The organism is Vibrio ichthyoenteri ATCC 700023, assembly GCF_000222605.1.
In the GTDB taxonomy this organism is placed as follows: domain Bacteria; phylum Pseudomonadota; class Gammaproteobacteria; order Enterobacterales; family Vibrionaceae; genus Vibrio; species Vibrio ichthyoenteri.
This window is the reverse complement of the sequence record NZ_AFWF01000040.1, coordinates 1-57,671: the sequence shown is the minus strand read 5'-3', so window position 1 is coordinate 57,671 and position 57,671 is coordinate 1. Positions and strand designations below refer to the sequence as shown.

Below are 57,671 nucleotides of genomic sequence, written 5' to 3'. Positions count from 1 at the left end.
GATCGATCTAGGTGATGGCGATATCAAGTACAACTTCACTGATGGTACTTTGGTGAAATCATTCTATGTCGACTCATTGATTCGCAAACAATTGAGCTGTGGCATCTTAGCTATCGCACGCTACGAAGAAAGCTACGTCGTTATCCCAAGTATCGTTGCCAATAAAATTTCTCAACGAGATGAGCAAGTGATCATCGATCAAAAAGAACCGGAATCTAACGAAGTTCTTGAAGACGACCCGTACGCAGATTTCGTAGTACCTGATGACCTGATGTGGTAACGATTGTTCACTTTAGAGCTACTCTATCCGATTGAGTAGCTCTAATATTTCCAGCCCCATACCTTTTGCTTATCATATATCTCCCCCTGCAACACAGCATACCCACGCCACAACGCATCCCAAACTCTTGTTACACTCGATCTCTTTGCTTTATGTGCAATGAATTGCATTAATATTTACCGTATTTTGTTACCATCACCCTGATTTTACCTTTTGTCGTTGTTTGGATTGTCCATGAGATCATTATTCAACAATCATCAAATATCGCGCTGGATTGTTACCAGTGCGATTAAGTTTTCGATTGTGCCACTTCTTTATTTTGTTCCAGTATTTGTGTTCCAAATTCAGTTGGAATCCATCTACGATTATCTGTTGGAAGTGACGCGTCTTTATTGCGTGATCTTAATGACGTCAATGATTGGTAAGTTAGTTAACTCCAAGTTGATCAAAACCGGTTTAATGATCGCTGTCGCCAACGGCGTATATGACTCAATCACTGAGATTGTCTATATCGATTTAATGATTAGCAGTCGCTTTCCCTTCGCAGATGCCCTTTTAGACGAAGCATTATTAATTATTGGTTATGGTTGTATTATTAGAGGGCTATATTTGCACTTTACGCGTATCAATAAGCTCACCTTAACGGATAACTTAACTAAGTGTTACACCCTACCAACGCTGGATCTTGTTCCAGTTGGCGCGTATCAAGTCTTTTACTTTGATATCGATAACTTCAAAAAAATCAACAAGGCACAAGGTCATGATGTCGGCAACAATGTGCTCAACACATTCGCAACTCAATTGATCTCTTCCTGTAGTAATTTAGGTTATGTATTCCGTATTGAGGCAGACAAATTTCTCGCCGTCGTGGATATCGCCCAGGCTCAGGAGTATATAGACTCCGTCACCAAAGCCTATGAAAGAAAAGAGATTACTTTCAGCTCTGGCACGGCCGCCTGCTTTAACAACAAATTCAAAGCGGCGATCAGCGAAGCTCAAGACAACCTACGTGAAATGCGACAATGTAAAAATGGCATAGTTGACAACGAACTCAAATTCGAAGGTTTTTAACCGCTATCGCTTGAGTTTTAAGAGCTTAAACACATTTTCCAAGATAATCATAATCGACCTTTAGCATAGCGTTAAGCCGATTACGCTTGGCGCGTGAATAAAATATTACCCGCAGAAAAAGCCAAAAAAGTAGCACAAATACGATTGAAACGTTTTGCCATCTCAGGTTTTGTAAACCAGTGTCTCAGATAGAGACCAAATAACGCATACAAACTGATCGCCAGTAATTCTAAAAACAAAAACGTACATCCCAAAACAAAGAATTGAGATTGGACCGGTTGAGTTACATCAACGAACTGGGGTAAAAATGCCGTAAAAATCAAAATGGCTTTGGGGTTACCTGCTGCTAAGATAAATTCTTGCTTGGCCAAATCTAAACGGTTATTTTTAAGCCGCACATCACTCAGCGGATTCGCATGCGAGTTCCATAATTGAAATGCAATCCACGCTAAATAAAGCGCCCCGACCAGTTTTATCAAAAAAAAGACCACTTCCGACGCATACAACACGAAAGCAAGCCCTGAAGCGGCCAACATAATCATCAACGAAAATGCGACAATTCGACCTATCCCGGCCACAAAAGCAGACTTAAACCCAAAGCAACGTGCATTGTTCATCGACATTAAATTGTTGGGGCCAGGAGTCATATTGAGAGCAAAACATGCGGGGATAAACAGCAATAACTTCCATATTTCCATTCTGCTTCCTTCAACAGTGACGACTATAGCGATTGTTCTTATTTTTAGTAACGGCTATTGTTCTAATAACAAATTATCACTCTATCTTGCCTGAACGTTATCCACTTTGCTTGGTTCAGATATTGCGCCACTCACAGAACGAATTGAAAGTGATGTAAACAAGGTTTAAGCAATCACTAATTCCTCCTCAGTTACTTCAACTCTCAATCACTAATAGCGAAAACTCCTCTATGATAAAAAACATGTATAAATAACCAGCAAGAAGAAAATGAAAAGTCAGTTTCTACTCAGTTTTAAAGAACACATGCGTTCACGCTACTACGCGACAAAAACCATTGAATCTTACTCTTTCTGGGTATCTCGCTATATCCATTTCCATGAACTTCAGCATCCAAGCAAACTCAATGATGAACACATAGAAGCGTTTTTGACTGACTTAGCAGTTAAGCAAAAAGTCGCCGCGAAAACACAGGCGTTAGCGCTCAACTCTATTTTATTCCTCTACCGAGAGTTTCTCTTGATCCCAGTTGAGCCAAGTATGAAGTTTCACAAGTCGCTGAAAGACGTAAAGTTACCTGTGGTGCTGACCAAGCAAGAAATGCGACAATTTGTAGCTCATATCGACCCTCGACATAAACTGCAATGCATGTTGCTGTATGGCTCCGGCCTGCGCTTAATGGAATGTATGCGCTTACGAGTTCAAGACATTGATTTCGATTATGGCGCTTTGCGTATTTGGCAAGGTAAAGGCGGGAAAAACCGTACTGTCACCTTAGCGAAGGAGCTCTATCCCTTGTTACAAGAGCAAACGGCAATGACTCAACGTTACTATGAAAAAGATATGCAAACCCAAGGCTATGGAGGCGCTTGGATTCCACAAGCTCGTCGACCTAAATATCCCGAAGCACAGTACGAATTGCGCTGGCATTATCTGTTTCCTTCCGCTCGTTTATCTGTCGATAAAGAATCTGACCTATTGAGACGCCATCATATGGCTGAAACGGTACTGCAACGGTCAGTTAAGCGTTCCGCCCGAGATGCGGGAATCGATAAGCATGTCACTTGTCATACATTGCGACATAGCTTCGCCACCCACTTATTAGAATCTGGCGCGGACATCAGAACCGTTCAAGAGCAACTGGGTCATAGCGATGTGAGGACAACCCAAATCTACACCCACGTCATTGATCGTGGCGCGAGTGGCGTTTTGAGCCCATTATCAAGTTTGTAGTAGCGAATTTGATACAAGCAGAGGCTTTGAACAATAAAAATGACAAGAGAAGGATATTGGAATTGAGAATTGAGAATTGAGAATTGAGAATTGAGAACAGTAGTGACTCGATGGCTTACGAAGTCAATAACAGCAAGAAAAAAGGAGAGCCGAAGCTCTCCTTTCATTAAACCTGAACTGCTAATTAAAGAGCAGCTTTCGCTTTTTCAACTAGAACAGCAAATGCTGCTTTGTCGAATACTGCGATGTCAGCAAGGATCTTACGGTCGATCTCGATAGATGCTTTCTTAAGACCGTTGATGAAACGGCTGTAAGATAGACCATTTTGACGAGATGCCGCGTTGATACGTGCAATCCATAGTTGACGGAATTGACGTTTCTTGTTGCGACGGTCACGGTAAGCGTATTGACCAGCTTTGGTAACTGCTTGGAAAGCTACGCGGTAAACACGTGAACGTGCTCCGTAGTAACCTTTAGCTTGTTTTAGAACTTTCTTATGACGTGCACGAGCTTGTACACCACGTTTTACGCGAGGCATTATGCTTCTCCTAAACTAAACGAATATTAAACTAAAAAGAATTAAGCGTATGGCATCATACGAGCAATTGCAGCCACTTCACACTTAGGAAGGATTGCATTTGGACGTAGCTGACGCTTGTTCTTAGTAGTACGCTTAGTCAGGATGTGACGTTTAGTAGCGTGCTTAAACTTAATACCACCAGCAGTTTTCTTAAAACGCTTAGCAGCACCTTTGTTGGTTTTCATCTTAGGCATGATGAATAACTCCGCATTGTTGAGTTGTTTATAACAATAGTAATTAGGGCGAACAAAACCTAGCCATCTTGCGACGACTAGATTCTATTACTTGCGAAAGCCGTTAATTACTTCTTTTTAGGGGCCAACACCATGATCATCTGGCGACCTTCAATTCGACTTGGGAAAGATTCGACAACAGCAAATTCTTCTGTGTCGGCTTTCAAGCGATGTAGAACGTCAACACCGATATCTTGGTGAGCCATTTCGCGGCCACGGAAGCGAATAGTTACTTTCACTTTGTTGCCGTCTTCAAGGAAACCAGTCAGGTTGCGTAGTTTTACCTGATAGTCTCCAATATCAGTTCCAGGTCGGAATTTAATTTCCTTGATCTGAACCTGTTTTTGCTTTTTCTTCTGCTCTTTAGCAGATTTGCTCTTTTCAAAGAGGAATTTGCCGTAATCCATCACGCGACAGACTGGTGGCTCCGCGTTAGGGCTGATCTCAACCAGATCCATACCTGCTTCTTCAGCAGCAGCTACAGCTTCCTGAATTGATACAACACCAACTGACTCACCGTCAGCACCAGTTAAACGAACTTCACGTACGCCACGAATTTCACCGTTTAAACGGTGCGGGTTTTGTTTTACCGGCTGTTGGCCGCGTCTTCCGCCTTTAATAGCTTATTCCTCCAGATTGAGCTTACGGCTAGTAATCTCGGCTTGGATGTATGTAATTAAATCATCCACTTTAAATTTGCCGAGATCCTTGCCTCTACGTGTACGGACTGCGATTTCGCCTGCTTCCATCTCTTGGTCGCCACAAACTAGCATAAACGGTACACGCTTCAATGTATGTTCGCGGATTTTAAAGCCAATCTTCTCATTTCTCAAGTCCGCTTTGGCTCTAATTCCACTTTTTTGCAATTTTTTTGCTACTTCTTGTGCGTAATCAGCCTGTTTGTCAGTAATGTTCATAATTACTGCTTGTTCAGGAGCCAACCACGTTGGGAAGAAGCCCGCGTATTCTTCAATTAGAATACCGATGAAACGCTCTAGAGAACCTAGAATCGCACGGTGGATCATAACTGGTACAAGACGCTCATTGCTCTCGCCTACGTATGTCGCGCCAAGGCGATTAGGTAGGTTAAAGTCTAGCTGTACTGTACCACATTGCCACGCACGGTCTAAGCAATCATGTAGAGTAAATTCGATTTTAGGACCGTAGAATGCACCTTCGCCTTCTTGGATTTCATATGGAATATCCATAGATTCAAGAGAGAGCTTAAGCGCTTCTTCTGATTGATCCCAAATCTCATCAGAACCAACACGATTTTCAGGGCGTGTTGACAGTTTAACAACAATGTTGTCAAAACCGAATGTTTGGTATGTATCATAAACCATCTTGATACAGCTGGTCACTTCCTCTTGGATTTGACTCTCAGTACAGAAAATATGAGCGTCATCCTGAGTAAAGCCACGTACACGCATGATGCCATGTAGAGCGCCAGATGGTTCATTACGGTGACATGAGCCAAACTCAGCCATACGTAATGGTAGATCACGGTAAGACTTCAAACCTTGGTTAAAGATTTGAATGTGACCAGGACAGTTCATCGGCTTCAGTGCGTAATCACGGTTCTCAGAAGAAGTTGTGAACATCGCTTCAGCGTATTTATCCCAGTGACCAGAACGTTCCCAAAGAACGCGATCCATAATAAGTGGACCTTTCACTTCTTGGTAACCGTACTCATCAAGCTTAGAGCGAACGAATACTTCTAGATCACGGAAGATAGACCAACCATTATGATGCCAGAATACCATACCTGGTGCTTCTTGCTGCATGTGGAATAGGTCAAGCTGCTTACCAAGTTTACGGTGGTCGCGTTTTGCCGCTTCTTCAAGGCGAGTCAGGTGCGCCTTAAGTGCTTTCTTATCGTGGAAAGCCGTACCGTAAATACGTTGTAGCATCTTGTTGTCACTGTTACCACGCCAGTAAGCACCTGCCACGTTCAATAGAGTGAAGTGTTGGCAGAAACCCATGTTTGGTACGTGAGGACCACGACACATGTCGATGTATTCTTCATGATGGTATAGGCCTGGACGGTCGTCGCGAGCAACGTTTTCATCCAAGATTTCCATTTTGTAAGTTTCGCCACGCGCTTCGAATGCGTCACGCGCTTCCTGCCAGCTAACTTTCTTTTTAACAACTTCGTACTTGGTCTTAGCAAGCTCTTTCATACGCTTTTCGATCTTTTCTAGATCTTCTTGCGTTAGCGACTCTTCTAGATCGATATCGTAGTAGAAACCGCTGTCGATCGTTGGACCGATCGCCATTTTAGCTTGTGGGTAAAGCTGTTTGATTGCATGACCTAGAAGGTGAGCACAAGAGTGACGAACGATTTCTAGACCGTCCACTTCATCTTTTACTGTGATGATTTCTAGGCTTGCGTCTTGTTCAATAAGATCGCATGCATCAACGCGTTGACCATCTACACGACCAGCGATGGTTGCTTTTGCAAGACCAGGACCGATAGATTGTGCAACTTCAAGAGTAGAAACTGGGTTGTCAAATTGACGCTGACTGCCGTCAGGAAGAGTAATAATAGGCATGTATAATCCTTACAGTGGTGTTGCATACCAAGCAACACTTGCTTATTTAATCGCTTTAAGCCATTTAAACCGATTAGTGAATTTGGTTTTTCGTTCGCATTTAGAGACAAATACGGATGCCCCTTCCTACGAATAGGCGCACATTGTAACCGAACCGTTCAAAATAACAATCAAAGTCACACATTTCGACGAATAACCTTTACTCATGATTATTTCGTCAGCACTTCAATAAAAACGCCGCCATACGTAACACGCTGGCGGCGATATCTAAACGTCCAATATTACTGCAGCATTAGGCTTAATCAGCTCCGTTACGCGGTAATAATCAGCACTCTTTAAAGAGTAAAAAAGGATAGCTGAGCTTTTTGTTTTTCGGCTAGTTGCGATAATTCACTACTCGCACTGGCACTTTGACTAATTCCCGTCACGTTTTGATTAACCAATTCAGACATGTTAACCACATTTCGGTTGATATCTTGTGTTACTTGCGATTGCTGCTCTGCCGCCGTTGCAACTTGAGTATTACTATCATTGATGTGAGCGACAGCTTCCGTAATACCGACCAACGCTTCGTTAGCATGACGTGATAGTTCATTGTTCTTGTGCAGCATATCAAGGCTAAGTTGCATGCCATCATTAGCTAGGCCAGATTGCTTTTGCAGTTCTTCAATAATACCTTGAATTTCCACTGTTGAAGCTTGTGTACGCGCAGCCAGCAAACGAACTTCATCTGCGACAACAGCAAAACCACGGCCTGATTCACCAGCACGCGCCGCTTCGATAGCCGCATTCAATGCCAGTAAGTTTGTTTGCTCAGAGATACCGCTGATCACTTCAATAACGTTATTAATTTGTTCTGATTGTTCTTTTAATTTACCGACAACTAGAGCGGCATCATTAAGGGCAAGGCCCATTTGTTCACTAGAGGTGTTGCTCTCATTAAACGTTGCCAATGCAGACAAAGCTAATTGTTCAGCATCACGCGCCGTTGAATCAGCAAGTTGCGCATTATCACTCACATTATCTGCAGTACATGCTAGCTCATTCACCGCAGAAGCCACTTGCTCAATTTCCATCAATTCTTGCTGAGCATTATTTTCCGCTTGCGTCATCACCGCAGCCAACTCAGTTGATGCAGAAGCAACTTCTTCGCTAATTCGGGTTAAATGGTCAACCGTCACATACAACTGCTCTACGGTTTGATTGACATCACGGCTTAGCTGAGCGACTTCATTGTCTCCTACAGTTTCAGCGCGTACCGATAGATCACCATGAGCAATTTTACGCATCACCTGCTGTAGACTTTGAATCGGCGTCACAATCATGCCAGACAGCACCCACGCGACAATAAGTGACAACGTCAATACACTCATGACGGTCCACATAGCGACACTCTGTACGCTCTCAGCGGCACGTTCACTCTCAGCCATTGCCTCACTTGCTACCGTATTGACCTTTTTAGACAAGTCATTGATCGATCCGACCATCACATTGCCCGATGTACGGTAATTGGCAATAAAGCTGTTGTACTCCTGCTGCGATACCAAACCTTGATCACGACGAGTGAAAAACGCCACCGCTTGTTCAGATTGACGAACATAATCTTCAATCGCACGGTTAACTTGGTTCACTTCATTACGGAATGTGCCACGTTTTGCCATCGCGTCCAGATCTCGTTGAATCTCACGCATACTTTGTTTCAGTTCCGCAAGAAATGCATCACGGCGTGTCGCATCATAAATAGCATAAACCGCACTTATACGCAGCGGATAAACTTGGTCGTCAATTTTAGCTAATGAGTCTTTGTAAAAAACCAATGATTGAGTGTTGTCTGCGACAATGGCTTGCTCTTGTTGCAAATTGTTTTTGGTAACCCAAAGGGCAATAAAGAGTGCAAAGGTGGTAAACAGGACTGGTAACAGTACTTGGGTGCGAATAGATTAGGTTTTTCAATGAAAACTGCATGGCTGGCCTTTATTAACAGGTTCTAAGTGCGCATCCATGCTTTGGGAATCCTCCCATCGAGGCGGGCGAGTCTATTACAATTAGACCTCATAAGTCCACCCCATTAAGTCATTAAATTATAACAACTTAACATACAAAACATGTCAAAAAACCGTCATGGCAGTCAATTTTTCGGCCTCTGCTTTAACGTGCTGAACCCAAAGGAAAAAGCCAGAGCATTGCTCTGGCTTTAATCAATGATTGGCTAACTGGAGTTAGAAATCGTAACGAACACCAAGACGCAGCGTATCTTCACCTTGAGTAACTAGACCCGTTGTTGCACTTTTTTCTTCATCCAAACCGTTTAGGTAGTATGAAAGGTAAGTACGGAAATTGCTGTTAAATTTGTAGTAACCGACTAGCTCAACACCTTCAGTATCATCAAACTTGCTACCATTAGCTTGTTCATTTTCTTGCTTGGTATATAGCGCGGCTGCGGAAAACTGTTTATTGAATTTGTATTGTGCAACAAACTCCATCGCGGAAAATTCTTTGTCGCTCGTACCGGTCGCTTTATCGTCCAAGTCACCAAAAGAATAAGTACCCGCTAGGTAGAGGTTTTCTAAGGTGAAGCCTAAACCAAATAGTGCCTCTGAAGCACTACCTGCGCCTTCACCTAAATCTGCACCTGAAAACGCTAGGCCCAAATCTAAACCCACTGGCAAAGAATAAATCCCCGAAATGCCATACGCGTCAGTATCTTTTACGTCATTTGCTTGGTAAGAGGCTTGTACTTGCAGCGCATCAAAGTCGCCAGCGTATTTAAACACGCTGTTTTGCTTGTCGCTTGCAGAATCAATCACTTGCTGAATACCTGAAAATTCGGTGATATCCGTCATATCAGAAACAATCACTGAAGCCATATCTTGACGACCAAACGAGACCGCGCCGAATTCACCTTCAAGACCCGCGTACATGTAACGGTTTTCAAATAGACTGTCACCAGTATCTTGCTCACCTTCGTACACAGCAAAAGCAGTCAACTCATCCGTGATTTGAGATTTACCTTTAAGGTTAAGACGAGCGCGAGTGCTGTCATCCATAGTGCCGTCAATTTCTTTACCTTTTGACGTTCCGATGAAGTCACCACGAAACTCAACACGACCGCCAACTTTGAGTTCTGTACCATCTGCGCTGTAAACTGTTGCTGCTAGTGCTGAACCTGATGTTAAACCGGCAAAAACGGCCAGTGCCACTACTGCTTTTTTCATTTTCTTTTCCCTAAGTTAGTCGCGAGCTTTATGCTCAATTGCTTTTCTGGTGACTAAGTTAGCGAGCAAAGATGAACTTTACATGGCACAAAAATGAAAGTTAAATTTCATATCTATTTGTTTTTTATTACAAACTTACTTCTAGTAAGGGTATACGCAATTCAATGCACTTTAGTGCCATAGACACTAACGTGCGTCTTTCGGAGACCCCATAACCACCATGGTGGTGATAGAATTAACATGCTCGCACTCCCCCAAGACATCGGCGTGGAATTTTTTATAACTGATGAGGTCCTTGGTTTCCACACGCAATAAATACTCAGTTGCGCCGGTGATATTATGGCATTCCACCACTTCATCAACATCACGAACATGCTCTTCAAAAGCAAGCTGAGCTTGCTTGCGATGACTGGCAAGTCCAATAGAGACGTAAGCAATAAAACCAATACCTAACTCGATAGTATTGAGCTTCGCTTTGTATCCGGTGATCACGCCACGTTTTTCTAAATCTTGTACTCGGCGTAACGTGGCCGAAGGCGAAAGGCCAATAGCATTGGCCAAATCAACATTCGAGATTCGCCCGTCCCTTTTTAACTCTTGCAATATTCTTTCTTCAAATCTGTCCATAGTGAACTTTCGTTGCTTATTTAATTCGATATTGAGCAATAAAAGCACAAAATTGAGCCAATTACTACGTAGACTATTTCTAGACCGGTCAGCAATACATCATCATTTACGTTCAATCTTAAAATTCGTGAGAAAGAAATTATGCAATGGGAACAACTTACCGCACTGGCGCTGTTTGCGTTTGTCTCAACCTTTACACCTGGGCCAAATAACTTAATGCTGATGTCCTCCGGAGCCAATGTAGGCTTTAGTAAAACCATTCCTCATATGCTTGGCATTACCATAGGTTTCCCCTTAATGGTGATATTAGTGGGCTTTGGTTTGGTTGAAGTCTTTGACCAGTTCCCCATCATTCATCAAGGCCTTAAAGTGGTAAGTTTGGCCTACCTTGCCTATCTTGCTTGGCAAATCGCCCTCAGCCAACCACCCAGCGGCACCACAGCAAATTATCGGCCACTTAATTTTTGGCAAGCCGCTAGCTTTCAATGGGTCAATCCAAAAGGTTGGTCAATGGCACTCACTGCGGTGAGTGTTTATAACCCCAACAATAGCTGGTTTGGTTTAAGCATCATTGCATTAGTTTATGCATTAGCGAATGTACCCTCGGTCTCTTTTTGGACGGTAGCGGGCCAGAAGTTACAGCACTTCTTAACCACACCATTCCGGGTGCGTACGTTTAACTACTCCATGGCTTTACTACTGATTGCATCCACATTGCCCATGTTGTAAATCGCGCGAAAACAGGTGTTGATCGCCGAGTTAACGCCCCTTAGCCCTAGATTTATCATTCGTCGCTAAGGCGTCACAAATGTAAATTAGTTTAAAGATACTGTTTGCGGACGATATTGAGTGTTATTCTCAATAAAAAATAACCGTTCATTATCGAGTTAACTATGCAGCAAGCGACTAAATCCCAAGCTGTCACCGTTCGCAGTAGCGAAATGGTGACACCCAATATGCAGCGTCTGATACTACAAGGCGATGTGTTGGCTGATTTTCCTGACGATTGTGAAGGCGGCTACATTAAGCTGCTCTTTGATCAAGAGGGCAGCACTGATCTTTCTTCGATCGCAGAGGGCGAACGCCCGATGATGCGCACCTATACCATTCGTCGTTTTATCGCCGATGAACATGCTATCGAGGTCGATTTTGTACGTCACATTACTGCCGATAACATGTGCGGTTTTGCATCACGCTGGGCGATGAATGCTCAAGTAGGTGACACTATCGAAATTCGCGGTCCGGGGTCTATTTCCAGCCTTAATCACACCGCTGATTGGTTTATTCTTGCTGCTGATATGACAGCCCTACCTGCTTTATCAGCCAAAGTACGTCAGTTACCACGTGATGCCAAAGGCTACGCTGTTATTGAAGTGATTAGCGAAGACGACATTCAGCATATTGATGTTCCGAGCGGCATTGAAGTAGTGTGGGTTACGGGCGATCTTGCCGGTAAAATTCGCCAACTGACATGGTTAGAAGGCCAAGCTTCAGCGTGGGTCGCGTGTGAATTTGACGCCATGCGCGAATTGCGCCAATACCTACGTAACGAAAAAGCGATTGATCGCGATTTCATTTATATCAGTAGCTACTGGAAAAATGGCGTATCAGAAGATGGCCATAAAGTGATTAAGCAGCAAGACGCTCAAGAGAACGACTGATTTAGCTGCATCGAAAGATCATTGGCCATATGCTGGCTTGTTGGTGGATCATTCCCTCGTAGAAAAAGCGTCGATCTTGGTTGTGTTGAGATCCCCGCCTACGAAGGAATGACATTATTCGGCATTAACGCGACTGCGTTTCAAACTGAGTATTCACCGGCACGCCTGTTAGCCATTCCCTTACAAGGAGAATATCTGCTGTCCGTCAAACGCCAACTAAAATGGCAAATCGACCAAGCTTGTTAATCCGCCATTTTTTCGGCTAGAAAATCAATCAACAGACGAACTTTCGGCGATAGATTACGGTTTTGCGGATAGAGCGCCCATATCCCTTCTCGCTCATCGCGATACTCTTTTAATACTTCCACCAGCTCACCGCTGTCTAATCCCGCTTGAACGTAATAATCCGGCAATTGCACCAAACCTAACCCCCGCTTAGCCGCATCGAGTAAAGCAAAACCTGAGTTACATTGAATGCGGCCTCTGACACGCAGCGATTTCTCAGCTTTCTTGTCTTGAAAATGCCAATACTCCACTGAGCCAACCATACATTGATGATGAGCCAGCTCAGAGAGCGTGTGAGGGGCGCCATAACGCTGAATATAGTCAGGGCTCGCACACACATAGAGTTGACGAGAAGAGAGGCGCTTAGCGATCATCGTCGAGTCACGTAAACGACCGAGTCGAATCGCGATATCATAACCATTTTCGATCAGATCAACCGTCTGGTTGGTGAGATTGAGCTCCATATCTAATTGTGGATAGCGCAACAGAAACTCATGCAATAAAGGAGCAATATGCATTTCACCATACGTGGCAGGCGCGGTGATTTTTAGCTTTCCTTTTGGTGCCGTTTGCAACTGTGTCACCGCCAGCTCCGCCAGTTCCAATCCTTCTACCAGCAGTTTGCATTGCTCAAAATAGACTTGCCCCGCTTCTGTAAGTGTCACTCTGCGGGTGGTTCTATGTAACAGTTTGACGGCTAGGCGATCCTCTAATGCCGCAACTCTTCTGCTGATCTGTGCCACCGAGGTATTGAGTTTTTTTGCCGCCCCTGTAAAGCTGCTACTTTCAGCGACTGCCACAAATTCGCTCACCCCTTCCCAAATTGCCATGTCATCACCATTATTACGTATTGGTAAAAATCATTTACAGTTTAACCGGATTATCATTTTAAATGAAATAGCTAGAATGAGCACCATCTGATGAGGCAGCGTATCGCAAAAACCTCAACTATTCTTAAACTCATAATTGATGCTGGTGATAATGCACCAGTACATTAAGAAGGAAAAACGCAATGGCGCTTGAAATTAAACCAGGTCAAACTCACATCAAATCTAAAGCAATGGTTGCTTGGGCAGCTGGCGAACCCCTTAAAATGGAAGAAGTGGATGTACAGCTTCCAAAAGCAGGCGAAGTACTTGTTCGCATCGTTGCGACCGGTGTTTGTCACACTGACGCATTCACGCTTTCAGGTGATGATCCAGAAGGTATCTTCCCTTCAATTCTAGGCCATGAAGGTGGCGGCATCGTTGAAATGATCGGTGAAGGCGTTACTAGTGTTGAAGTTGGCGACCACGTTATTCCTCTTTACACCGCAGAGTGTGGCGAATGTAAGTTCTGTAAATCGGGTAAAACCAACCTATGCCAAGCGGTTCGTGAAACCCAAGGTAAAGGCCTGATGCCTGATGGTACTAGCCGCTTCTCTATCAATGGCGAAACCATTTTCCATTACATGGGTTGTTCAACGTTCTCTGAGTACACTGTACTTCCTGAAATCTCACTGGCGAAAGTTAATAAAGAAGCACCGCTCGAAGAAGTTTGTCTGCTCGGTTGTGGTGTAACAACGGGTATGGGCGCAGTACTAAACACGGCGAAAGTAGAAGAAGGCGACAATGTTGCTGTATTCGGCCTTGGCGGCATCGGTCTTTCTGCCATCATCGGCGCTCGTATGGCTGGTGCGAAAATCATCATTGGTGTTGACATCAATGAGAGCAAATTCGAGCTAGCAAAACAGCTTGGTGCGACTCACTGTATTAACCCACAGAAATTCGATAAGCCAATCCAAGAAGTGATTGTTGATATGACAGACGGTGGCGTTGAGTACTCTTTCGAATGTATCGGTAACGTAAACGTGATGCGTCAAGCGCTTGAGTGCTGTCACAAAGGTTGGGGCGAATCCGTCATCATCGGCGTTGCAGGTGCTGGCCAAGAGATCTCAACTCGTCCATTTCAACTTGTGACTGGTCGCGTATGGCGTGGCTCTGCTTTTGGTGGTGTTAAAGGCCGCTCTGAGCTGCCAGAAATCGTTAACCGTTACATGGCTGGTGAGTTTGGTCTACAAGAATTCATCACGCACACTATGGGTCTGCAAGACGTAAACGAAGCATTCGAACTAATGCACAAAGGCGAGTCTATCCGTACTGTTCTGCATATGGATAAGTAATTCCTCTGTTGTACTGAACGATTATATTGTTCCCATCGATTGCCGATGCCATCACTCTATGACAGCGGCAATCGCGGCGAATAACTAATTACCTGTGTTTTGAATCTGCTTAACAGCATCAAAACACAGGTACATCTTTTTAAGGATCAGCATGACCATCGAAAATACTAGCCAAGCAAAAGTCTTTGGCGGTTGGCACAAACAATACACGCATCAATCTGACGTTTTAGCCTGTTCGATGCGTTTTGCCATTTTTCTGCCACCGAATGCATCACCAAGTAACCCAGTTCCCGTGGTGTATTGGTTGTCTGGCTTGACCTGCACTGACGAAAACTTCATGCAGAAAGCTGGGGCATTTCGCATCGCGGCGGAATTGGGTATTGCAATTGTTGCCCCTGATACTAGCCCTCGCGGAGAGAACGTAGCCAATGATGATGGCTATGACCTTGGGCAAGGTGCTGGCTTCTATTTGAATGCGACCCAACAGCCTTGGGCGAAGCACTTTCAGATGTACGATTATATCGTGACAGAATTACCTAATCTGATTGAAGCTAACTTTCCCGTTAACCGTGTTAAGTCAATTTCCGGTCACAGTATGGGTGGCCATGGTGCACTAACCATTGGTCTAAAAAACAGCGCGAATTATCGTTCTATCTCAGCGTTTAGCCCAATCAGCAACCCAATTCAATGTCCTTGGGGACAAAAAGCATTTACCGCTTATTTGGGCTCTGCCGTTGAAACATGGAAACAATACGATGCCTCTGAACTGCTAAAACGAGCGAAAGCGGCATTACCAATCTTGGTTGACCAAGGTGATGCTGATGGCTTCTTACATGAACAACTGATGCCAAATGCCTTACAAGCGGCAGCAGATTTACATGGCTCAGATCTCACCCTGCGTATGCAGGCGGGTTATGATCATAGCTACTACTTCATGTCGACATTTATTGAAGATCATTTGCGCTTCCATGCCAAATATCTCTTCGCCTAGATCTAGATTGAATCGACGACACCTCGGTCATTGATGTCTAGTGAACATCTTTAAATAGCACACTGCCTAAAAACCCCGCTTTCTCAAATTTCTCTAGCGGGGTTTTTGCTCGCTATTGACCCAGAAACTATTGCCCCAGAAACTATGCTCCGCAGGTGACTCGCCGGTCGCCTATCAATAGGCCTTACTGTTTTGCCCCTTTGCTCCCCCGTCAGGCTAAGCTAAACTAGCCGCTATCTATGTTCGCTTGTTTTATTCAGAGTCGATAATGTCAAAAATTAAAATCGTACTACTTGCGCTGGTACTCATTGCCGCTGGCGTGACTGCTTGGGTATTCATCCCTACTCATACCTCTCTCGGTCCACAAGTCTCGTCAACGCCGATTGGCGAAGAGTTTAGTTTGGTTGGGTACAAAATCGTTTCAACCGATCGCAAACTCAATAAATTGAATCAATACTATTTGATTGCCAATGGTTCAGAGTTAGATGATAGCGAACCGGTCTTGACCACATCCGATCAATTCCTGCGCGTCATCGCGGTGAAAGACAACACCTTTAAACTCAGTGTAAAAGGTCGAATTGAACAGTATCGTAATGATATCTGGGTAGAAAAAAGTGACGGTACCGCACACCACTGGTTAGCCAGCATGCAATCAGACTACGTCAAATAAGTCTCGATTTAATTAGCCGTTTCTTTCACTGAGACGGCTCGCTTTCACCACCTTGCCAATGCGCTGCTAACGCAAGGTGGCATTCCTCGCTTAAACAGGTAAAATCGCGCCTCATCGTGTCGCTGATAGAAGTTTACCATGCACCAACCTGAACAATTATTCACCCGATTCCATGCCGCTATCGACCAGTTCGAGCTGCCAAATGCATTCACTTTTCCCTTTTACTATCAGCCACACCCGCTTTGTGTTCTAGCCGCAAAAGAATTGCAACACTACCTTGCGACACAAACTGCATGGCAACACGATTTTGGTTTACGCGAAGACCAACAACAAGTCAGTGACGACTCCGTTATCGCCTCGGATACAAACTCGGGCACAGGAAAAATGTTTGGCGTGTTGCTGGTTCGCTCTCCACAGGGAGAACTCGGCTACCTAAGCGCTTTCTCAGGAAAAATCGCGGAACAAAACTTATTAGCGCATTTTGTGCCACCGGTGTTTGATATGCTGGCGGAAGAGTGTTTTTTCCGCGTTGAACTAGAAGAAATCACCGCGTTAAATACTCAGGTAAAAGCGCTAGCAGCGAACCCATTAATCGCAGACCTTAGCCAGCAATTAACGCAATACAAAGCCGACTATCAAGCTCAAGAAGCGCGACAACGCCAAGCAATGATTGATGGCCGTGCCGATCGAAAACAGCAACGCCATCAAGCAGATCTAACTCTAAGCGGTGAGGCGTTAAAAGCGCTCGTCGATGATTTGGCCAAACAAAGCGTGGCGGAAAAAAACGTACTCAAATACCTAAAATTGGAATGGGATGAAAAAATCAGTCACGTTGAGACGCAACTCGCGATACTGACTGATGCCATTGCTCACGCCAAACAGCAACGTAAAATGCTATCTAATGCACTGCAAAACAAATTGTTCGAGCAATACTGTTTTCTCAATGCCCGCGGAGAAGAAAAATCACTGAAAGCGATTTTCGCTCCAAATACCAATCCGATTCCACCGGCAGGAGCAGGAGAATGCGCGGCACCAAAACTACTTCACTATGCCTATAAGCACGGATTCACGCCACTGGCGATGGCTGAATTTTGGTGGGGCGTATCGCCTAAATCTGAAGTGCGTCAACACAGCAAGTTCTACCCTTCTTGCCATGGTAAATGTAATCCGATTCTTGGCCACATGTTGCAAGGCTTAGAGGTGGACCCAAACCCACTTGAAGATAACTGGGCCGCAGACAAAACGCTACAAGTCGTCTACCAAGATGAAGCGATTGTCGTGGTAAATAAACCTGCTGGCCTACTGTCTGTTCCCGGAAAAACCATTAAAGACTCCGCTTATACGCGCGTACAGGCAATGTTTACCAATGTTGAGGGGCCTTTTGTATTGCACCGCTTGGATATGGCAACATCCGGTTTACTGGTCTTCGCCTTGACGCGCAGAGCCAACAAAAGCCTACAAAAACAATTCATCAGCCGTGGGGTTGAAAAACGTTACATCGCGATGGTTGAAGGCGTTATTGAACAAGAGCAAGGTGAAATAAATCTACCGATGCGCGGTGATCCAGATGATCGTCCGCGTCAATTAGTCTGCTTCGAGCACGGCAAGCCTGCGACAACCTATTGGCAGCTCATTCAAGTCGAAAACGGCCGAAGCAAACTCTATATGCACCCAAAAACCGGCCGCACCCACCAGCTTCGCGTTCATTGCGCACATCATTTGGGGCTGAATATGGCGATGGTTGGTGATGGTTTGTATGGTGAGAAAGACCAACGTCTTCACCTACATGCAGAGCAACTGGCGTTCGATCATCCCTACGATCACCGCCGCTTAACCTTCAACGCTGAGTGCGATTTTTAGTTTACTCGCTTATCCATGCTCAGGATTAAGACGCATTTAAAACAAACACGCCTAAGCAAAGCTTAGGCGTGTTTGTATTGGCATCTAATCACCGGTAATAAACACTGGTAATCATTAAGCTGATTTAATCAGAAGCGTCTAACGGTCGGATCACGCGGCATGGGTTACCTGCCGCAACCACATTGGCTGGAATATCTTTTGTCACAACACTGCCTGCGCCCACCACTGAGTTTTCACCAATCGTGATCCCAGGGCACACCACTACGCTGCCTCCTAACCAAACATTGTCTCCAATCGTAATCGGTAAACCAAATTCGATTCCCTCTTCCACACGACCTTTCACATCCAATGGATGGCCTGCGGTATAAAGTTGAATATTCGGTCCAAACAACACGTTGTCACCAATGGTGACTTTGGCCACATCCAGAACCACACAATTAAAGTTGGCAAAGAAATTTTTGCCAACCACTATATTTTCACCGTAATCACAGCGAAACGGAGGTTCAATGTAAGCGCCTTGAGCATTGGGGATCAAGCGGTCAATCGCTTCACGCCACTGCTCTGTATCCGGTAACGAATTATTGAGTTGCTGTAAGGTTTTACGACAAGCGATACGCTCCGCATACAGCGTTTCATCCCATGCTTGATATGGTTCGCCCGCTAACATCTTCTGTTTTTCTGTTTTCATTATTATTCTCTGTAGGGCGGCGCTTGCACGCCTTTAGCATCCTTGCAACATGCAGAGGATTATCTATTTTCTTTTGTTGTATACCACGCAGAAATTGCCTCGCTTGGTACGACATTTTGAGCAACGCTCACAATCCACGTCGTTACGCTGACCTTCTTTCCAGCGCTTGATCAAATCAGGCTCCGCCAGTAACGGGCGTGACAAGGCAAAATATTCAATACTGGTATTTTCTGCCATCTGCTCGATAGCATCAATATCGCTCAAACCGCCAACGGTAATGATTGGGACATTCACTTCTTGACCAATAGCATGGCCGTATTCATGAAAGTAGCCCTCTTGCTGAAGTGTAAAGCCATCAAATGACTCGCCAACCAAGCTACTCGCATTACCATGAATATTGCCGGATATCACAATGGCATCCACGCCAATCTGTTCCAATTTTTGACAAACGAGACGCGTCTCATCGAAGGTTGCCCCACCGTCAAAAAACTCTGACGCTGTCAATTTAACCAAAATCGGAAAGTCATCGCCAACGAGAGCTCGGCAAGCGGTATAAATTTCAATTAAGAAGCGCATACGGTTTTCTAAACTGCCACCGTATTGGTCATCACGACGATTGTAGTATGGACTTAAAAATTGGTTAATCAGGTAAGTGTGCGCAGCATGAATCTCTACCCCATCAAATCCAGAGTCTTGAGCGCGTTTGGTTGCTAGAGCAAAGGCTTCAACAATATAATCAATCTCTTGTTGAGTCATCGCTTTACCAAGTGTTTGCGTGCCTCTCTCTGCCACTTCACTTGGGGCAAAAATGACTCGTTCGCCGACATTGTACGTCGTTTTAGTCCCACCATAGGCAAGCTGCATGACTATCTTCGAATCGTATTGATGCACAAGCTGAGTCAGTTTTTGGTATTCTTCGATGAAGGAGTCGTTATACATCCCCATCATGCCAGCATTTGGTTTTTCTTCCTCAACGATATTGGCATACCCTGTGACAATCAGTCCCACTTCGCCTTCCGCTAGCTCTTGGTATACGTCATACAACTTATCTGTCATATGACCGTCTTCTGTCGCCAGATTTTCCCATGTTGCGCTACGAACAAAACGGTTTTTTAAAGTCATGCCGCCAATACGGGATGGTGAAAACAAAGTGCTCAAATCTCTTCCTCAAATTCTTCAATTCTTTGACACGGCATTAAACGTAATAACGGTGAAGTCGTTTAAGTACCCGGCCAAGGTTCTTGTGTGGTTGCTTCATCTGCAACCAAAAAGAACAGCCATGCAATTACAGGACTGTTCTTCATTTATGCATTGTCGCCAATATGAGCGGCATGTTAGCGACTCTTAAAGACAAAAACCTTAATCTGGATTAAAGAATCTCTCGCTTCGAGTGCGTATGGAGCAAAGTGACGCTTTTCCCCACGTTATCGTGGCATTGGCTATGTCTCCGCATCATAAAAGAGCGCAGCAGCAAAGTTCCACGTTGACGCGATTTATCAACAAGTGACACACATTGTTAGCCGGCCTAAACTATTTGCTTAGTGACTATCTTAAAGTGTGACAGCCCTCATAACACCCTTACGCTGAAAGCCTTTATCTTGTTTACAGAGGCAATAAGCCTTAAGAAAAAATAGAGGATTGTATGATTGTTTGGTCGATTGCAGGTTTACTTATCTTTTTTGCTACTCAGTTTTTTACGCCAATTAAGGGTAATACCTTAAAGCAAGCTGCTTGTGTCCTAATGTCATGTTTACTAGGACCACTAATGATTGTGGCTTTTGTGGGTTCACTGACCAACACGAAAATTTGCCTTAAACATTCCATTTCAGCGTAACCAGCTAGAGCAAAATCCGCTGGTTATCATCTAACCAGCGCGTTTTTCGCCAATCACCACCCGCTTTCACCTCCCCTCTCTATTCAGTATTGGCTTTTAACGCACTGGCTAACACACTCTGTTTTAATTCGATTCCAACCTATTCAATATTGATTCCTTTGGGCATTTTTGACGTATACTCACCTCTTAAAAGACAACGGTGGATACTTCATGAGCCAAGCGCCAACTAAAATTACTTTCTTTGAATTTCTGACCCCACTTATCACCTCAGGAATGAAGACCATTACCATCCGTGATGAGGCAGAAAGCCACTATGTTCCGGGCACACAAGTTGAAGTTTTTACGTTAGAAACCGACAAGAAGGTGTGTGAAATTAAGATCCTGTCTGTTGAGCCACTGCTGTTTGATGAGATCAGTGAATTTCACGCACAACAAGAAGCTCTGCCATTAGATGAACTAAAAAGATTGATTGCTGAGATTTATCCTAATCTCGATCAACTTTACATGATCAGTTACGAGCTGGTGTAACCGGCTTGATACAATCAAATATCACAGAAACACAAAGAGGCCTACGGCCTCTTTTTTATTCTCGCCACCATCTGAAAATAAGTCAGGCAAGAGCGATAACGGGATAGAGCAAAGACGGCGTTGAACACTGTCAATCAATGAAACCACGAACGCTCAACTTGAGCATATTGACGACGCTTAATGTTGGCAGTCACGAAAATAGTCACCACCAACGGTAAATACCATACCAGTACAGTAATCAGGGAGTGGGTAAATAAGGGATTAAAAGCACTACCACTGAGCGCGCCGCTATTAATGAACGCCAACAAAGCCGGGGCGACTAAATAGATAAAACCAGAAAATACACCCAGAATAGCAAAGTGTACGTAAGCAACTAGCCCTTTAAACAGCGCTAAAAATAGACCAAATAGCATGGCAAAAATGGCGCTTAAAACCAATGCTTGGATCAACGAAAAAACAAATTGAATATCGAAAAAAGCCGCATTAGCTAACCACGTTTCAACGCTACTAGGTAGCAAACCAAACAACGATATCAAGATGTCAGTGGAGTAGCTAACATACCAATCCGCTGAAAACACAATCACATAGCCGGTAAACATTAATAAACCGCTCGCCAATGCTGTTAACCCACATAGCAATTTATACATACCATTCCTCAGTTTGCATTCCACACCCTATCCTTGATTCCGTACTCAGCTTTAAAAACCGATAGCATCCAACCTTATTGGTTGAACGTTAGCATCCAGAGCCCCGCTTCCTGCCATTATGATCCAATGGACAAAACATTACCGTTTGAGTTATCCCAATCTCAGCAATAAAATCTTCATCATGACTCACAATCATTAGTGCCCCTTGATAATGATTTAACGCTTGGCTAAGCACCTGTTTAGAGTGTAGATCAAGATGATTATCAGGCTCATCCAATAACAGCAGTGGCCTATTCGCTTGATGACCAACGATAGTCATCGCCAGCTTCATCTTTTCTCCACCACTCAAATGCAGACTTAACCGATAAACATCATCTCGACGAAAACCGATCCCTGCCAATAACGTCCGCGCATCACTCTCTTTTAGGTCAGGGCAATAGTGCATGAGATTATCGAGCATGGACTGATTGACCAGCAACGATGAGAAATGTTGGTCGAGATAGATTACCGGCTGGTTACAACGCAGTTCAGGGTTATTTTGCTGTTCAATAAGCTTGAGTAGCGTCGATTTACCACACCCATTTGCGCCATGTATTCGGCATTTATCCGTGCTGCTTAATTGCAGACTAACCCCATCACTATTACTAAACGGCACCTTGAAGTTGACGATGTTTATCATAGACTTATTCGAACCAGATGCCTCATGCAAACGCATGGTGATGGTTTTTTCAATGTGCTGCCCAGCTTGCAAACTACGCATTTTATTATCCAAACGGTCAATCTGCCCACGCTGATTGATCACTCGACTTGCAGCACTCGCTTGTGCGCTGTTTTTCATCGCATCCAGTAAGATCTTGGGCTGACCACCTCGTTTACGTATTTTATTGCCTTGCGCGGCACGTTTATCGGCTTTCTGCTGATTTTTTTGATGTTCGATCTTCGCTCGACGTTGTTGGGTTTTTACCACATCAATTTGACGCTCTAAAGCTTGTTGCTGAGTCTGTTTTTGCTCAAAGTAATCATCAAAATTACCGCCATATTGCTGTAATTTACCGCCACTCAACTCCCAAATCACTGACATTTCACGCAGCAACGCACGATCATGGCTTATCAATAAAATCGAGCCTTGCCACCCACGCACTTTGTCAATCAGCCACCGCTTGCCCAGATGGTCGAGATGATTAGAGGGTTCATCAAGCACCAGTAAGTCAGCGTCACTCTCAAACAACTGCCACAAGTGTAAGCGAGCCAGTTGCCCCCCTGAAAGATGGCGCATGGCCAGATTAACATCGGCAGGAAGCCCTAAATGGCGAAGCAAATCCAAAAGCTGCTGCTTTAAATCCCAACGCTCTGCAACCTGATCAAATAAACGTTGTTCACACTCTCCTTGCTCAATGCGATCGAGAGCGGCGAGTGCCTGATCAACTTGAAGTATTTGTGCAATCGTTTGATTTGAACCAATCCACTGCGACGCTAACTGCGAATAGTAGCCTATCGTCGCATTCATGGTCACCGTTCCGGAGCTTGGTTGACGTTGCTGAGTCAGTAACTCAGCAAATAGCGATTTACCCGCACCATTGCGTCCTACGAGCCCGGTTCGTGATTGATTGAGTGAGCAAGTAATGCCATCAAAAATACGCTCGCCATCAGCAAACTGATAAGTGAGTTTGCTCGCCAGTATTAAGCCGTGACAGTCTGATTGAGGTGTAAAAATAGGTGTGTTTGGCATATCGCCTCCTAAAAATTAGGGGCAAATAGGCGCAGCTAACTTGCAAGTCGCATATAGAAAGTTAAAGACGAAGCTACGCCCACTAACCCTGTAGTCCAAGAAAATAAGTAGCCAAAGTTGGCTGATGTTTGGATGACAGGTATTAGCAATCCATCGTGGCGTAAACTCCTACAGAAATGATGGCGAAATTCTACCCAAGCATGTTATTTTGGACAATGTATTCGTGACAATAATCGCTTAAATGTGATGAGATCCAAACATAACGACCATGACGACTCCAACTTTATATATTTTTTCTGGCCTACCTGGCAGTGGTAAATCCACCTTAGCCCAAGCATTAGCACAGCAGACTGGTGCCGTTTATTTACGCATTGATACCGTTGAGCAAGCTCTGCGAGATTTGTGTCAATTTCAAGTAGAGGGAGAGGGTTACCGACTGAGCTACCGTATTGCCAGCGATAACCTCAAACTAGGCTTAGATGTGATCGCCGACTCGTGTAATCCAATTCAACTGACCCGAGATGAGTGGCAATCAGTTGCTAGTCAGGTTGGCGCAAACTATATCAACATTGAAATAGCCTGCTCCCAACGTGAAGAGCATCAACGCCGTGTTGAAACACGCCTCAGCCCAATCGCCAATCTTGTTTTACCCACTTGGCAACAAGTGGTTGAGCGTCATTACGAGCCATGGAGTAACACGGCTGAATCCAGAAAAGTGATACACATTGATACCGCGGGTCAATCGATTGAAGCCTCTTCTGCTGCGCTTTTTCAGCAACTAAAACTCACTCAGTAACCGCTTTAGGGTATTTACACTGACGCAATCGCACGCCAACGTTGCATCGCCTCTTTACCTGCTTCAATTCCAAGTTGGTAGCCATGCTCTAAAGAGGCGGTTTCGCGGCTCAAACGCTGTAATTTAAATGTTTCTGGTGGACAGATAGAGAGAATCTCAACCCCTTCGGGCGGATTGGCAATCAGCTCTAAGGCTTGGTTGTAGCGTTGATAGCGAGTCAACATTGGCTCCATCAATGCCGGGGTTTGACGCAACAATCGCTTAATGACAAACGCAAAGCGATCTTTTGTTTTGCGATAGCTTTCTGGTCGACTGCGTAACACCATAATTTTCTTTGCGCCGCGACGAATGGCTTCCGCGACTGGAAGAGCATCAGCAACACCACCATCTACGTAACGTAATCCTTCTAATTCCACACCTTGACGATATAAAATCGGTAACGCACTGGATGCTTTCATGGTGCTCACGATTTCATCAACATTCGGAGTGAGATATTCTGCATCACCAGTATCTTGTCGAGTTACGACCATAAAGAATGGACGAGTGTCCGCTTGCAAAGCAACGTTATCAATCCCCAACTCTTTGAGAGTAATAGTCCACATCCAATCGAGATCCATCAAATCGCCACCGCGGAGAAATTGCGGCAGATTAAAGAACTCCCGTCTAAGGCTGTAATCAAGGTAAATCTTCAAATTACGTCCGGGCATGTTCGCCAAATACGCAGTGAGATTGCTCGCGCCCGCAGATACCCCCCAAAAACTGTCAAACGGTGAGAAGTTCTCCGCCATAAAATGGTCCAATACACCACAAGAGAACACGCCACGCATCGCGCCACCTTCAACAATCAATGCGGCATCGCCCACTGGTGCAATATCCCCATTCATATCCTTGATACTCATAATGCATGCCCTTCCAAGAACATATTGATATCGAGACAATGCCTCACCATCACTTCACCGCAAAGGGGTCACATTGACTTTATCGCTTGATAAAAAACAAAATATATACCTTCCTGGTGACTTCGACAAATCCGCCTGATATTGTTTGATTATTACCCTACTTTTGGCCTAAGCATATGTTTCAACAAGTTATTGGAATCCTCTTTCCTGTTTTCGCTCTAGTTTTGGTGGGGTTCTCAATCGCGCGTTGGATTCGCCCTGATTTCACTGCGATCAACCGTATTAATATGGACGCTTTTACCCCTGCTCTGGTGTTTTCTTCACTGGTTGCGATGCCGCTAGAAACCGAACAATTACCACTGCTTAGCGCAGCGTTAATTGCCGTCATCGTACCAGGATTGGTGATGATTCCAGTATGCATGGTGATGAAATTGGATTTCAAGGCATGGGCTCCACCACACATGTTCCGCAATAGCGGTAACTTGGCCATTCCACTGTTCACTTATACTTTTGGTGAATCGGCACTGGCGTCAGCAGTCCTATTATTTATTGTATCGGCATGCACTCATGTCAGCATCGGTCTCGCCGTATTGAGTGGGGGCAACCCGTTTAAACAGGTGATTAAAATGCCCGTCTTTCTTGCCGCAGCTGGGGCACTGGCGCTCAATTTAACTGGTGTGTCTGTCTGGCTACCATTGTACGAAGCGACGAAATTACTAGGGCATGCCGCCGTACCAGTGATGCTTTTATCGCTGGGAGCACAAATGTGTAATATGCGCTTAAGCGGTTTAAAAATTGGCATTTTGTGCAGCGTGCAGTCACTGCTTACTGGCGCAATCGCATTTGCGATTATCTATTGGTTTATTCCTCTTCCAACCATGCAACTGCAAATGATGGTGTTATTTGCCATGCTGCCACCCGCCGTGATGAATTTTCTTTTCGCTGAACGCTTTCAAATCGCACCGGCAGAAGTCGCCTCAATGGTGTTATACGGCAACTTCTTTAGCGTACTCACCCTGCCCATTTTACTGACGTTTGCCCTATCGCTATAAATTAAGAGCCTGTAAATCCTGCATGTTGATTAAAATGGGTCTTCAGGGTTAGTGAGTAATGACTCACCGCTATGCTCCGTTGCTCTGGTGTCTTCAGGATTACGAAGGCTGCAACTTTCCAACGATAGACAACCGCAACCAATACAGCCGTGGAGATCATTTTGCAACGACTTGAGCTGTAAAATTCGATGATCAAGTTCGGCATGCCACTGGGTGGCCATTGCTTCCCACTGAGCTTTGCTAGGCGCTTTATGCTTAGGAAGATGAGCAAAAGCTTGGCCGATTTCTTCTAAAGACATGCCCACTTGCTGCGCCGCTTTGATAACCGCCACACGCCGAATCACACTGCGTTCATAACGGCGCTGATTACCAGCATTGCGCCAGCTACTAATCAATTCTTTTTGCTCATAAAAATGCAGTGCAGAAACCGCAACACCCGCCCGTTCAGCAACTTGCCCGACCGACAAATCCATACTCACCTACCTCTGTATCTCACATCCACTCTTATCAGATTAACTCAAGTTAACTTTAGGTCATATGCTGGTGGCCACTTTTCCTATTTTTATCGCACAATAGAACGGAACATATCACCATTAACGATGCTCCGGTCTCACTGAGCAACCCAACAAGCTCCTTCATCTCTCACTTTTTCCTTTCGGTTTACATCCATGTCGCATCGCAATGGAATGTAAGAGTTCACTTACAAAAATAACGCTATAAATAGCGAGAAATTAACGAGATTCAATTGAGATAATCACGTTCAATGGCATCATGACCGCACGATTTAAAGAGATGGGAAGATGGATGAGCGGCAAACAAATCTTAGTGGTCGATGATAACCGTGATCTGCGTGAAGCATTGAGCGACTATCTGGGAAAAGCGGGCTTTAGCGTCGTTGGGGCGGAGAATGGCAGTGCGATGTGGCGCGAGCTTGATAAGTACCAACCGGATTTGATCATTCTCGATATCATGATGCCTGGCGATGATGGTTTTACGTTGTGTCAGCAGCTACGTCGAACCTCTAATGTACCGATTATTATGCTCACAGCCGTAACCGAAGAGGCAGATCGCGTGGCCGGACTTGAGATGGGCGCCGATGATTATATTACTAAATCCTTTAGTCCGAGTGAGTTACTCGCGCGTATTAAAACCATTTTACGTCGTAGCGTCACGAGTCAAAGCGCTAAACTGGCGCGGCGTGTTCGCTTTGCAAACTGGCAGCTCGATACCGTCACTCGTCAGCTCACTCACCAGCCTACGCAAACCATTAAACAGTTAAGTGGTGCCGATCTCTCTCTATTGGGATTATTTATTGCCAATGCAGAATCAGTCCTATCTCGTGATGACATTGCTCGCGAAATATGGGGGCGCGATAGCGATCCATTTGAGCGCGGTATTGATGTACAAATTAGCCGCTTACGGCACCACCTTGATGACAAAGAGCGCTCACTGATTTTGACCGTACGTAACAAAGGTTACATGCTCACCGCTGGCGTACAGTATGAAAGTTAAAGGTTGGAGCAATTCCTTAGCTATGCGCACCAGCTTATTTTTGCTGTGCGTCATCATTCTTGCTCAATTTCTAGCGGGACTCATTTGGTATCAACACAGCAGCGAAAAAGATCAACAAGGGCTGAAAACCACCGTTAATAGCCTCGCATTAAGTGCAGCATCGACCATCTCTTTCTTTCAAACCTTACCACCTGAATATCGTCATTTGGTGCTCAATCAGCTGCGCAATATGGGGGGAACCCGCTTTTTTGTTTCGCTCAACAATCACCAAATCCCAGTAGCGCCACTCCCTGACAGTGCAAGAAAAACCATGGTTATCAGTGAGGTTGAGTCGGTACTGCATAACGAGCTACAAGACGCGCCAACCATCGAGGTAGAATTTACACGCCGAGATAAACTCAAAGTATTCAACAAAGAACTGCCGATTGATGAACTGCCGTTATTGTGGGGGCACTATTCGCTCTCATACGGCGACCTAAACCCACCGATTTTGGTGATGCAGGTCAAGGTCGATCAACACGCTTGGTTCTATTTAGCCGCCGTTCTGCCTGCGCCTTACATCAATCTAGAAACCAGCTATTTTGACATTCGCGAATGGTTCACGCTTTTCCTTTCGGCATTAGTCTTGTTGATTTGCACATGGGTGGTCGTGCAACGAGAAATTCGCCCTATCCGCCGCTTAGCCAAAGCAGCGACGCTGATGTCGAGCCGATTAAATGTCCCAGAAGTAAAAGAAGAAGGCAGCGCTGAGCTTAAAGCGGCAGTGCATGCATTCAATAAAATGAATCGCCGTATCAACAGCCATATCAAAGATCGTGAAATGCTGTTTGGCTCTATATCCCATGATTTAAAGACCCCTATCGCTTGTCTAAAGCTCCGCGCTGAAATGCTCGACGACGACATCGAACGTGAGCGGTTTTCACGTATTGCCAATGATCTCGATTTAATGGTCAAAGGTGCTTTGCAATGCATTAAAGAGACCGACATTCACGAAGATATTGAGCCGATCGACTTACAACAACTGGTGGCGCATATTGCCGCCGCCATCGATCCGAAAGGCGAGCGTATTTTGCTCAAAGGAGGCTCGATCGCGCCTTATGCTGGGAAACCGTTAGCCATTAAACGTTGTATACAAAACTTGATTGATAACGCAGTCAAATATGGCGATAAGGCCGAAGTCACTTTAGAGGAAAGCGCAGAAAATTTAACGGTTCGCATCGCAGATCAGGGTACCAGTTTGGAACCGAAGAACTCCGATCCCAATGCACTCGACCAACTCTTTCAACCCTATTTTCGTGGTCACACCGATCAAGAAGGCAACGGCCTAGGTTTAACTATCTCGCAAAGCATTGCCAAAGCTCATGGCGGTCAGTTGTCCCTAAGTGTGACTGAGCGTGGTGGCCTGTGCGCAACGCTCACGTTCCCAAGAGATTAAGCATGAAAAAAACACTACTAACCTTGTTAATGACCAGTTTCTCAACTCCGATTTTAGCCGAAGTAGAGTTTCTCCATTGGTGGACCTCAAAAGGCGAAATAAAAGCTCTCGCAGCCTTAGAACAGCAATTGCAACAACACAATATTCCGCTACGTCACTCCCCGATTTTAGGTGGCGGCGGAGACAGCGCAATGACAGTGTTGCAAGCGAGAGCACTAGCTGGAAACACCCCAGATGTGGCACAAATCGAAGGGCCGAGCATCAAAGCGTGGGACGACGTAGGCATTGTCCACACCATCAACGAAACTGCGCAAAAACATCAATGGGATGACAATCTTTACCCACTAATTATTAATATCAATAAATCGGCTAATGGCTACGTCGCCTTACCTATAACGCTGCATCGTTTAAATTGGATGTGGGTTAACCATACCGTACTGGCTCAGCTTGAATTGCAAATTCCCAAAACTTGGCCAGAAATGTTTCAAGCTATGGAGAAAGCTCAGCAAGCCAACCGACTGCCGTTAGCCATTGGCGAACAAAGTTGGCAAATCGCGTTGTTATTTGAAAGCTTGGTGATTGCATCTGGTGGTGTTGATTTCTACCACAAAGCATTAGTCGAGCTTAAGCGCGACCATATTGATAGTGAACAAATGCGCTTGGCGCTCAGGCAATTACGCAAACTCGCCAGTTTCGTTAAACCGCAACAACCAAACCAAAATTGGGATACCGCCACGCAACTATTAGTCAGCGATCAAGCGCTATTCCAACTTGGTGGGGATTGGATTCTTGGTGACTTGATCGCCTCTGATGTGAAGGTACCTCAGCAAATTGGTTGCTACCCGACACCCCAATCACATCATGCTTTCCTTTATAATATGGACAGCTTTATTTTTATGGACGCCCCTGATTTCACTCAACAGCAAGCCGTTGAAGTAGCAAATGTGCTAGCCGATAAGCAGTTTCAAGCTAAATTCAATCAGATGAAAGGTTCTATTCCAGTGCGTACTGACATTGATCTTTCCGGTTTTAATCCTTGTCAAATTCAATCCTATAATGATTTCCAACAAGCGATGAAAAATGGCCTGGCGATACCGAGCATGGGCGATTCCATGGCCGTCAATCCCGTAGCTCAGCAAGCGATAAATTCAGAAATTTTCAATTACTACCGTAACGCGGATGTCACTGAAGAAGCGGTTTTACGCCGTATCATCGCCATAGCACAAAGCACTTAATGCATGAGCATAGCTCACTGGTCATGATCACAAGGAAAATGGCCGCCCACCACTCACTAGGCAAGCATTCTCAGCACACGAGATAACCGCCAAGCGCTGAAATAAGAAGAGAAACAATAAAGCCACCAAATAGGTGGCCTTATTCATGTTGATACATTCACGACGCTATTTGTCTAACGACATCCCAGCATCGGCTAATTTTTGCTTAAAAGATTCAACGCTCTCAGCTTGATAAGTAGGCGAACCATTGAAATAACGAGGTTTCTCTGGCGCCAATGCGTTTTTAACTGCTTTTTCTTGTTCGAGGTCATCATGATAGATGGTTACACGATTTGGAATATCCTGTTTGAGTGTCGCCATAGTGCTCTCCTTTTCTTTGACGTTTTTATATAAGCGTAGAGACTTGCAGCAAACTGTCAAAGTGAAGCGCCTGATCCGCTACTTACACCGTACACTGCTTAGCAAAATAAAATCTTTAAAATCAGATAATTGTCATTAATTAAAAGCACTTAATTTAATAGCAACATTTTTGATATTCATTGATTGTAAAGCCGTTGCAGCGACACATTTCGTAAGCTGAAACTCTGGTAAAGCACAATCTAATTGAGCGTAAATGCAGGCAGAATGAACTCTCTCATCAAACGCGAGTGTGGTAGCAATAAATCATAATTACTCGCGGTGCGCACCACAACCAAATCAAGATCATCAACCACCGCAATTAACTGGCCACCATAACCCAAAGCATAATTCACTTGGTAAGTTTTACCTTGATTGAATATATGGTCTATCCACCAATAATAACCATAACTGGAGCTGTAAATTGGGGTCGCAATATAAGGTGTTGTCATGGCTTTAACCCATTCAGGCGCCATGATTTGCTTACCTTGCCACTCACCGTTATTGTCCAATAAAATACCTAATTTAAGCATATCTCTTGGTCGCAAGTACGCACCACCGGCAGTATTCGATGTATTACCCGCCTGCTTTTCAATATAGGCATGCTCCAAACATAAGCTTTGCATTGGGCTATTTCGCATAAAATCGGCAAAATTGTCATGCTCAGTCTGCTCAGCTAACAGTTGGCCCACAATTGTCACCAAACCGCCATTGTAGTTAAAGCGCACTCCGGGCTTATCCACCAATGCTCTGTTCAGCACAAAGGGCACAGGGTCACTATCGGCCATTTCTTGATAGCGAATGTTCTTCGGGTCGCTATAAGGGACACGCCATTCATCCCAATCAAGACCAGCCCCCATCACCAATAAATCGTGTAAGGTTAGCGCGTCTTTTTCGCCCTCTAATAAAGATTAGTATTGTGGCATCAATTCACTGAGCTTTTGCTGAGTATTGGCAAGTTTACCTTGTTGTTGCGCAACCCCAACCATCATGGCGGTTAAGCTTTTTGTTACTGATTGAATGCTGTGAGGGTAAGCACCCTGCCAGCCATTCATATACTTTTCAAAAACGATTTCGCCTTTTTGAGCAATCAATAAACTGTTGGTTTTGCCAAATGGGCCTGACGACTTTTCACCAAGCAGAGCAAGTTCATTGATCAATTCTCGGTCAAATTGCGCTTCGCGATTCTCACTCAACGTTGAAAATTCACAACTTTGATGCTGGCCAACCTCTGTAAACCACTCCGGAGAGTCGTACATTTTGTCCAATAATAAATGCTCAGGCAAAGCATTATGGCGCGTTGCTTGATAGATTGCTTCCTCGTCCTTAAACACAATACTCTGGTACTCACCGTGCTTCGCGTCACCGAATTGACCGGTGATAGACACTCGACTATCTCTTACTTTTATCGCACCTTGAGTGCTCACATCAATCGCGAAAACACCCCAAGCCGAGCGTAAATAATCTCGATCATCTTGATGGTAAATTTGTATCAGCGGCAGATTGGCTAGTTCGGTGGTGTAGATACCGTGGAATTTAATCGCGTTATTCTGAGGTTCAAAGCAGCCACTTGTGAGGCTAGTTACAGTAAGTACAAATACTGCAAACAAAGTGCGAGACATCCTAGTCTTCCTTTTCACTTAGTATTTACTCTATTGTATTAAAAACGCTACTTCAGCGTTGGTAGCCTTAATCAATCTGCGGTCAATATAGCAACTATGAATCACACTATTTCGCATCTTCAAAACAAGCGAAATGTATACCCAAATCTCAAACTAAACCATGTAACTACCTCGTGGTAAATACATAGCAACAGTGCATAAATTCAATGAATTGAACTTTAGTATCGTGTTTGATCACATTTGAAGATAAAAAACATTCAAAGTTAAACAACATTCTGTAATACAAAATGCAATATAGTTCACTATTTAGATAAAGAGATAACAGTATGCTAAATCAATCGTTCATCTCTGCTCTAAAATTGGATGGTATTTGACGTACTTGACCAAGTGATAATTTACTTACAGAAGACACATAATAAAATCAATGACAGTGACCAATTCTAGCCCGTATCCGCTCGGTGCCACCCTCACTCAACAAGGGTGCAACTTTGCGATTCACTCGCCTGACTGCCCCGACATTCAACTGGCGTTGTTTGACGATTCTGGCAGTTATACTACTCATCCGTTAGAGCTTGAATACGCGGGGATTCGCTACACCCATATCACCGACATTCAAGTAGGCCAAAAGTATGGTTACATCACCACCATTAACGGCCAACCACATTATTTATCCGATCCATACGCTAAGGCACTCGACAGCGAACTCACCTACAAACTGCCGTTCAATTCACAAAAAAGTTTTGAGTTAGCCAAATGCGTGGTCACTAACGATAAATTTGACTGGCAAGATATCCAAAGACCTAATCGTCCACGTGATGAAATGGTGTTGTTTGAAACTCACGTCAAAGGTGTGACTAAGAGCCACCCCGACGTATCTCCAACGCAGCAAGGCCGATACTTGGGACTGATCAGTGAACCGATGTTGAACTTCTATCGTGAACAAAACATCAATACCATTCAATTGTTACCGATCACTGCTTGTATGCATGAGCCTCACCTACTCTCTATGCGCAAGGTGAATTATTGGGGTTACAACCCATATCTCTTTATGGTGCCCGATCCACGCTATGCGGAATACGATGCGGTTTTTGAGCTCAAAACCACCATTCGAGAGTTGCATCGCCATGGGATTGAAGTCATCTTAGATGTCGTGTACAACCATACCGCCGAGGGAGGAACAGACGGCCCCGTCTTTAACCTCAAGGCCCTGGACAAACACCATTATCTCACCCATGGACCTCACTTTGCTAATTACACGGGCTGTGGAAATACGGTTAACCTGGCCTATCAGCCATCGCTCAATTTGGTCATGGATACGCTGCGCTATTGGGTCAATGAATACCAAATTGATGGTTTCCGTTTCGACTTAGCAGCAACACTGGGTCGTGAAGGCGATCACTTCAACCCTAATAGCGGATTTTTTAAAGCCGTCGCACAAGATCCGGTTCTCAAACAGACCAAGTTAATTGCTGAACCTTGGGATATCGGACCAAATGGCTACCAAGTTGGCAATTTTCCCCAAGGTTGGAATGAATGTAATGACCGCCTTAGAGACATCAGTCGGAGCTTTTGGCGTGGCGATCATGGTTACTTAACGGAACTCGCGACGCGCTTAATGGGTTCAAGAGATCTCTACAGTGCCGCCAACTGGCCTTATCGTTTAACGGTCAATTACATTACCTATCATGATGGCTTCTGCCTGCAAGACCTTGTTTCATATAAATCTAAGCACAACGAAGCCAACGGCGAACAAAACCGCGATGGTCATGGCGACAACCGTTCTGAAAACTATGGTATCGAGGGGCCCTCTGATCGTCAGTCGATCACGAGCATACGCGAAAAGCAGAAGCGCAATTTTATGGCCACGCTGTTGTTCTCTTTTGGTATCCCACACATTTTAACTGCCGATGTACTTTCCCATAGTCAAAATGGCAACAACAATGCCTATTGCCAAGATAACGAAATCAGTTGGGTCAACTGGCAGCTAGATGAAAACAAGCTGGCATTTAAACAATGGCTTGCTGACATGATCGCCGCGCGGCAAACCTACATGGTGCCATTTATTCGCGCTTTCAGTGGTGAACGCCGTAATCACAACCGTATTGTGTGGCGTCGTCTAGATGGCAAAGATTTATCCCATGATGACTGGAATCAACTTACCGCGGTCGCTTTGCATTTAGGTATTGATGAGCACGGTAATGAACTGTTTTACTGCATCAACCAAACCAACGCACCTGCTCGGTTCACACTACCAAGTGATGAAGATCAGAAATGGACCATGCTATGTAATACCGGCGGACTCGATTTACATCAAACCATTGATGGAAAACAAATTCTGCTTGAACCCGTTTCAATGGCGATTTTCCATTTCACTCCAAACTAAGCCACACGGGGCGTAAAGTGATGCGCCCCTTATTTTTCATTCAACAACGCCAGTATTTCTTGTCAAAAGTGCATTGATGTGCATAAAAAATGCGTTTAATATACGACACAAATCACAATAAATTTATATATGTTGGCAAAACTCAGTTATGGCTTTACCTAAGTTCGTTATCCACGCCCTCAGGCCGTACGTAATACTATTATCGCTCGGTATGATTTTTTTGGCTTATCAGCAATTCAAAACATCTGAGCGAGATGCCGATCTGCAGTCTCTCTCCAACCTCAATACCGCCACCAGTTTAGTTTCTACTCAAGTGGAAGCTGCCGCCAGTAAATTGTTTCTTTTAGATAGCGCCAAGTCTCTCACGCAATTTAACAACACGGCTAAGCGAATTCTTAAACACACGCCTTTGTATGCCGATGTCATTCACGTGAATCTGGAGACAGGTCAATATCGCTCGATAATGCTGAATCCAACCAAAGCAGAGCAAGATGACAGTATCGTATGGACACCATTGCTGAAACTGTCCGCTAAGTTAGAAGTGTCATCCCTGTATGAGAAAAAACCTGGCTATTGGGTTTTTGCTGTCAAATACACCCCTGACAGTCAAAATCAAATCTGGCTCGAATTTGACCTGATGCACACAACCCAAAGCCTTAGAGGTTTACGAACCCTCAATGATGGCTATGTCTTTGTCATCGACCGTCAGACCGAGCGTTTAATTTTTCACCCTGACCCAAATCGTATTGGCTCACCTTCGGTCAGCTACCACGGTGGCATTAGTGAATTGATTAAGTCAGGGCATCAGTTTGGTAATTATGAATACTACTACCAAGATCAGTTCAAGATCACCGTGTTCGATACCGACAATCCGTTTAACTGGGTCTTTATCTCCGGAACCGATCGTTCTGACATTCTCGCGTCGTCTTACCAATTTGGTTTAACCGCGATATTTATTGCGTCATTACTGCTCATTTTAGGGTCAATCAGCTATTTAGTACATCAACTGAATCACGCTCTCGCCAAGCTCAGTCGTCAAACAGAATTGGCACAATTCAAGCAGCAACTGCGTCTCATTATTGACCGTTTTCTCTCACATCAGGGGATGCAGTTTTGCCTTTATGACCGCGATAGTGACCAATTTAGCACCTTAGACTTTCACGGTAATAGCCGTGTCGTTATGGACGGAGGGCAACTGATTACTCAATTGACTCCAGGCGAGATCAGCTATCGAAGCAAAGCATTAGCCGACCCTTTGGCGAAAAAGCTGATGATACAATCGCGCCATTACCGTTTTCCGTTATTTAGTCGAAATGAATTGATTGCAGTGGTGTATGTACAAGCATTAACACCAAGCTATCGCGCGATTATTCGCATGATACGTGATTACTCTGAAGTGGCCTTGGCCAACTTACTACTGCATAAAAAACTGCTTAGCAAAGATGTCATGACGCAATTAGACAATAAACACATCATGCGCGAAGCCATCGATCACAATGTCGGCAACCAGCGAGTGTTTTTTGCTTTGATTGATATTGACCGCTTCAAGCTGATCAATGACGACTATGGCCATAAATGTGGTGACAAGATTATTTTGGCAACGGCCGAATTAATGCAAACATGTTTCTCCAAGCCGAACGCCATCAGTCACGCACGTTATGGTGGGGACGAGTTTTGTGTCTTATTCTACGCCAATGATGAAAATGATGCGTATGACCAGTGTGACCTCTTTAGGCAGTTAGTCGAGAAACGTGCTTATCTCTACAATGAAAACACCATCCACTACACCATCAGTATTGGAATTACACGGGTACAAGACAGCCAACACATAACGATTGGCAATGCCGACAAAGCCATCTCGCAAGCGAAGGGGCTTGGCCGTAATCAGGTGGTTTTAAACACATTTTAAACCGTTTACAAAGGAGGCTTTGCCTCCTTTTTTTACGCGTGAACTTGGCCTAATAGTGTTAACCAAGCGCATAACAAGCATGGATTATCACGGCTATTCCTGCCAAAATAGCATCAATTCGTGGCGCAAAGGAGCAATGCGTGACACAACAAAAAATATCGACTTCCCAATTGGCAAAAGTACGAGATATTGACGCTAAGCAGCTGTTTAAAGACTTAAAACACGCCGGTTACATCAATCGCAGTGATGAAAGTTGGGTGTTAACTGAGATTGGGCGTAGATTTGGGGGCGAATACCTACAGCATCCAAAATTTGGGCAATACATTGTCTGGCCAGAGAACCTGCTCATCGATGATGCCCATACCGCCGGAAAGCAGCTTACCGCGACACAAATAGGCCAACGTTTTCAGCTCAATGCAAAGAAAATCAATCAATTATTAAGTGAGCTTGGTTGGATAACTAAAACCGACAATGGTTGGCTCGTCACCGCTTCAGGTTTCACTCATGGTGGTCAGCAACGGGTCGATAATCAAAGCGAACAACACTATGCCGTGTGGCACGATACCCTTGTGCACAACCAACGGTTAAAACAAACCGTGATTGAGTTCTTAGGCCAAGATGCAAATGCCAGTGCCACCGACAAATCATTCAGCAATTTTCAGCAAAAATTTGCCGCGAAACATCGCACCTTAGATGGGCACTATGTTCATTCTCGAGGTGAGCTAATCATCGACAATTGGCTCTATATGAATGGCATAGTACATGCCTACGATCGCCCACTGCCAATTGAACAAGAGCAATTGTGTGATTTCTATCTACCAAGTGGCAAGGTCTATATTCAATACTGGGGAGATGATCAAGGCCCTACCGATGAGCAACAAAAACAAGCAATTAAAGCGCTCTATCAGCAACACCAGTTTGCTTTAATCGATATCTTGGTCGAAGACATTGATAAACTTGATGACGTCCTACCCAACAAACTGCGTGAGTTTGGCATCAAAGCTTATTAGGCTCCCAATAACGAGCACAAAAAAACGCCGCTGTTATGCGGCGTTTCTTTAAATAAAACATCAAACGGTACTAACGACGCAGTGAGTAGCGAGCCGCGGCTACTTCCTCTCTCGAAACCACAGTTTTACCAATCGGCGCTAGTGAGATCACGGCCAGTTTCAAATGCTGCAAAGCAAATGGAATACCAATAATGGTGATAAAACACGCCACCGCTGAAAGAATATGACCTATCGCCAACCAAACACCGGCCAGTAAAAACCAAATAATGTTACCAATAATACCTAATGGGCTAGTACCAATATCCATCTCATTGGTTAGCTCGTCACGGGAGATTGCTTCTTTACCAAATGGAAAGAATGAGAAATTGCCCATAACAAAGCAAGCTCTGCCCCATGGAATACCGATAATACTAATGAATGCCAGCAAGCCAAACATCCACCACATTAAACCCATAATGACACCACCACAAAGAAACCAAATGATGTTACCGAGTGTTCGCATATTTTTACCCTCTTTTAAAAAATGAAATTGAAAACATAGAGAGTCAATTAGGGCCATCTAAGTTAATCAGCTTATTGGCTATACATGATGACACCGTTCCACACTATTAGTATTCACATTTAACATGAACCTAAGATGAATTATAGCGCCATAATCCCTTGCCATACCGCCGTTGCTCCACTAAGTGAACAAAGCACTAAAGCTCCAATGCGAATTTTTTCTTTTGGTAAAGAATCCGTCGTCGCACGAGCAAGGCGATAGCCCAAGTAAGCGGCTGGCAGCAAGGGAATGGTTATCCAAAGATGGTGGGTATTTAAAAATCCAACCGGAATTTGCACCGCCAGCGAGATCATCGAGCTAAACACAAAAAATGCCGAGAGGTTTCCGCGTAGCTGATTGGCTTCTTGATGCTGTAATAGCAACGCCATAGGAGGCCCACCGATAGCACTACTGGTGCCAAAAAAATCCAGAGAAGAATCCCGCAATCCCCATTCGCATTGGCGTCGGTTCGATACGCAGTGGCAGCAAGCTAACCACAACGGCAAATAACACTAAAATACCTAACCATAATGCCAACACATTGCCGGAAACCATCACCAACAGCGCACCGCCCGCAATTGAACCTGGCACACGACCAATTAGCGCCATTTTCAAGCCACCAATTTCAATACTAGAGCGGTATTTAAGCGCGTTTAACAGCGAAATAAACAATGCCACCAAACAGATCGGCGCGGGTACATAGTCAGGTGAAACAAGAAATAACAGCGGTGATGCGACGATAGCCAAACCAAATCCGATCGATGTTTGAACAAAGGAACCAACAAAAATCAAAAATGCCGCAATCAGAGCCTCAGAGGTAAGCCATTCCGAGAACATGGGAATCCACAAACGATAAATAAAAAGAGAGCCAAGTATAACTCAGCTCTCAATGTTTCGGTTAATGATTATGCAGTTGCTAAACGCGCAACTGGCTTATCATTGATTGGAATGTGCAGCAGCGCCGCGATAAACGCCAGTACGACCGTTGACCACCAAATTGGCTCGTAGCTACCATAGTAATCATAGATACGACCGCCCGCCCACGCGCCAAGAAAGCTACCAACTTGGTGAGTAAAGAACACCAAGCCATACAGCGTCGAAAGGTATCGAGCTCCGAAAATTTGGCGAACCAGACCTGATGTCAGTGGAACGGTGCCTAACCAACAAAAACCAATTGCCGCACCAAAAATCGCCGCGGTATTTTCTGTGATAGGTAGAGTTACAAAACCTGCAATCACAACCGTACGCATCAAATACAGTGCTGACATAACGTAACGCTTATTAAAGCGATCACCCATCACACCCCAGAAATACGAACCAAAGATATTAAAAATACCAACATACGCTAGTGCCATCGCAGCGCTAGATGCAGGTAAATGTTTATCAGCCAAGTAGCTTGGTAAGTGAGTGGCGATAAACATGACATGGAAACCACACACAAAGAAACCAGCATGAATCAGCCAGTAGCCACGATGATGGAATGCTTCTTTAATCGCCTGACCTAACGTGAGATCGTCTTGACCATTTTGCACATTGGTTTGATTGCCTTGAGCCGTTTTCATAAACATGCTTAAGGCCATGATCACCGTACAAGACACGGCGAACACCTGCATTGCTTGCTGCCAACCAAAGTCCATTAACAGCCATTGCGCCCCCGGGATCACAGCAAACATGCCAAATGAACCCGCAGCAGTGGTTAAACCAAACGCTTTTGCAGCGTGCTCCGCAGGTACTACTTTAGCAACAGCACCGAGGATAATGACGTAACTGGTCGCACTAAGACCAAGACCAACCAAAGCACCTAGCGAAACGTAAAGCATGCTCGCTTCAGTGGTGATGGAGGTTAAATACAGACCCAACGCATAAGAAAGAGCACCTAAAAAGATAATGCGTTTTGAGCCGAATTTGTCAGCGGCCATACCAATAAACGGTTGGAATGCGCCAAACAGTAAGTTTTGCAGTGCAATCGCAAAACTAAAGAACTCTCGACCAGTTTGAAAATGATCAGAGATTGGCATCATAAAAATACCAAATGACTGTCGAATACCAAGGCTGGTGATCAAAATGCCGATCCCTAGCCAAACCAATAACGGAAAGCGAAAAATACTCATATTTATGTCTTATTAACTTATTTAATGACTGTCTCGTGACCTGTTCAATAACACGAGTTACCGGTCAAGAACTTAGTGATGGTGCTGATGAGCAGCAGATTCTTGTGTGCCATTTTGCTGATGGCAACCCATGTCCACGGCTTGCGCTGCAAGCAGTTTGAGCAACGGCTCGTTATGATGTACCGCAACGAGCGTCAAACCCAGCAATAGCACCATTCTGGTTAGCTGAGCGGTTAACGATTGTGAGAACATACAAAGTCCATGAGGTAAAAAAGAGCGCGGAGTTTAGTGGCGAAGGCTATAACTTACCAATGATATTTCGTCAGTTACTCTATGCAATTTATGCATAGAGTAACTGACTTAAAAACCTATCGCGCATAGAATGCCAGCAGCTTAATCAAGTGCTCACCAATTTGCTGCTATTGTGAGCCTATTAAGCTGAAACCTTCATCTAACCACCCCGTCACCCCGCCAATCATTTTCTTCACCGGACGACCTAATTTTGCCAGACGAATAGCCGCTTTCTCAGTGCCATTGCAATGTGGCCCTGCGCAATAGACCACAAACAAACTATCCGGCGCATACTCCGCAAGGTTTTTTTCATTCAAACGACTGTGGGGAATATTCACCGCACCATCGATATGACCTTGCGAGAACAGCTCATCTCCACGGACATCGACTAAGACGAAGTCTTGTCTTTTATTCACTAAGGCATGGTGAACATCCCAGCAATCAGTTTCAAATTCCAATAGCTGGCTAAAATGACGCAACGCTCTATCGTTCGACGCAGCAGCAACTCTTGATACGGCACTAGACATAAACTCTCCTTATTCACTATCAATCAATGATTTCAACACGAGCGCTTGTTAGCTTTATTCCTTGCGCCCTAACGAATGCTATCTGACTCCATTATTCAAAATCGGTCAAAATTGCACCATTGGCTTTTTAGTCAACGAACGTTAATATCAAGCCAAGTTATTCAACTACTAGGATAAGCCGCATGCGCGTAGCCATACTGTCACACCCCAATGTCTCCTTATTTGAACTTGGTTGCGCGGTAGAGATGTTTGCTTTACCGCGACCAGAGTTCGATAACTGGTATCAAACGGAAATCGTCAATCTTATCGATCAGCCGATCACCACAACTGGCGACATCGTAATGCAAACTAGACATGTCGCAGGGTTGGATGGCTACGACATGTTAGTCATCCCAAGTTGGCCAACCCAAAGTGGTCACACCGACCCACATACCAAAGCGGAAGTGTTACGCTTTGCTGAGCAAAATAAACGAATCATCTCATTTTGTTCTGGTGCCTTTTTGCTGGCCGAACTTGGACTTTTAGATGGTAAACGAGCGACCACCCACTGGGCGTTTGAAACCAAGTTTCGTGCGCGCTTTGCCAATGTCGATTACGCCAGTAATGTGCTGTACGTTTTTGATGGGCAATATGGCTGCTCAGCAGGCAGTGCGGCAGGATTAGATTTGGCGCTTGCTGTCGTCAGGCTCGATTTTGGTTATGCGGTGGCAAACCAAGTCGCCAAACGCCTGGTGATCTCCGCTCACCGCTCCGGGGGACAAGCTCAGTTTGTCGACACGCCAATGCTACAAGTGCCTAATCAGTTTTCTGAATCATTGCAATGGGCCAAAGCGAACCTAAAACAAGCCATCAGCATCGATTTATTGGCGCAGAAAGCCAATATGTCGCGACGCACTTTTGATCGTAAGTTTCGCGCTAGCATGGATCTCACTCCACAAGAGTGGCTTATTATTCAAAGAACCGAACTCGCCAAAGGGCTACTGGAAAGTGAAGACAGCAATATTGAACAACTTGCCGTACAGGCAGGCTTCAATAATGCAGAAAGCATGCGCCATCACTTTCGCCGTGTTGTCGGTGTGTCACCGAGGCAGTATCGCGCTCAGTTCAGCAAAGGCAGTGAGTGATTATCAAATTTTGCTTGAAACAGGTTTTAGTCACACCCAGTTTTTCATAGGCAAAGTAGAGGCTATGCTTAGCGAAACGCAGAATAACGGCGAACCAGAGCCGAAATATGAACCCACATTTGAGGAAAGAACAATGGCAAATTTGACTATAGTGGCGAATATCGTCGCACAGCCAGATAAGATTGATTTGGTAAAAAGCGAGCTGTTGAAATTAATCGACCCAACGTGCGTAGAAGACGGCTGTATCAATTACGATTTGCATCAAAACAACGAAGATCCTGCACACTTTGTCTTTTATGAAAACTGGGTTTCAGAGCAACATTTACAAGCGCACCTCGCCAATAGTCACATTGCGGCGTATATCAAGGCCACAGAAGATGCGCTCGTTAGTTTTACCATCAGTAGAATGACGATGATTGGTTAGTATTTTCTAAACACCGACAGAAAGGCACAATGACCCCTACCTAACGTGGGGATCATTGTTTATCGACCAACAGCCACGTTTATCGCTTCAGAACCGTTTGTTTGATCACTTGAATTACGCCCGAGTCGATGTTGCTTGGTGCTCTAAAGCGCGCCAGCTTTTTCACCTCAGGATGGGCATTTTCTACCGCATAGGAGTGATAGCTCGCTTTGAGCATCTCCACATCATTGAAGTAGTCACCAAAACTCATGGTTTGCTCATGGGTAAAACCTAGCGTCTGCTGTAGATGCTCGATTGCAGCGCCTTTTGACGCGTTGGCATTCATAATATCCAACCAAATACGACCACTCACCACCACTTGATTGTTCGCACCAAATTGGGCGTTCATCGTTGGGAAGACAAACTGCTCAGTACTCTCAAAATGACAGATCGCCACCTTAATAAACTCATCATCCACCTCAAGTAGATTGTCCACGTAGTGACATGCATGGTAGTACTTACTGAGCTCCGCAAGCGCGACAGGATCTTGAGTTTCAATATAAGCGGAATTCTTACCACATAAAACGGTATACGCGCCTTCAATCTCACGCGCAGCAATAATCACTTCACGCGCAGTTTGAGTATCAAGTGGACAACTGTATAGCTCAACACCTTTATGCATAACAAAAGTGCCATTTTCAGCAATGAACATCATCTCATCTTGAATCGGGGCGAAGGTATTTTTCAAACTCGCATACTGGCGACCAGAAGCCGCAGCAAAGATGATCCCTTGTTCAGTAAGTTGACGATAAATATCATAAAACTGAGGATCAAGCTGAGATGACTCATCAAGCAATGTGCCATCCATGTCAGAGGCGATAAATTTGATTTCTTGTGACAAAATATTCGGGGACATTAGTGTGAACTCTAATAAAATCTAGGGGTTGAGATTGCGATATCTATCGATCGTTGTAAACCCCTAAACACGGTCAAATTACTCAACGAATTTATCCGCTTTTCTCGCTGCTGCCCATCGCACAATCACTTTGTGACAACAAGTGGTAATCGTTCAAAGAATCGATCGCAAACTGAAAACGAATCGTTTTGCACAAGGTTTTTTGGTCATCGACATACTCAATTTTTGCATCGGCATAGGCGACACCATCATAGGAACTGTTTACTTCGAGTGTCGTGTGGTAAATAGGGTTCTCGTCACTATGCTTCAATGGATTAAACCATTGCTCACCATACGCAATTTGTAACACCATGCTTTTGGCTTGCTGTTCTACATGCTGCGGCTTCACTACCCAATATTGATAGCTAAAATAACCCATTACCAAAAAAAGTACCGCCACGACAGACACGGTTTTGCCCATTATCATTCCCTCAATTTACTTACTGCAATAAACAACACAGCGTGATGTTAAACAACTTGGCAGCGATACCCTAACTGAGTGGCTATTTCTGCGAAAAAGCGCCAATTTCAAGAATAATTAACACGAAAAGAGTGGTAAAAGTCACCAAGATCTTGAGAAGAGTGAATGGGTATTTCGAACAACGCGAAACGTTAAACAAAGCGCAATAAAAAGGCTAGGTAACCGTCCTAGCCTTTGTCATTAAGAGTGGTTTGCCGATTGGCTAACAGCTGAGTGTTTCGCGGATCTGCAAGTGATCGGTTTCAGACAAGTTATACAGTTTCAGAATCAAACCTGCCGCAATACAGAACGCCAAAGGAATGTAGCCAAATAGCACCACCACGCCAGTAATCGCCTCTTGCGTAATACCCGCCTCTGGCGCGTAACCAAACCATCCTAGTACCAAGCCTGTTACGATACCTGACAAGGCCATACCCAGCTTTTGACAGAAACTGAAGCTTGAATACACCAAGCCTTCGGCACGAATACCCGTTTTGTATTCGCCGTATTCGATAGTGTCTGGCAACATTGCCCAGCCCATTGCCCAAGTATAAGCATTAACGATACCTTTAATCGCAATGATCACGAAATAGACTTCCACGGAATTAATGGTATAGAAGTTAGCCACAAACAATAGATGGATAAATCCGTACACCATAATAGCAGCCATGGCGGTTGGTTTTTTACCGAAACGCTTAGTCGTATGAGGTACGATGAAGGTGCCAAGGAAGGTTGTTACCGTTCCAACCATAATTGACGCACCAATGAGATCAGGGCGTTTCATCGCATGCTCTAAGAAATAAATGTTGACCGAAAATGAAATGAAACCTGCGGTTAAAATCAGTAAGAACACGATGGAAAGTACAATCAATGGTCTGTTTTGAGCAATCGCCGCCAAACCTTCTTTCACCGTATGGTTGGCTTTTTCACTCACCACCACATGACGCTCTTTAGTTGTCGCAAACGTCACCCACAACAGGACAGTGGAGAGCAAAGCCGCAAACCCGATCGCATAGCGGTAACCGAGTAGCTTGTCACCTTCACCAAAGAACTCAACAAGGCCACCGATTTGTGCGACAACGAGCCCTGAAATAACAGCGAACATTACGCGAACAGCTGTGATCTTGGTTCTTTCTTCCGGATCATTTGACATTGCTGACGTCAGTGCTGAGTACGGAATGTTGACTAAGGTATAGGCAAGACTCAACATAATGTAGGTTATTGCTGCGTAGGCTATTTTACCATTCATGGTCATATCGGCCGGAATGGTAAAACAAGCAAAGGCAGAAATACCCAAAATAACCGAACCAAACAACAAATAAGGCTTAAATCGACCATATTTGGTATTGGTTCTATCGACAATCATACCCATTACTGGATCTGACACCGCATCAATAATACGCGCGACTAAGAATATTACCCCAACCGTTGCCGCATCAATAAAAACGATGTCGGTGTAATAAAACATTAAATAAGCCATTACGGTCTGAAATATAATATTACATGCCAAATCGCCGACGCCGTAACCTACCTTTTCTTTTATTGAAATACCCATCACACACCTCGACAAACTGAATAACCAAATGGTTCAATTGAATCTGAAATATCTTGACCTAATATGTGTTCGCAGCGACTGAAGTCATAATTAACCGCCTGAGTTTCATCACTCAGATTTATCGTTACAGTAATTTTTTCTTCTTCATATAACCGTTCAAACATGATCACCTTGGGATGAGAAGGCAGTAAAACCGTACGTCCGAACTTTAAGCAGTTCGATTCTTTTCTCATTCCGAGTAACTTCTTGTAGAAATTTAATATTGAGGATTCATCAGCTTCTTGGCTGGATACGTTTATTTGATCCTTATTGATATTGACATCTAACCACGGCTTAACATCGCTAAATCCTGCATATTGGCCACCATTCCATTGCATTGGTGTTCTCGCATTGTCGCGGCTGGCTACCTTGACAGTTTCTAAGGCATCATTCGCGCTATGACCTTGCTGGATTAACTCGTTATATTTATTGACCGTGTCGATATCGTTGTATTGTTCGATAGTGTCGAAGTAGCAGTTTGTCATGCCAATTTCTTCACCTTGATATAAAAATGGCGTGCCATACTGCGTTAGGTTCAGTACCGCGAGTGCTTTAGCCGACTGTTGCCAATATTTTTCGTCATTACCAAACAAAGAGACTTGACGAGGTTTATCATGGTTTGAAAGGAATACCGCGTCCCAAACACCCTGTTGTTGTAACTGAATTCGTCTTTCAATTTGCTGCTTGTAATAGCCAATCAAATCACTGTGAAACACCTCAACTTCCGGTGGAACAAAGACAATACTCATCTGGAATTCACCACGCTCTGGCAAGGTATAGCGCAGAACTTCATCGGTGTTCACTGCATTGATTTCACCAACAGAAAAAGCGCCTCTTTGATGGATTTGCTCCATGAAAGAGCGAATGTACTCATGACCTACTTTTTCGTTATTGCAGGGCAAAGTGGCAAACACATCTTGATCTGGGAAATTGGCGAAATCTTGCGGTTTTTCCAAAAAGGAAATAGCATCGACTCGGAATCCATCAACCCCTTTATCTAGCCACCATGTGATCATTGCATTAATCTCATCGCGGAGATTTTTGTTAGACCAATTTAAATCTGGCTGTTTTTTACTGAAGATATGTAAATAGTACTGCTGCCTTTCTTTACACCATTCCCAAGCCGAGCCACCAAAAACCGACTTCCAACTATTTGGTTCATCAACCCAATGAAAATAATCAGAATAAGGGTTATCGCGTGACTTTCTGGATTCAACAAACCATTCATGCTCATCAGAGCAATGGTTTATAACAAGATCCATGACTAATTTAATATCACGCTTATGACATTCAGCGAGAAGATAATCAAAGTCTTCCATTGTGCCAAAGTCTTTGAGAATGCTCTGGTAATGACTAATATCATAGCCATTATCATCACATGGTGATTCATATATAGGACTTAACCAAATGGTATTAATACCAAGTTCAACAAGATAATCTAACTTACAAATAATACCTTGTAAGTCACCTATCCCATCTGAATTTGAATCATTAAAACTACGAGGGTATATTTGATAAACGACTGAGTTTTTGACCCACGGGTGCATACACGAACTCCAAATAAACATTTAAAGAACGAGCGATAATCTTAGATTTGCCTCAAGGATGAGTGATAATCGAATGACTTGTCTCGATTTAGGCGCCTAGGATTAGCGATTTCTGTTTATTTAGCTGTTAACTCAATCACACGATAAATATTACATACAGAATATGTAATAAAATTGACTTCACATCACATATATTAGCAATTACTAAATGCACCCAATTTATATTCAATGATGTTTATATACTAACAATGAGCACGACAAGTAAATTTCATCGTTACGCTATTCCTGCCTACAAATAGCTATTATTCACTGTACAAATTAACCTTTGTTTTAATAAAACCATAACGCAACTCAACGCATAATGGTTACACCTATCGTCGAAACTCACTCATCAAGTACCTCGTTCTTGTTCACTGCCAGAAAAAATTTGATAGATATTTCATCGATTCGATAGCTTTGTATTACATCCATGTAAGAACTAAGGTATAACGACGCCATGAAAATACCGAAACGAATACAGCCCCTAGTTGACGATGGTTTGGTCGATGAAGTGACCAGCCAGTTAATGAGCGGCAAAGAAGCCTCAGTGTACATCGTACGCTGCGGTGAGACGATCCGCTGCGCCAAGGTTTATAAGGAAGCAACTCAGCGCAGCTTTAAAAAAGCCGTGGCCTACCGAGAAGGCCGCAAAGTCCGTAATAGCCGTCGTGCTCGTGCGATGGAAAAAGGGTCAGGCTTTGGTCGCGAACAACAAGAGAAGATGTGGCAAAGCGCAGAAGTGGACGCTTTATACAAGCTGGCTGCTGCCGGCGTACGTGTCCCTGTACCTTATGGCTGTTTTGATGGCGTCTTACTAATGGAGCTAGTCACCGATGAGGAAGGCTATGTTGCCCCACGTCTAAACGATGTTGAGCTATCCGCCGAGCAAGCACTCCGAGACCATAAAACCATGATGGGCTATGTGGTCAAAATGCTGTGTGCGGGTTTAATCCACGGTGATCTCTCTGAGTTTAACGTACTGGTTGATGAACAAGGCCCAGTAATTATCGATTTACCACAAGCGGTCGATGCGGCAGCCAATAACAACGCAGAATGGATGTTAACTCGTGATATCAACAATATTCGTGATTATTACAGCCAGTTTGCGCCAGAATTAAAAGCCACCGAATATGCCAAAGAGATGTGGGCTATATTCGAGAAAGGTGATTTAACCCCTGAAACTGAATTAACCGGTCAATTTACCGAAGTCGACACTGTGGCCGATCTCGCGACCATCATGCAGGAAATTGATGCCGCGCGAGATGATGAACGTTACCGCCGTGAACGCTTAAAAGAAGCAAAAGAAGGCATCGACGAGAGTAAGTTTAACTGGTCTGAAGACTAACACTCACTGTCATTTTTGATGCTTTGTAAACGGCGACGCTGGATAACGTCGCCAATATACAACCTGCCGATGGCGTGTTTAGCGTCAACTAAATACGCCAATTTCCTCGCTTATTCTATACATTACACTCCAGTTTCACGTCATATTTAGTCATATCGAGCAAGAGAGTGATTGCTCCTATCGTCCAAGCCATGTTATCAAATAGTGAGGCATTACCAGCATCACAACCCTGCGGTGTCGAACGCGCGCTCTATTCAGGGTTATCAAAACAAGGATTGATATGACGGCCACACACTTTCTCAACGATCTTAATACTCGCTATTTAGCGATTCATCGCACCAAAGAGGACTGGTTTTGGGATACCTACATGGGACTCAGCGACGATCACCCCGCGGCGGCCAAAGCACAGACGCAATGGAGCCAATTTCTCAGCAGCGCTGACAACCTCAAGCAAGTAAAACAGCAACTTGTGCAAGCGCAGCAAATCGAAAACTCTGACGAGCGGGCTGCGACCACTCATGGGCTGACGGGCTGGCTAGCCGTATTTAAATCACACGCGATTGAAGATCAACAAACCGCACAACAACAAGCGGATCTAATCCAATTTGAAGCTGAGCTGTTTAAAGCGAAGCAAGCTCATGTGATGCGTTACACCAACGACAATGGCGAGCAAGTGGAAGGCTCTCTTCCTGTGCTGGCCGCCGCCGTTCGCACCAGTAATAACGAAAGTGTGCGCCAATCTGCTCATCACGCTTTTATCGAGCTAGAGCAGTGGTTACTGCAAAATGGCTTTATTGAGCTGGTTAAACATCGCAATCAGTTTGCTCGCTCACTCGGATTTGCTCACTATTTCGACTACTCAGTGCAAAAAACGGAACACATGAGCAGTGAGGAGCTGTTCGTTATTCTAGATGATTTCGAACAACGCACCCGACAAGGTAACCTCGACGCGCTACAAGCACTGGCGGAACAAAAAGGCCCCCAAGCAATCCTTGGGCATAATTTCGTTTATGCCTACTCTGGCGATGCGATGCGCGATCTTGACCCTTACGTTCCTTTCTCGCAATCACTGCGTCGCTGGGTGGATTCATTTGGCCGCTTAAATATCAATTATTCTGGGGCAGAACTCACTCTTGATTTACTTGATCGCAAGGGCAAATATCAAAATGGTTTCTGTCATGGCCCTATCCCTTCGTTTTATGATCAAGGAGAGTGGGTCGCCGCTAAAGTCAATTTCACTAGCAACGCGAAACCAGACCAAGTAGGCAGTGGCTACAGCGGGATTAATACCCTATTCCATGAAGGTGGGCATGCTGCGCACTTCGCCAACATGAAACAAAATGCGCCATGTTTCTCGATTGAATTTGCTCCTACGTCAATGGCCTACGCCGAAACTCAATCGATGTTCTGTGATAGCTTGTTGCATGATGGCGATTGGCTAAAACGCTATGCCTTCAATCAGCAAGGCGAGGTGATCCCTGACGCGGTCATCGAAGCGATGACAAAAAGCCGCCAACCTTTTAAAGCCTATGAAGAACGCTCTATTTTGGTCGTTCCATACTTTGAGCGCGCTTTGTACCAACTCAGTGATGATGAACTCACTCCACAACGCATCACAACATTAGCACGCGAGACTGAACAAGCTATTCTTGGCCTCGCATGCAGCCCTCGTCCGCTATTGGCCATTCCTCATCTACTGTCGGATGAATCTGCTTGCTCGTACCAAGGCTACTTACTGGCTCATATGGCGGTGTACCAAACACGAGCCTATTTACTGGCTGAATATGGCTATCTGACTGATAACCCAGTTATTGGCCCATTGCTTAACCAACACTATTGGCAACCGGGAAATAGCCTCACCCACAATGAAACCATCCAAAGCTTAACTGGGGAAGGATTCAATGCTAAATACCTTGCCGATGTGTGTAACCTTACCGCAGAGCAAGCATGGCAAGTGCAACAAGACAAAATTGCCCATGCCCGCCCACGCCCTCAAGCCGCACCCGCCGATTTAAACGCTAACATTTCAGTTATCGATGGCGGTCAGACTCTAGCCAGCAATCAAATGTCCAATGACGCAATGTGCCAACAATTTGAGCAGTATATCGCTCGACAATACGGCAGCTAACTAAACCCAACATCGAATCTAAGATTAAGACCGCCCTCGGGCGGTTTTTCACTATAAGTCCTATATTAAGCGCTAAACTACGCGATATTGTTGATAGAACAGCGATATTGTTACACTAAAACACGTCACTATCACGTCGATAAAGTCGCCCTGAAAAATGTGATTTTATCCCTATTAATCATTGGTTTAACATTAAAATATCATCACCATCCCGGGAAAATGCAATCCTTCAATTGATAATAATTTCACAATCACCGCATTCACTGCTTGTCGATTTTGAAACTCAGGCTTATGATGAGCTCGAATCATATTGTGAGTTATTGTATGTCTAAGCAGTGGATAAATCGGTGTCGTATGTTGAGCGTAATGCTTAGCCTGCTGCTCGCCTGTTTTTCAGCTAGCGCAGCAATAGCAGCGAGTGATGCCAATGCGCCTATCACCAAACCGCTACTCACCCAACCGATTCAGCTGATCGTTCATCACGATACCAATATTCATCACGACACCATCGAACAGCACGTACCTAGCCCTGCGCATAAGGTACATATCGAACAGCGTGCCCCGGCAAAATCTCTTTCTCCTAGTCTTGCTTCCATTTTACGTAATGGCTCATTTATCCCTGAGCGTTTACACGAAGCAGAACCTAACTATGAGTTGGTATTTGAGTTCAGTGATACTGTCACTCAAACCCTACGTTGGAGCGTCTACTTTGCGCTCGATCAATGGCATGACTGGACGCTGAATCCACCAGCAACATCCCACCGTATCGCCGGCTGGAAAGAATCCAACCTACTCTACCGGTTTATTAGCCAAGCCGACGTCTAACCTTTTTCTCTCGCCCTATCAGGGCATAATTTGTCACACCTAAAATTGAGTCTAATGCTACGTAAACACGTGCATTGGGCGATAAAAGTGGTTCTTAGGGAACCTGTAACTTAGCGATTAGGTGCGACACTTTTTCACTCCTATCGGCATTGCCGAAGAGAAAAATGTCATGCATAAAAAGAAAACAAATCGAACAGTGCTGAATCACTATTCAGCATGGAAGTACGTGGTACTTATCACTACCATCATCATTATGTTATTTAGCGCATTACCATCATGGTTTGGTGAAAATGCCGCCGTCATTCTAAATCATAAAGCCGCCCCAATCTCGGTGGTGACGGCACAACAACAGCTTGATGCACACAATATCGTCGTCAAACGTATCAGCCAAAAAGACAACGAAACCACCGTTGTGCTTGAGCACAACAACGATCAAAACAAAGCCAAAAACATCTTAGAAGACTTTGCACCAAAAGAAGACATCGTCACGCTAGCGATGGTGCCTGCAGCTCCAACTTGGCTACTTGATATGGGCTTCACGCCTATCAAGCTAGGCCTAGATTTACGCGGCGGTGTACAGTTCTTGCTTGATGTGGATATGAAAGAAGTATTCCGATCTCATGCAGAGCAAGCACAAGACTCGATCAAAGATTATGCTCGCGAAGAACGTATTCGCGGCGTACGTGTTGAAGCGGATCGCGATGCTGATATCAGCATCAAAGCGCCAAACGAAGAATCGGTCGCCACTCTACGTAAATACATCAAAGAGCAATTCCCTCAATGGGTTGTAAAAGGCGAAGGTGATAACGGCCTGAGTATGGCTCTGGCGGATGCAGAAAAACAAACGCTAACCAGCCTAACCGTACAGCAAAACCTGCAGACCATGCGCAGTCGTATTGAAGAACTCGGCATCACTGAAGCGGCTGTCCAGCGTCAAGGTGAACATCGTATTCGTATCGAATTGCCAGGTGTGCAAGATCCAGCAGCCGCAAAAAATGTTATTGGTGCCACCGCAAGCCTTGCGTTCTATGAAGTAAAACCTGAGCGCACCAATGGCACCGAAATGATCATGGACAAAGATGGTCGCCCAGTACACGTAACTCGTAAGCCTGTCTTAAGCGGTGAGCACATCGTTGATGCGCGTGCAGGAATGGGTGAAATGGGCATGCCAGAAGTCAACATCAGCCTTGATTCTGCCGGCGGTAAAATGATGTCTGATTTCTCTGGTAAGCACATTGGTAAACCGATGGCGACAGGCTACAGCGAATACAGCCGAGATGATCAAGGAAATGTCGAGCAATCCAACACCATCATCAGTGTCGCGACCATCCAATCACAGCTCGGTAACCGCTTTAGAATTACTGGCGTAGGCCAACTAAACGATGCGCAAGATCTGGCGCTGCTGCTTCGTGCAGGTTCACTGACTGCTCCTGTCACCATCGTTGAAGAACGTACTATCGGTCCATCTCTAGGAGCGGAGAATATTCAAAATGGCTTTGCTGCCTTGGCTCTGGGTATGGGCCTTACGCTGCTATTTATGGCCGTTTGGTATCGTAAACTGGGTTGGGTCGCCAATGCTGCTTTGGTGGTTAACATGGTGATGCTGCTCGGTCTTATCGCCTTGCTTCCAGGCGCAGTATTAACCCTACCCGGCATTGCTGGTTTGGTGCTCACCATCGGTATGGCGGTGGATACCAACGTACTGATTTTTGAACGTATTAAAGAAAAACTTCGTGAAGGTCGTAGCCTTGCTCAATCGATTGATCTCGGTTTTAGCAGTGCTTTCGCCACCATCCTTGACTCCAATATTACTACGCTGATTTCTGCGGCGACGTTATACATGATTGGTAATGGCCCAATTCAAGGCTTTGCCTTAACACTTGGCTTAGGTTTGTTAACCAGTATGTTCACCGGCATTTTCGCGTCTCGCGCGATGATCAATTTAATTTGGGGTAAAGATTCACGTCGCGGAGTGAGAATTTAATTATGATTACCAATAAAACACTAACCAAATGGCGTCATGCCGGCAGCTTAATTTCTTGCCTGCTGATCATCGTATCGATTTTTTCTTTGGCAACCAAAGGCCTTAACTTTGGCTTGGATTTTACCGGCGGTATGATCAGTGAGGTGCGTTTAGATAACACCTTAACCGCAGCGCAAATCCAAACCAATCTTGAAGCTGCGTTACACCAACCAGTATCGGTGGTTTCAACCGGTGATGATGGCCAGTGGATGCTGCGTTACGCTGCGACAGAAGACATTCAACAACAGCCTGAAATCCGCCAACTACTGGCGAGCTTTTCAGATAACGTCGAAATGATCAATGTTAGTTTGGTCGGCCCACAAGTGGGGCAAGAACTGGCAGAGCAAGGTGGCCTAGCGGTGATGATCACTCTCATGGTGATCCTTGCTTACCTAAGCTTCCGTTTTGAATGGCGCTTAGCGTCGGGCGCTCTGTTAGCGCTAATGCACGATGTGTTTATTCTGTTAGGCTTTTTCTCATTCACCGGAATGGAGTTCAACTTGACCGTGCTGGCGGCGTTATTAGCGGTGTTGGGTTACTCACTCAATGACTCAATCATCATCTCTGACCGCATCCGTGAACTGCTCAGAGCTAACGTGAAGCTGCCTATCGCTGAACTGAACAACCAAGCGATCCTCAATACGCTGTCGCGCACCTTAATCACATCGGGCACCACGCTAATTTCAGTGGCCTCGTTATGGCTACTCGGTGGAGAGCCGCTATTCGGATTCTCAGTCACCATGTTCATCGGTATTGTGGCGGGTACATGGTCAACCATGACCATCGCAACCATCATTCCTGAACTGACTCATTTAGGCCCTCAGCACTATGCTCCCGAGCCTATATCTGAAGCGCCTTAACCTTAACCAAAAGACGCAAACCATTTGATACTATATAAAATGCACTAATCAAATCAGGCCCATTGGGCCTGATTTTTTATTTGATGAACAGCGCCGACAACCACTTCTTGATCTGATTACGATACTGAATAATCCAACGTGCACGAGGTAACCAACGTGGCGTCATCAACACTGTTTTAGCTTGAGATAAAGAACGGAACCCTTCCACGCCATGATAGTGGCCCATACCCGACTCACCAATGCCACCAAAGGGGGCATCATGAGCGGTCACCTGCAATAGAACATCATTGATACACAAACCGCCACTGTGGGTTTGTAAGCTCACTTGCTCGATTAACGCTTTATCTTGGGTCATCAGATACAGCGCCAACGGTCTTGGTCGCGCTTGAATATACTCGATCGCTTGTTTGACGTGGTGGTAGCCAATAATCGGTAAAATCGGGCCGAAGATTTCTTCTTCCGTTAATAACATATCATCGCTTAACGTCGTGATAAGGTGCGGTAGCATCTCACGCTCAGCCAATGAACTCGCCTCGAGAGTGTAAACCTTACCGCCTTTTGACTTGGCATCATCTAGATAGGCGTTTAAACGCTCAAATTGTTGCTGGTTAATGATGCGCGTCATGCCACTGCCATGGGGTTGTTGCAAATAGGCTTGGCGATATTGGCGTAAATAGCTTTCAACAAAAACACGCTGCTTCTCTTCGGGCAGCAACACATAATCCGGAGCAACACAGATTTGCCCAGCATTGAGAGACTTGCCCATCAAGATCGTCGCGACCGCTTTGTCGATGTCAGCATCTGGCGCGATGATCACTGGAGATTTACCGCCCAGCTCAAGCGTTACGGGGGTTAAGTTTTTCGCCGCTTGTTCCGCGACCATGCGACCTACTTTGGTTGAACCAGTAAACAGCAAATGATCAAAAGGCAGTTGAGAGAAAAACTGTGCAATATCCACCTCACCTTCCACCGTACAAACATGGCTATCCAGTTGAGCAAAAATCTTACTTAATATCTGGTTGGTATTGGGGGTATGCTCACTCAGTTTCACCATCACTCGATTGCCCGCAGCAAGCGCGGTTACCACCGGTGCGATGCTAAGAAAAATCGGGAAATTCCACGGTACAATCACCCCAACCACACCCAGCGGTTGATAGAGCACTTTAAGGCGCGATGGTGCAAGTAATAAACCAGCTCGACGTCGAGACGGTTTAGCCCACTGCTTGAGATTCTTACAACTGTAATTGAGATGGTCAATCGTTGGCAGCAAATCGCAAATCATGCTGTCGAAGTCACTACGATAACCGTAATCTTCATTCAAGGCAGTAATGAGCTCGCTTTGATGCTCTATTAACGCCTTCTTAAGCTGCGACAAAATCTGCAACCGATGAGGGAGTTCCGGATAAGGCTTTACTTGAAAGTTTGCCCGTAACTCTTCAAACAACGCTTGTAATTCCTCTTGAGATTTTACATGCGCTTTTTGCCAACGATTGAGATCAACAACCTTCTCCATAGCCTTAATACACCCTTACGATTCATCGGCTTAAGAATAGCCATTTTTGGTAAAAAAATCACGACTGTTCGAGATGGTGATATGCTCGACCAAACTATCGCGAGTCCATTTATCATCCTTTTTGCTCGGTAGTTCCACCCACAGACCAGACTTACCTTTATCTCATTCTTTCAGTTAGCATTATCAGCGCTCTAATCCACGCTAAAATCTATTCCCCACTGTAAATATTAGTGCTATGTTGCTATCTGCAGCATAAGTCTCTGTGATTTATAACACTTGCACTATTTTAATTTGTTAATGGAAAGTAACATGGATAACGAAATCCGCTTACGCGCTCTTGAGCAAACAGACCTTCGCTTCATTCACCAACTCAACAATAACCGCTCAATCATGTCATATTGGTTTGAAGAACCATATGAATCCTATTACGAGCTGGAAGACCTCTACCGTAAACATATTCACGATAGTAATGAACGTCGCTTTATCGCAGAAAATTCTGAGAATACGGCCATTGGTCTTGTCGAGTTAGTTGAGATCAACTCAATTCATCGCAATGCAGAGTTCCAGATTATTATTGCGCCAGATTACCAAGGCTGTGGTTACGCCCGCGTACTCATCAATAAAGCACTCAACTATGCATTTACCATTTTAAACCTGCATAAGGTTTATTTGCACGTAGCCGTCAACAATGAAAAAGCCATTCATCTGTATGAAAAAAGCGGCTTTGTTGAGGAAGGGCATTTAGTCAAAGAGATATTCGTCAATGGCGAGTACTGCGATATCAAGCGCATGTATATTCTTCAAGATAACTACCTAGCAAGTCGCAATAAGCAATAGCACGTTGCCGATGTCACCAACATAAACGGCAATTGACGCAAAGGGCTTCTCACAGAGAAGCCCTTTTCTATTTAAGCCTGTGGGAAATGCTCAAAAATAGGCATACTGCAAAACCACAAAATACAATCAGTACCACATAAATTATTGAATAGAGAAGTTAAAGTACGGCCTTGAATTTTCATAGAGCCACTTCTCTTTGCTGAGTAAGTGCACCTCAAATATAAAAACTGAGACTATCTGTTGTATTGTTATGGCTAAAAATAAACGCAAAAATTCGGCTAAAAAAGAGAAAATACACTCCAACGTACCACCTAAAAAACAGAAGCGATTCTGGCACAACCCAATACTAATGGCCTTAGCCATTATCATTATTACCCCGTTTACCTCTCTGGTATTGGTCGGTAAAGACAGCATGACTAACGCAAAGCTTGAACATATCTGCTTGGCACTCGCGGCAAAAACCTACCCTAACGGCAAAATCGACTATACCGAATCAACTTGAAGATGCAGGCTTGAGAACCTGAAAATTATCATTAATTCGAGATGTCAAAGAGCCTGCGATCTCTGGAAGAGTCACAGTAAAAAATTGGTCTATTGCAGCCTTGAAGTCCCGTTTCTTTTTGAAGTAAACGTTGTTCCTCGACTTCTCGTTCATTACTTTCCATAGCCGCTCTATTGGGTTGAGGTTTGGGCTGTAAGGTGGAAGATAATGCAGTTCAATATTAAGGACAAACGCCGCATCTCTGACTAAGTCACTA

At 44.6% G+C, this 57,671-nt stretch carries 54 protein-coding genes and 3 pseudogenes (1 of these 57 running past the window's edge); 28 read left to right on the top strand and 29 right to left on the bottom strand.

Going from position 1 to position 57,671, the window contains the following annotated elements; all coding sequences use genetic code 11:
• Positions 1-280, top strand: partial view of a DUF2058 domain-containing protein gene (locus RH85_RS04660; protein ID WP_006711044.1) — the 3' portion only. 242 nt of this gene lie to the left of the window's left edge; 280 of the gene's 522 nt are visible here — the last part of the coding sequence; its start codon lies off the left edge, out of view; its stop codon occupies positions 278-280.
• A 234-nt stretch (positions 281-514) separates the two neighbouring features.
• On the top strand, positions 515-1,351 hold the full coding sequence (locus RH85_RS04655; RefSeq protein WP_006711042.1) for a GGDEF domain-containing protein: 837 nt from the start codon (positions 515-517) through the stop codon (positions 1,349-1,351).
• 80 nt (positions 1,352-1,431) lie between these two features.
• Here the strand turns inward: RH85_RS04655 and RH85_RS04650 are convergent, their stop codons facing one another.
• Positions 1,432-2,049, bottom strand: coding sequence for a LysE family translocator (locus tag RH85_RS04650; protein WP_006711041.1), 618 nt, complete (start codon positions 2,047-2,049; stop codon positions 1,432-1,434).
• A 268-nt stretch (positions 2,050-2,317) separates the two neighbouring features.
• Between RH85_RS04650 and RH85_RS04645 the strand changes: the two genes are divergently transcribed.
• Complete coding sequence (locus RH85_RS04645; RefSeq protein WP_006711040.1) at positions 2,318-3,280, top strand: integron integrase; 963 nt, start codon at positions 2,318-2,320, stop codon at positions 3,278-3,280.
• A 184-nt stretch (positions 3,281-3,464) separates the two neighbouring features.
• On the opposite strand, the gene rplT is transcribed toward RH85_RS04645, so the two are convergent.
• The 7 genes and pseudogenes from rplT to RH85_RS04610 all read right to left on the bottom strand — a co-directional run bounded on the left by rplT (position 3,465) and on the right by RH85_RS04610 (position 10,487).
• Positions 3,465-3,818: a 50S ribosomal protein L20 gene (rplT, locus tag RH85_RS04640; protein WP_004401084.1), complete on the bottom strand. Its 354-nt coding sequence runs from the start codon at positions 3,816-3,818 to the stop codon at positions 3,465-3,467.
• A gap of 41 nt (positions 3,819-3,859) precedes the next feature.
• The gene (rpmI, locus tag RH85_RS04635; protein WP_005599947.1) at positions 3,860-4,054 is read right to left on the bottom strand and encodes a 50S ribosomal protein L35; all 195 of its coding nucleotides are present in this window, start codon (positions 4,052-4,054) and stop codon (positions 3,860-3,862) included.
• Between the two features lie 107 nt (positions 4,055-4,161).
• Complete coding sequence (gene infC / locus RH85_RS04630; protein WP_083824846.1) at positions 4,162-4,713, bottom strand: translation initiation factor IF-3; 552 nt, start codon at positions 4,711-4,713, stop codon at positions 4,162-4,164.
• 3 nt (positions 4,714-4,716) lie between these two features.
• Positions 4,717-6,645, bottom strand: coding sequence for a threonine--tRNA ligase (gene thrS / locus RH85_RS04625; protein ID WP_006711038.1), 1,929 nt, complete (start codon positions 6,643-6,645; stop codon positions 4,717-4,719).
• 335 nt (positions 6,646-6,980) lie between these two features.
• Positions 6,981-8,610, bottom strand: a pseudogene (locus RH85_RS04620) (methyl-accepting chemotaxis protein).
• 254 nt (positions 8,611-8,864) lie between these two features.
• Entirely contained in the window at positions 8,865-9,860 is a 996-nt protein-coding gene (locus RH85_RS04615; RefSeq protein WP_006711036.1) for a porin, read from the bottom strand.
• A gap of 186 nt (positions 9,861-10,046) precedes the next feature.
• A complete protein-coding gene (locus RH85_RS04610) occupies positions 10,047-10,487 on the bottom strand; it encodes an Lrp/AsnC family transcriptional regulator (RefSeq protein ID WP_006711035.1) in 441 nt (146 codons plus the stop codon).
• 141 nt (positions 10,488-10,628) lie between these two features.
• Between RH85_RS04610 and RH85_RS04605 the strand changes: the two genes are divergently transcribed.
• The 3 genes from RH85_RS04605 (at position 10,629) to RH85_RS22900 (ending at position 12,394) form a co-directional block, all read left to right on the top strand.
• Positions 10,629-11,216 carry a LysE family translocator gene (locus RH85_RS04605; protein WP_006711034.1) on the top strand — a complete coding sequence of 196 codons (588 nt, stop codon included), beginning with the start codon at positions 10,629-10,631 and terminating at the stop codon, positions 11,214-11,216.
• 164 nt (positions 11,217-11,380) lie between these two features.
• Positions 11,381-12,148 (top strand): siderophore-interacting protein, encoded by a 768-nt coding sequence (locus tag RH85_RS04600; protein WP_006711033.1) that lies wholly within the window; start codon positions 11,381-11,383, stop codon positions 12,146-12,148.
• Positions 12,149-12,169: 21 nt separating this feature from the next.
• Positions 12,170-12,394: a hypothetical protein gene (locus tag RH85_RS22900; RefSeq protein ID WP_160162453.1), complete on the top strand. Its 225-nt coding sequence runs from the start codon at positions 12,170-12,172 to the stop codon at positions 12,392-12,394.
• Here RH85_RS22900 and RH85_RS04595 read toward each other — a convergent pair.
• The gene (locus RH85_RS04595; protein WP_006711031.1) at positions 12,391-13,263 is read right to left on the bottom strand and encodes a LysR family transcriptional regulator; all 873 of its coding nucleotides are present in this window, start codon (positions 13,261-13,263) and stop codon (positions 12,391-12,393) included. The two genes, RH85_RS22900 and RH85_RS04595, sit on opposite strands and share 4 nt — an antisense overlap.
• Before the next feature lie 182 nt (positions 13,264-13,445).
• On the opposite strand from RH85_RS04595, the gene RH85_RS04590 reads away from it, so the two are divergent.
• From RH85_RS04590 to RH85_RS04575, 4 genes are all read left to right on the top strand, one after another.
• The gene (locus tag RH85_RS04590) at positions 13,446-14,594 is read left to right on the top strand and encodes an S-(hydroxymethyl)glutathione dehydrogenase/class III alcohol dehydrogenase (RefSeq protein WP_006711030.1); all 1,149 of its coding nucleotides are present in this window, start codon (positions 13,446-13,448) and stop codon (positions 14,592-14,594) included.
• Positions 14,595-14,745: 151 nt separating this feature from the next.
• Positions 14,746-15,585: an S-formylglutathione hydrolase gene (gene fghA, locus RH85_RS04585; RefSeq protein WP_006711029.1), complete on the top strand. Its 840-nt coding sequence runs from the start codon at positions 14,746-14,748 to the stop codon at positions 15,583-15,585.
• Between the two features lie 268 nt (positions 15,586-15,853).
• A complete protein-coding gene (locus RH85_RS04580; RefSeq protein WP_006711028.1) occupies positions 15,854-16,255 on the top strand; it encodes a hypothetical protein in 402 nt (133 codons plus the stop codon).
• A 138-nt stretch (positions 16,256-16,393) separates the two neighbouring features.
• Positions 16,394-18,115, top strand: a complete 1,722-nt coding sequence (locus tag RH85_RS04575) for an RluA family pseudouridine synthase (RefSeq protein ID WP_006711027.1) — start codon at positions 16,394-16,396, stop codon at positions 18,113-18,115.
• Positions 18,116-18,239: 124 nt separating this feature from the next.
• On the opposite strand, the gene RH85_RS04570 is transcribed toward RH85_RS04575, so the two are convergent.
• Together RH85_RS04570 and RH85_RS04565 are read right to left on the bottom strand one after the other, a co-directional pair.
• The gene (locus RH85_RS04570; RefSeq protein WP_006711026.1) at positions 18,240-18,803 is read right to left on the bottom strand and encodes a sugar O-acetyltransferase; all 564 of its coding nucleotides are present in this window, start codon (positions 18,801-18,803) and stop codon (positions 18,240-18,242) included.
• A gap of 63 nt (positions 18,804-18,866) precedes the next feature.
• Positions 18,867-19,961: an NADH:flavin oxidoreductase gene (locus RH85_RS04565; protein WP_006711025.1), complete on the bottom strand. Its 1,095-nt coding sequence runs from the start codon at positions 19,959-19,961 to the stop codon at positions 18,867-18,869.
• A gap of 886 nt (positions 19,962-20,847) precedes the next feature.
• Here RH85_RS04565 and yqfB point away from each other — a divergent pair.
• The gene (gene yqfB, locus RH85_RS04555; RefSeq protein ID WP_006711023.1) at positions 20,848-21,165 is read left to right on the top strand and encodes a N(4)-acetylcytidine aminohydrolase; all 318 of its coding nucleotides are present in this window, start codon (positions 20,848-20,850) and stop codon (positions 21,163-21,165) included.
• 134 nt (positions 21,166-21,299) lie between these two features.
• Here yqfB and RH85_RS04550 read toward each other — a convergent pair whose 3' ends face one another.
• Together RH85_RS04550 and RH85_RS04545 are read right to left on the bottom strand one after the other, a co-directional pair.
• A complete protein-coding gene (locus tag RH85_RS04550; protein ID WP_006711022.1) occupies positions 21,300-21,812 on the bottom strand; it encodes a hypothetical protein in 513 nt (170 codons plus the stop codon).
• A gap of 88 nt (positions 21,813-21,900) precedes the next feature.
• Positions 21,901-23,541, bottom strand: a complete 1,641-nt coding sequence (locus RH85_RS04545; RefSeq protein ID WP_006711021.1) for an ATP-binding cassette domain-containing protein — start codon at positions 23,539-23,541, stop codon at positions 21,901-21,903.
• Positions 23,542-23,809: 268 nt separating this feature from the next.
• On the opposite strand from RH85_RS04545, the gene RH85_RS04540 reads away from it, so the two are divergent.
• Positions 23,810-24,337, top strand: a complete 528-nt coding sequence (locus tag RH85_RS04540) for a P-loop nucleotide/nucleoside kinase family protein (RefSeq protein WP_006711020.1) — start codon at positions 23,810-23,812, stop codon at positions 24,335-24,337.
• 14 nt (positions 24,338-24,351) lie between these two features.
• Here the strand turns inward: RH85_RS04540 and RH85_RS04535 are convergent, their stop codons facing one another.
• On the bottom strand, positions 24,352-25,236 hold the full coding sequence (locus RH85_RS04535; RefSeq protein ID WP_006711019.1) for a patatin-like phospholipase family protein: 885 nt from the start codon (positions 25,234-25,236) through the stop codon (positions 24,352-24,354).
• Positions 25,237-25,412: 176 nt separating this feature from the next.
• Between RH85_RS04535 and RH85_RS04530 the strand changes: the two genes are divergently transcribed.
• The gene (locus RH85_RS04530) at positions 25,413-26,288 is read left to right on the top strand and encodes an AEC family transporter (RefSeq protein ID WP_006711018.1); all 876 of its coding nucleotides are present in this window, start codon (positions 25,413-25,415) and stop codon (positions 26,286-26,288) included.
• A gap of 29 nt (positions 26,289-26,317) precedes the next feature.
• On the opposite strand, the gene soxR is transcribed toward RH85_RS04530, so the two are convergent.
• Positions 26,318-26,761, bottom strand: a complete 444-nt coding sequence (gene soxR / locus RH85_RS04525) for a redox-sensitive transcriptional activator SoxR (protein ID WP_006711017.1) — start codon at positions 26,759-26,761, stop codon at positions 26,318-26,320.
• Between the two features lie 331 nt (positions 26,762-27,092).
• On the opposite strand from soxR, the gene RH85_RS04520 reads away from it, so the two are divergent.
• The 3 genes from RH85_RS04520 to RH85_RS04510 are packed head-to-tail and all read left to right on the top strand — an operon-like array spanning position 27,093 to position 30,470.
• Positions 27,093-27,800, top strand: a complete 708-nt coding sequence (locus RH85_RS04520; RefSeq protein WP_006711016.1) for a response regulator transcription factor — start codon at positions 27,093-27,095, stop codon at positions 27,798-27,800.
• Entirely contained in the window at positions 27,790-29,235 is a 1,446-nt protein-coding gene (locus RH85_RS04515) for a sensor histidine kinase (RefSeq protein ID WP_006711015.1), read from the top strand. The genes RH85_RS04520 and RH85_RS04515 overlap by 11 nt, the downstream gene beginning before the upstream one ends.
• A 2-nt stretch (positions 29,236-29,237) precedes the next feature.
• Complete coding sequence (locus RH85_RS04510) at positions 29,238-30,470, top strand: ABC transporter substrate-binding protein (protein WP_006711014.1); 1,233 nt, start codon at positions 29,238-29,240, stop codon at positions 30,468-30,470.
• 165 nt (positions 30,471-30,635) lie between these two features.
• Here the strand turns inward: RH85_RS04510 and RH85_RS04505 are convergent, their stop codons facing one another.
• The 3 genes and pseudogenes from RH85_RS04505 to RH85_RS23395 all read right to left on the bottom strand — a co-directional run bounded on the left by RH85_RS04505 (position 30,636) and on the right by RH85_RS23395 (position 32,488).
• Positions 30,636-30,830, bottom strand: coding sequence for a hypothetical protein (locus RH85_RS04505; RefSeq protein WP_006711013.1), 195 nt, complete (start codon positions 30,828-30,830; stop codon positions 30,636-30,638).
• Positions 30,831-31,069: 239 nt separating this feature from the next.
• Positions 31,070-31,753, bottom strand: a pseudogene (locus RH85_RS23400) (serine hydrolase domain-containing protein); the annotation flags it as partial.
• Between the two features lie 24 nt (positions 31,754-31,777).
• Entirely contained in the window at positions 31,778-32,488 is a 711-nt protein-coding gene (locus tag RH85_RS23395; protein ID WP_006711011.1) for a hypothetical protein, read from the bottom strand.
• Between the two features lie 424 nt (positions 32,489-32,912).
• Between RH85_RS23395 and glgX the strand changes: the two genes are divergently transcribed.
• From glgX to RH85_RS04485, 3 genes are all read left to right on the top strand, one after another.
• A complete protein-coding gene (glgX, locus tag RH85_RS04495; protein ID WP_006711010.1) occupies positions 32,913-34,871 on the top strand; it encodes a glycogen debranching protein GlgX in 1,959 nt (652 codons plus the stop codon).
• A gap of 211 nt (positions 34,872-35,082) precedes the next feature.
• Positions 35,083-36,780: a diguanylate cyclase domain-containing protein gene (locus RH85_RS04490; protein ID WP_006711009.1), complete on the top strand. Its 1,698-nt coding sequence runs from the start codon at positions 35,083-35,085 to the stop codon at positions 36,778-36,780.
• A 140-nt stretch (positions 36,781-36,920) separates the two neighbouring features.
• Positions 36,921-37,790 carry a hypothetical protein gene (locus RH85_RS04485; protein WP_006711008.1) on the top strand — a complete coding sequence of 290 codons (870 nt, stop codon included), beginning with the start codon at positions 36,921-36,923 and terminating at the stop codon, positions 37,788-37,790.
• Positions 37,791-37,860: 70 nt separating this feature from the next.
• Here RH85_RS04485 and RH85_RS04480 read toward each other — a convergent pair whose 3' ends face one another.
• The 5 genes and pseudogenes from RH85_RS04480 to RH85_RS04460 form a co-directional block, all read right to left on the bottom strand.
• The gene (locus tag RH85_RS04480; protein WP_006711007.1) at positions 37,861-38,292 is read right to left on the bottom strand and encodes a YccF domain-containing protein; all 432 of its coding nucleotides are present in this window, start codon (positions 38,290-38,292) and stop codon (positions 37,861-37,863) included.
• 140 nt (positions 38,293-38,432) lie between these two features.
• Positions 38,433-39,168: pseudogene (locus tag RH85_RS04475) on the bottom strand (sulfite exporter TauE/SafE family protein).
• Positions 39,169-39,236: 68 nt separating this feature from the next.
• A complete protein-coding gene (locus RH85_RS04470) occupies positions 39,237-40,442 on the bottom strand; it encodes an MFS transporter (RefSeq protein ID WP_006711006.1) in 1,206 nt (401 codons plus the stop codon).
• A 72-nt stretch (positions 40,443-40,514) separates the two neighbouring features.
• Positions 40,515-40,694, bottom strand: coding sequence for a hypothetical protein (locus tag RH85_RS04465; RefSeq protein WP_006711005.1), 180 nt, complete (start codon positions 40,692-40,694; stop codon positions 40,515-40,517).
• 167 nt (positions 40,695-40,861) lie between these two features.
• Positions 40,862-41,260, bottom strand: coding sequence for a rhodanese-like domain-containing protein (locus RH85_RS04460; RefSeq protein WP_006711004.1), 399 nt, complete (start codon positions 41,258-41,260; stop codon positions 40,862-40,864).
• Between the two features lie 182 nt (positions 41,261-41,442).
• On the opposite strand from RH85_RS04460, the gene RH85_RS04455 reads away from it, so the two are divergent.
• A complete protein-coding gene (locus RH85_RS04455; protein WP_006711003.1) occupies positions 41,443-42,384 on the top strand; it encodes a helix-turn-helix domain-containing protein in 942 nt (313 codons plus the stop codon).
• Positions 42,385-42,517: 133 nt separating this feature from the next.
• Positions 42,518-42,808, top strand: coding sequence for a putative quinol monooxygenase (locus RH85_RS04450; RefSeq protein ID WP_006711002.1), 291 nt, complete (start codon positions 42,518-42,520; stop codon positions 42,806-42,808).
• Positions 42,809-42,887: 79 nt separating this feature from the next.
• On the opposite strand, the gene RH85_RS04445 is transcribed toward RH85_RS04450, so the two are convergent.
• From RH85_RS04445 to RH85_RS04430, 4 genes are all read right to left on the bottom strand, one after another.
• Positions 42,888-43,703: a Cof-type HAD-IIB family hydrolase gene (locus tag RH85_RS04445; protein WP_006711001.1), complete on the bottom strand. Its 816-nt coding sequence runs from the start codon at positions 43,701-43,703 to the stop codon at positions 42,888-42,890.
• Between the two features lie 91 nt (positions 43,704-43,794).
• Positions 43,795-44,163: a hypothetical protein gene (locus RH85_RS04440; protein WP_006711000.1), complete on the bottom strand. Its 369-nt coding sequence runs from the start codon at positions 44,161-44,163 to the stop codon at positions 43,795-43,797.
• A 262-nt stretch (positions 44,164-44,425) separates the two neighbouring features.
• A complete protein-coding gene (locus tag RH85_RS04435) occupies positions 44,426-45,757 on the bottom strand; it encodes an MFS transporter (RefSeq protein ID WP_006710999.1) in 1,332 nt (443 codons plus the stop codon).
• Positions 45,757-47,343, bottom strand: coding sequence for a glycoside hydrolase family 13 protein (locus tag RH85_RS04430; RefSeq protein WP_006710998.1), 1,587 nt, complete (start codon positions 47,341-47,343; stop codon positions 45,757-45,759). Before RH85_RS04430 ends, RH85_RS04435 begins: the two co-directional genes overlap by 1 nt.
• Before the next feature lie 496 nt (positions 47,344-47,839).
• Here RH85_RS04430 and RH85_RS04425 point away from each other — a divergent pair, with 496 nt between their 5' ends.
• The 5 genes from RH85_RS04425 (at position 47,840) to secF (ending at position 54,563) form a co-directional block, all read left to right on the top strand.
• Entirely contained in the window at positions 47,840-48,727 is an 888-nt protein-coding gene (locus tag RH85_RS04425) for a PA4780 family RIO1-like protein kinase (RefSeq protein WP_006710997.1), read from the top strand.
• Positions 48,728-49,007: 280 nt separating this feature from the next.
• Entirely contained in the window at positions 49,008-50,855 is a 1,848-nt protein-coding gene (locus RH85_RS04420; RefSeq protein ID WP_006710996.1) for a M3 family metallopeptidase, read from the top strand.
• Positions 50,856-51,179: 324 nt separating this feature from the next.
• A complete protein-coding gene (locus RH85_RS04415; protein ID WP_241210354.1) occupies positions 51,180-51,680 on the top strand; it encodes a hypothetical protein in 501 nt (166 codons plus the stop codon).
• A 169-nt stretch (positions 51,681-51,849) separates the two neighbouring features.
• Positions 51,850-53,664 carry a protein translocase subunit SecD gene (gene secD / locus RH85_RS04410; protein WP_006710994.1) on the top strand — a complete coding sequence of 605 codons (1,815 nt, stop codon included), beginning with the start codon at positions 51,850-51,852 and terminating at the stop codon, positions 53,662-53,664.
• A 2-nt stretch (positions 53,665-53,666) separates the two neighbouring features.
• Entirely contained in the window at positions 53,667-54,563 is an 897-nt protein-coding gene (gene secF, locus RH85_RS04405) for a protein translocase subunit SecF (protein ID WP_006710993.1), read from the top strand.
• A 76-nt stretch (positions 54,564-54,639) separates the two neighbouring features.
• Here secF and RH85_RS04400 read toward each other — a convergent pair whose 3' ends face one another.
• Positions 54,640-56,076, bottom strand: coding sequence for a coniferyl aldehyde dehydrogenase (locus tag RH85_RS04400; RefSeq protein ID WP_006710992.1), 1,437 nt, complete (start codon positions 56,074-56,076; stop codon positions 54,640-54,642).
• Positions 56,077-56,385: 309 nt separating this feature from the next.
• On the opposite strand from RH85_RS04400, the gene speG reads away from it, so the two are divergent.
• Complete coding sequence (speG, locus tag RH85_RS04395) at positions 56,386-56,913, top strand: spermidine N1-acetyltransferase (RefSeq protein ID WP_006710991.1); 528 nt, start codon at positions 56,386-56,388, stop codon at positions 56,911-56,913.
• Positions 56,914-57,163: 250 nt separating this feature from the next.
• Entirely contained in the window at positions 57,164-57,415 is a 252-nt protein-coding gene (locus RH85_RS04390) for a hypothetical protein (protein ID WP_006710990.1), read from the top strand.
• Here RH85_RS04390 and RH85_RS04385 read toward each other — a convergent pair.
• A partial coding sequence (locus RH85_RS04385; RefSeq protein ID WP_006710989.1) for a transposase occupies positions 57,407-57,671 on the bottom strand: 265 nt, incomplete at its 5' end. The two genes, RH85_RS04390 and RH85_RS04385, sit on opposite strands and share 9 nt — an antisense overlap.

Coding starts and splice junctions, on each gene's coding strand:
- RH85_RS04655 (WP_006711042.1), top strand. CDS start 515: ATGAGATCATTATTCAACAATCATCAAATATCGCGCTGGATTGTTACC.
- RH85_RS04650 (WP_006711041.1), bottom strand. CDS start 2,049: ATGGAAATATGGAAGTTATTGCTGTTTATCCCCGCATGTTTTGCTCTC.
- RH85_RS04645 (WP_006711040.1), top strand. CDS start 2,318: ATGAAAAGTCAGTTTCTACTCAGTTTTAAAGAACACATGCGTTCACGC.
- rplT (WP_004401084.1), bottom strand. CDS start 3,818: ATGCCTCGCGTAAAACGTGGTGTACAAGCTCGTGCACGTCATAAGAAA.
- rpmI (WP_005599947.1), bottom strand. CDS start 4,054: ATGCCTAAGATGAAAACCAACAAAGGTGCTGCTAAGCGTTTTAAGAAA.
- thrS (WP_006711038.1), bottom strand. CDS start 6,645: ATGCCTATTATTACTCTTCCTGACGGCAGTCAGCGTCAATTTGACAAC.
- RH85_RS04615 (WP_006711036.1), bottom strand. CDS start 9,860: ATGAAAAAAGCAGTAGTGGCACTGGCCGTTTTTGCCGGTTTAACATCA.
- RH85_RS04610 (WP_006711035.1), bottom strand. CDS start 10,487: ATGGACAGATTTGAAGAAAGAATATTGCAAGAGTTAAAAAGGGACGGG.
- RH85_RS04605 (WP_006711034.1), top strand. CDS start 10,629: ATGCAATGGGAACAACTTACCGCACTGGCGCTGTTTGCGTTTGTCTCA.
- RH85_RS04600 (WP_006711033.1), top strand. CDS start 11,381: ATGCAGCAAGCGACTAAATCCCAAGCTGTCACCGTTCGCAGTAGCGAA.
- RH85_RS04595 (WP_006711031.1), bottom strand. CDS start 13,263: ATGGCAATTTGGGAAGGGGTGAGCGAATTTGTGGCAGTCGCTGAAAGT.
- RH85_RS04590 (WP_006711030.1), top strand. CDS start 13,446: ATGGCGCTTGAAATTAAACCAGGTCAAACTCACATCAAATCTAAAGCA.
- fghA (WP_006711029.1), top strand. CDS start 14,746: ATGACCATCGAAAATACTAGCCAAGCAAAAGTCTTTGGCGGTTGGCAC.
- RH85_RS04580 (WP_006711028.1), top strand. CDS start 15,854: ATGTCAAAAATTAAAATCGTACTACTTGCGCTGGTACTCATTGCCGCT.
- RH85_RS04575 (WP_006711027.1), top strand. CDS start 16,394: ATGCACCAACCTGAACAATTATTCACCCGATTCCATGCCGCTATCGAC.
- RH85_RS04570 (WP_006711026.1), bottom strand. CDS start 18,803: ATGAAAACAGAAAAACAGAAGATGTTAGCGGGCGAACCATATCAAGCA.
- yqfB (WP_006711023.1), top strand. CDS start 20,848: ATGAGCCAAGCGCCAACTAAAATTACTTTCTTTGAATTTCTGACCCCA.
- RH85_RS04550 (WP_006711022.1), bottom strand. CDS start 21,812: ATGTATAAATTGCTATGTGGGTTAACAGCATTGGCGAGCGGTTTATTA.
- RH85_RS04545 (WP_006711021.1), bottom strand. CDS start 23,541: ATGCCAAACACACCTATTTTTACACCTCAATCAGACTGTCACGGCTTA.
- RH85_RS04540 (WP_006711020.1), top strand. CDS start 23,810: ATGACGACTCCAACTTTATATATTTTTTCTGGCCTACCTGGCAGTGGT.
- RH85_RS04535 (WP_006711019.1), bottom strand. CDS start 25,236: ATGAGTATCAAGGATATGAATGGGGATATTGCACCAGTGGGCGATGCC.
- RH85_RS04530 (WP_006711018.1), top strand. CDS start 25,413: ATGTTTCAACAAGTTATTGGAATCCTCTTTCCTGTTTTCGCTCTAGTT.
- soxR (WP_006711017.1), bottom strand. CDS start 26,761: ATGGATTTGTCGGTCGGGCAAGTTGCTGAACGGGCGGGTGTTGCGGTT.
- RH85_RS04520 (WP_006711016.1), top strand. CDS start 27,093: ATGAGCGGCAAACAAATCTTAGTGGTCGATGATAACCGTGATCTGCGT.
- RH85_RS04515 (WP_006711015.1), top strand. CDS start 27,790: ATGAAAGTTAAAGGTTGGAGCAATTCCTTAGCTATGCGCACCAGCTTA.
- RH85_RS04510 (WP_006711014.1), top strand. CDS start 29,238: ATGAAAAAAACACTACTAACCTTGTTAATGACCAGTTTCTCAACTCCG.
- RH85_RS04505 (WP_006711013.1), bottom strand. CDS start 30,830: ATGGCGACACTCAAACAGGATATTCCAAATCGTGTAACCATCTATCAT.
- RH85_RS23395 (WP_006711011.1), bottom strand. CDS start 32,488: ATGTCTCGCACTTTGTTTGCAGTATTTGTACTTACTGTAACTAGCCTC.
- glgX (WP_006711010.1), top strand. CDS start 32,913: ATGACAGTGACCAATTCTAGCCCGTATCCGCTCGGTGCCACCCTCACT.
- RH85_RS04490 (WP_006711009.1), top strand. CDS start 35,083: ATGATTTTTTTGGCTTATCAGCAATTCAAAACATCTGAGCGAGATGCC.
- RH85_RS04480 (WP_006711007.1), bottom strand. CDS start 38,292: ATGCGAACACTCGGTAACATCATTTGGTTTCTTTGTGGTGGTGTCATT.
- RH85_RS04470 (WP_006711006.1), bottom strand. CDS start 40,442: ATGAGTATTTTTCGCTTTCCGTTATTGGTTTGGCTAGGGATCGGCATT.
- RH85_RS04465 (WP_006711005.1), bottom strand. CDS start 40,694: ATGTTCTCACAATCGTTAACCGCTCAGCTAACCAGAATGGTGCTATTG.
- RH85_RS04460 (WP_006711004.1), bottom strand. CDS start 41,260: ATGTCTAGTGCCGTATCAAGAGTTGCTGCTGCGTCGAACGATAGAGCG.
- RH85_RS04455 (WP_006711003.1), top strand. CDS start 41,443: ATGCGCGTAGCCATACTGTCACACCCCAATGTCTCCTTATTTGAACTT.
- RH85_RS04450 (WP_006711002.1), top strand. CDS start 42,518: ATGGCAAATTTGACTATAGTGGCGAATATCGTCGCACAGCCAGATAAG.
- RH85_RS04445 (WP_006711001.1), bottom strand. CDS start 43,703: ATGTCCCCGAATATTTTGTCACAAGAAATCAAATTTATCGCCTCTGAC.
- RH85_RS04440 (WP_006711000.1), bottom strand. CDS start 44,163: ATGGGCAAAACCGTGTCTGTCGTGGCGGTACTTTTTTTGGTAATGGGT.
- RH85_RS04435 (WP_006710999.1), bottom strand. CDS start 45,757: ATGGGTATTTCAATAAAAGAAAAGGTAGGTTACGGCGTCGGCGATTTG.
- RH85_RS04430 (WP_006710998.1), bottom strand. CDS start 47,343: ATGCACCCGTGGGTCAAAAACTCAGTCGTTTATCAAATATACCCTCGT.
- RH85_RS04425 (WP_006710997.1), top strand. CDS start 47,840: ATGAAAATACCGAAACGAATACAGCCCCTAGTTGACGATGGTTTGGTC.
- RH85_RS04420 (WP_006710996.1), top strand. CDS start 49,008: ATGACGGCCACACACTTTCTCAACGATCTTAATACTCGCTATTTAGCG.
- RH85_RS04415 (WP_241210354.1), top strand. CDS start 51,180: ATGTCTAAGCAGTGGATAAATCGGTGTCGTATGTTGAGCGTAATGCTT.
- secD (WP_006710994.1), top strand. CDS start 51,850: ATGCATAAAAAGAAAACAAATCGAACAGTGCTGAATCACTATTCAGCA.
- secF (WP_006710993.1), top strand. CDS start 53,667: ATGATTACCAATAAAACACTAACCAAATGGCGTCATGCCGGCAGCTTA.
- RH85_RS04400 (WP_006710992.1), bottom strand. CDS start 56,076: ATGGAGAAGGTTGTTGATCTCAATCGTTGGCAAAAAGCGCATGTAAAA.
- speG (WP_006710991.1), top strand. CDS start 56,386: ATGGATAACGAAATCCGCTTACGCGCTCTTGAGCAAACAGACCTTCGC.
- RH85_RS04390 (WP_006710990.1), top strand. CDS start 57,164: ATGGCTAAAAATAAACGCAAAAATTCGGCTAAAAAAGAGAAAATACAC.